Origin of the sequence: Bacillus sp. AFS017336, assembly GCF_002555445.1 — a bacterium.
Classification (GTDB): domain Bacteria; phylum Bacillota; class Bacilli; order Bacillales; family Bacillaceae_G; genus Gottfriedia.
Genome location: NZ_NUCO01000015.1, coordinates 57,672 through 115,342, shown reverse-complemented (window position 1 = coordinate 115,342; position 57,671 = coordinate 57,672). Strand labels below are relative to the sequence as shown.

Annotated in this window: 51 protein-coding genes, 1 riboswitch and 3 other annotated features (2 of these 55 cut by a window edge); of the genes, 16 read left to right on the top strand and 35 right to left on the bottom strand. The window is 32.9% G+C overall.

Annotated features, from left to right (window positions below; all coding sequences use genetic code 11):
* On the bottom strand, positions 1 to 40 hold the start of the coding sequence (locus tag CN601_RS07655; RefSeq protein ID WP_098170689.1) for a dicarboxylate/amino acid:cation symporter. 1,169 nt of this gene lie to the left of the window's left edge; the window shows 40 of its 1,209 coding nt (coding positions 1-40); it begins with the start codon at positions 38 to 40; the stop codon falls past the left edge of the window.
* Between the two features lie 240 nt (positions 41 to 280).
* Positions 281 to 541, bottom strand: a complete 261-nt coding sequence (locus tag CN601_RS07650; protein ID WP_098119462.1) for a DUF1292 domain-containing protein — start codon at positions 539 to 541, stop codon at positions 281 to 283.
* A gap of 315 nt (positions 542 to 856) precedes the next feature.
* Here CN601_RS07650 and CN601_RS07645 point away from each other — a divergent pair, with 315 nt between their 5' ends.
* Positions 857 to 1,150: a hypothetical protein gene (locus tag CN601_RS07645; protein WP_098119463.1), complete on the top strand. Its 294-nt coding sequence runs from the start codon at positions 857 to 859 to the stop codon at positions 1,148 to 1,150.
* A 472-nt stretch (positions 1,151 to 1,622) separates the two neighbouring features.
* On the opposite strand, the gene CN601_RS07635 is transcribed toward CN601_RS07645, so the two are convergent.
* The 4 genes from CN601_RS07635 to CN601_RS07620 all read right to left on the bottom strand — a co-directional run bounded on the left by CN601_RS07635 (position 1,623) and on the right by CN601_RS07620 (position 5,676).
* On the bottom strand, positions 1,623 to 2,948 hold the full coding sequence (locus CN601_RS07635) for a Na+/H+ antiporter NhaC family protein (RefSeq protein ID WP_098170687.1): 1,326 nt from the start codon (positions 2,946 to 2,948) through the stop codon (positions 1,623 to 1,625).
* A gap of 135 nt (positions 2,949 to 3,083) precedes the next feature.
* Positions 3,084 to 3,758, bottom strand: coding sequence for a GNAT family N-acetyltransferase (locus CN601_RS07630; protein ID WP_098170686.1), 675 nt, complete (start codon positions 3,756 to 3,758; stop codon positions 3,084 to 3,086).
* Positions 3,759 to 3,785: 27 nt separating this feature from the next.
* Positions 3,786 to 4,766 carry an HD domain-containing protein gene (locus CN601_RS07625; protein ID WP_098170685.1) on the bottom strand — a complete coding sequence of 327 codons (981 nt, stop codon included), beginning with the start codon at positions 4,764 to 4,766 and terminating at the stop codon, positions 3,786 to 3,788.
* Positions 4,767 to 4,785: 19 nt separating this feature from the next.
* Entirely contained in the window at positions 4,786 to 5,676 is an 891-nt protein-coding gene (locus CN601_RS07620; protein WP_098170684.1) for a PhzF family phenazine biosynthesis protein, read from the bottom strand.
* Positions 5,677 to 5,908: 232 nt separating this feature from the next.
* Between CN601_RS07620 and CN601_RS07615 the strand changes: the two genes are divergently transcribed.
* Entirely contained in the window at positions 5,909 to 6,382 is a 474-nt protein-coding gene (locus CN601_RS07615; RefSeq protein ID WP_098119469.1) for a hypothetical protein, read from the top strand.
* 51 nt (positions 6,383 to 6,433) lie between these two features.
* Here CN601_RS07615 and metG read toward each other — a convergent pair whose 3' ends face one another.
* A complete protein-coding gene (metG, locus tag CN601_RS07610) occupies positions 6,434 to 8,071 on the bottom strand; it encodes a methionine--tRNA ligase (RefSeq protein WP_098170683.1) in 1,638 nt (545 codons plus the stop codon).
* Between the two features lie 56 nt (positions 8,072 to 8,127).
* Positions 8,128 to 8,394 (bottom strand) — a binding site (T-box leader).
* Positions 8,395 to 8,603: 209 nt separating this feature from the next.
* On the opposite strand from metG, the gene CN601_RS07605 reads away from it, so the two are divergent.
* The gene (locus CN601_RS07605) at positions 8,604 to 9,077 is read left to right on the top strand and encodes a pentapeptide repeat-containing protein (protein WP_098170682.1); all 474 of its coding nucleotides are present in this window, start codon (positions 8,604 to 8,606) and stop codon (positions 9,075 to 9,077) included.
* 70 nt (positions 9,078 to 9,147) lie between these two features.
* Here CN601_RS07605 and CN601_RS07600 read toward each other — a convergent pair whose 3' ends face one another.
* The 6 genes from CN601_RS07600 to CN601_RS07575 all read right to left on the bottom strand — a co-directional run bounded on the left by CN601_RS07600 (position 9,148) and on the right by CN601_RS07575 (position 13,564).
* Positions 9,148 to 9,966, bottom strand: a complete 819-nt coding sequence (locus CN601_RS07600) for a DUF2935 domain-containing protein (protein WP_098119472.1) — start codon at positions 9,964 to 9,966, stop codon at positions 9,148 to 9,150.
* A 172-nt stretch (positions 9,967 to 10,138) separates the two neighbouring features.
* On the bottom strand, positions 10,139 to 10,702 hold the full coding sequence (locus CN601_RS07595; RefSeq protein ID WP_098170681.1) for an FAD-dependent oxidoreductase: 564 nt from the start codon (positions 10,700 to 10,702) through the stop codon (positions 10,139 to 10,141).
* Positions 10,703 to 10,797: 95 nt separating this feature from the next.
* Positions 10,798 to 11,172, bottom strand: a complete 375-nt coding sequence (locus CN601_RS07590; RefSeq protein WP_098119474.1) for a DoxX family protein — start codon at positions 11,170 to 11,172, stop codon at positions 10,798 to 10,800.
* Positions 11,173 to 11,951: 779 nt separating this feature from the next.
* Complete coding sequence (locus CN601_RS07585) at positions 11,952 to 12,728, bottom strand: arylamine N-acetyltransferase family protein (protein WP_098170680.1); 777 nt, start codon at positions 12,726 to 12,728, stop codon at positions 11,952 to 11,954.
* Positions 12,729 to 12,817: 89 nt separating this feature from the next.
* Positions 12,818 to 13,234: a GNAT family N-acetyltransferase gene (locus CN601_RS07580; protein ID WP_098170679.1), complete on the bottom strand. Its 417-nt coding sequence runs from the start codon at positions 13,232 to 13,234 to the stop codon at positions 12,818 to 12,820.
* Between the two features lie 39 nt (positions 13,235 to 13,273).
* Entirely contained in the window at positions 13,274 to 13,564 is a 291-nt protein-coding gene (locus tag CN601_RS07575) for a hypothetical protein (RefSeq protein WP_098170678.1), read from the bottom strand.
* Positions 13,565 to 14,614: 1,050 nt separating this feature from the next.
* Between CN601_RS07575 and CN601_RS07560 the strand changes: the two genes are divergently transcribed.
* From CN601_RS07560 to CN601_RS07545, 4 genes are all read left to right on the top strand, one after another.
* Positions 14,615 to 15,073, top strand: coding sequence for an SRPBCC family protein (locus tag CN601_RS07560; RefSeq protein ID WP_098170675.1), 459 nt, complete (start codon positions 14,615 to 14,617; stop codon positions 15,071 to 15,073).
* Positions 15,074 to 15,105: 32 nt separating this feature from the next.
* Entirely contained in the window at positions 15,106 to 16,197 is a 1,092-nt protein-coding gene (locus tag CN601_RS07555; RefSeq protein ID WP_098170674.1) for a DUF3626 domain-containing protein, read from the top strand.
* Between the two features lie 209 nt (positions 16,198 to 16,406).
* A complete protein-coding gene (locus CN601_RS07550) occupies positions 16,407 to 16,748 on the top strand; it encodes a hypothetical protein (RefSeq protein WP_098170673.1) in 342 nt (113 codons plus the stop codon).
* Positions 16,749 to 16,820: 72 nt separating this feature from the next.
* Positions 16,821 to 17,327, top strand: a complete 507-nt coding sequence (locus tag CN601_RS07545; RefSeq protein ID WP_098170672.1) for a hypothetical protein — start codon at positions 16,821 to 16,823, stop codon at positions 17,325 to 17,327.
* Positions 17,328 to 17,443: 116 nt separating this feature from the next.
* Here CN601_RS07545 and CN601_RS26900 read toward each other — a convergent pair whose 3' ends face one another.
* From CN601_RS26900 to CN601_RS07530, 4 genes are all read right to left on the bottom strand, one after another.
* Positions 17,444 to 17,605, bottom strand: a complete 162-nt coding sequence (locus CN601_RS26900; RefSeq protein ID WP_172447197.1) for a DUF6366 family protein — start codon at positions 17,603 to 17,605, stop codon at positions 17,444 to 17,446.
* A 100-nt stretch (positions 17,606 to 17,705) separates the two neighbouring features.
* A complete protein-coding gene (locus tag CN601_RS07540) occupies positions 17,706 to 18,164 on the bottom strand; it encodes a GNAT family N-acetyltransferase (protein WP_098170671.1) in 459 nt (152 codons plus the stop codon).
* 248 nt (positions 18,165 to 18,412) lie between these two features.
* Positions 18,413 to 19,285, bottom strand: a complete 873-nt coding sequence (locus CN601_RS07535) for an AraC family transcriptional regulator (protein ID WP_098170670.1) — start codon at positions 19,283 to 19,285, stop codon at positions 18,413 to 18,415.
* A 131-nt stretch (positions 19,286 to 19,416) separates the two neighbouring features.
* On the bottom strand, positions 19,417 to 20,628 hold the full coding sequence (locus CN601_RS07530) for a multidrug efflux MFS transporter (RefSeq protein ID WP_098119486.1): 1,212 nt from the start codon (positions 20,626 to 20,628) through the stop codon (positions 19,417 to 19,419).
* 199 nt (positions 20,629 to 20,827) lie between these two features.
* Between CN601_RS07530 and CN601_RS07525 the strand changes: the two genes are divergently transcribed.
* Both CN601_RS07525 and CN601_RS07520 read left to right on the top strand, forming a co-directional pair.
* The gene (locus tag CN601_RS07525; protein ID WP_098170669.1) at positions 20,828 to 21,397 is read left to right on the top strand and encodes a TetR/AcrR family transcriptional regulator; all 570 of its coding nucleotides are present in this window, start codon (positions 20,828 to 20,830) and stop codon (positions 21,395 to 21,397) included.
* Positions 21,398 to 21,529: 132 nt separating this feature from the next.
* On the top strand, positions 21,530 to 22,270 hold the full coding sequence (locus tag CN601_RS07520; protein WP_098170668.1) for an MBL fold metallo-hydrolase: 741 nt from the start codon (positions 21,530 to 21,532) through the stop codon (positions 22,268 to 22,270).
* Positions 22,271 to 22,312: 42 nt separating this feature from the next.
* Here CN601_RS07520 and CN601_RS07515 read toward each other — a convergent pair whose 3' ends face one another.
* Both CN601_RS07515 and CN601_RS07510 read right to left on the bottom strand, forming a co-directional pair.
* A complete protein-coding gene (locus CN601_RS07515; protein WP_098170667.1) occupies positions 22,313 to 23,641 on the bottom strand; it encodes an amino acid permease in 1,329 nt (442 codons plus the stop codon).
* Between the two features lie 59 nt (positions 23,642 to 23,700).
* Positions 23,701 to 23,924 (bottom strand) — a binding site (T-box leader).
* 44 nt (positions 23,925 to 23,968) lie between these two features.
* Positions 23,969 to 24,199: a binding site (T-box leader), on the bottom strand.
* A gap of 165 nt (positions 24,200 to 24,364) precedes the next feature.
* Positions 24,365 to 25,315, bottom strand: a complete 951-nt coding sequence (locus CN601_RS07510; protein WP_098170666.1) for a helix-turn-helix transcriptional regulator — start codon at positions 25,313 to 25,315, stop codon at positions 24,365 to 24,367.
* 90 nt (positions 25,316 to 25,405) lie between these two features.
* On the opposite strand from CN601_RS07510, the gene CN601_RS07505 reads away from it, so the two are divergent.
* Positions 25,406 to 25,807 carry an ester cyclase gene (locus tag CN601_RS07505; protein WP_098170665.1) on the top strand — a complete coding sequence of 134 codons (402 nt, stop codon included), beginning with the start codon at positions 25,406 to 25,408 and terminating at the stop codon, positions 25,805 to 25,807.
* A 71-nt stretch (positions 25,808 to 25,878) separates the two neighbouring features.
* On the opposite strand, the gene CN601_RS07500 is transcribed toward CN601_RS07505, so the two are convergent.
* Complete coding sequence (locus CN601_RS07500; protein ID WP_098170664.1) at positions 25,879 to 26,577, bottom strand: hypothetical protein; 699 nt, start codon at positions 26,575 to 26,577, stop codon at positions 25,879 to 25,881.
* Between the two features lie 642 nt (positions 26,578 to 27,219).
* Positions 27,220 to 28,497, bottom strand: a complete 1,278-nt coding sequence (locus CN601_RS07495; protein WP_098170663.1) for an MDR family MFS transporter — start codon at positions 28,495 to 28,497, stop codon at positions 27,220 to 27,222.
* Positions 28,498 to 28,785: 288 nt separating this feature from the next.
* On the opposite strand from CN601_RS07495, the gene CN601_RS07490 reads away from it, so the two are divergent.
* A complete protein-coding gene (locus CN601_RS07490; protein ID WP_098170662.1) occupies positions 28,786 to 29,364 on the top strand; it encodes a DUF2087 domain-containing protein in 579 nt (192 codons plus the stop codon).
* Between the two features lie 75 nt (positions 29,365 to 29,439).
* On the opposite strand, the gene CN601_RS07485 is transcribed toward CN601_RS07490, so the two are convergent.
* The 3 genes from CN601_RS07485 to CN601_RS07475 all read right to left on the bottom strand — a co-directional run bounded on the left by CN601_RS07485 (position 29,440) and on the right by CN601_RS07475 (position 33,304).
* Entirely contained in the window at positions 29,440 to 30,309 is an 870-nt protein-coding gene (locus CN601_RS07485) for a 5'-methylthioadenosine/S-adenosylhomocysteine nucleosidase (protein WP_098170661.1), read from the bottom strand.
* Between the two features lie 165 nt (positions 30,310 to 30,474).
* A riboswitch (purine riboswitch) is annotated at positions 30,475 to 30,578 on the bottom strand.
* A gap of 174 nt (positions 30,579 to 30,752) precedes the next feature.
* Positions 30,753 to 31,718: an NAD(P)H-dependent glycerol-3-phosphate dehydrogenase gene (locus CN601_RS07480; RefSeq protein ID WP_098170660.1), complete on the bottom strand. Its 966-nt coding sequence runs from the start codon at positions 31,716 to 31,718 to the stop codon at positions 30,753 to 30,755.
* 602 nt (positions 31,719 to 32,320) lie between these two features.
* Positions 32,321 to 33,304: a ketoacyl-ACP synthase III gene (locus CN601_RS07475; RefSeq protein ID WP_098170659.1), complete on the bottom strand. Its 984-nt coding sequence runs from the start codon at positions 33,302 to 33,304 to the stop codon at positions 32,321 to 32,323.
* A gap of 231 nt (positions 33,305 to 33,535) precedes the next feature.
* Between CN601_RS07475 and CN601_RS07470 the strand changes: the two genes are divergently transcribed.
* Positions 33,536 to 34,045, top strand: coding sequence for a hypothetical protein (locus CN601_RS07470; protein WP_098170658.1), 510 nt, complete (start codon positions 33,536 to 33,538; stop codon positions 34,043 to 34,045).
* Between the two features lie 339 nt (positions 34,046 to 34,384).
* On the opposite strand, the gene CN601_RS07465 is transcribed toward CN601_RS07470, so the two are convergent.
* Positions 34,385 to 34,840: a GNAT family N-acetyltransferase gene (locus tag CN601_RS07465; RefSeq protein ID WP_098170657.1), complete on the bottom strand. Its 456-nt coding sequence runs from the start codon at positions 34,838 to 34,840 to the stop codon at positions 34,385 to 34,387.
* A 155-nt stretch (positions 34,841 to 34,995) separates the two neighbouring features.
* Between CN601_RS07465 and CN601_RS07460 the strand changes: the two genes are divergently transcribed.
* Positions 34,996 to 36,102 (top strand): GerAB/ArcD/ProY family transporter, encoded by a 1,107-nt coding sequence (locus CN601_RS07460; RefSeq protein ID WP_098170656.1) that lies wholly within the window; start codon positions 34,996 to 34,998, stop codon positions 36,100 to 36,102.
* Positions 36,103 to 36,224: 122 nt separating this feature from the next.
* On the opposite strand, the gene CN601_RS27870 is transcribed toward CN601_RS07460, so the two are convergent.
* The 6 genes from CN601_RS27870 to CN601_RS07430 all read right to left on the bottom strand — a co-directional run bounded on the left by CN601_RS27870 (position 36,225) and on the right by CN601_RS07430 (position 44,269).
* Positions 36,225 to 39,731, bottom strand: a complete 3,507-nt coding sequence (locus CN601_RS27870) for a S8 family serine peptidase (protein WP_098170655.1) — start codon at positions 39,729 to 39,731, stop codon at positions 36,225 to 36,227.
* A 554-nt stretch (positions 39,732 to 40,285) separates the two neighbouring features.
* Positions 40,286 to 41,005, bottom strand: coding sequence for a nucleotidyltransferase domain-containing protein (locus CN601_RS07450; protein WP_098170654.1), 720 nt, complete (start codon positions 41,003 to 41,005; stop codon positions 40,286 to 40,288).
* 48 nt (positions 41,006 to 41,053) lie between these two features.
* Positions 41,054 to 41,545 carry a quercetin 2,3-dioxygenase gene (locus CN601_RS07445; protein WP_098170653.1) on the bottom strand — a complete coding sequence of 164 codons (492 nt, stop codon included), beginning with the start codon at positions 41,543 to 41,545 and terminating at the stop codon, positions 41,054 to 41,056.
* Positions 41,546 to 42,062: 517 nt separating this feature from the next.
* Positions 42,063 to 42,647, bottom strand: a complete 585-nt coding sequence (gene clpP, locus CN601_RS07440) for an ATP-dependent Clp endopeptidase proteolytic subunit ClpP (RefSeq protein WP_098119505.1) — start codon at positions 42,645 to 42,647, stop codon at positions 42,063 to 42,065.
* A 30-nt stretch (positions 42,648 to 42,677) separates the two neighbouring features.
* Positions 42,678 to 43,397, bottom strand: a complete 720-nt coding sequence (locus CN601_RS07435) for a sigma factor-like helix-turn-helix DNA-binding protein (RefSeq protein WP_098170652.1) — start codon at positions 43,395 to 43,397, stop codon at positions 42,678 to 42,680.
* A 251-nt stretch (positions 43,398 to 43,648) separates the two neighbouring features.
* The gene (locus tag CN601_RS07430; protein ID WP_098170651.1) at positions 43,649 to 44,269 is read right to left on the bottom strand and encodes a DUF6944 family repetitive protein; all 621 of its coding nucleotides are present in this window, start codon (positions 44,267 to 44,269) and stop codon (positions 43,649 to 43,651) included.
* Positions 44,270 to 44,747: 478 nt separating this feature from the next.
* On the opposite strand from CN601_RS07430, the gene CN601_RS27865 reads away from it, so the two are divergent.
* Entirely contained in the window at positions 44,748 to 48,257 is a 3,510-nt protein-coding gene (locus CN601_RS27865; RefSeq protein WP_098170650.1) for a S8 family serine peptidase, read from the top strand.
* A gap of 113 nt (positions 48,258 to 48,370) precedes the next feature.
* Here CN601_RS27865 and CN601_RS07420 read toward each other — a convergent pair whose 3' ends face one another.
* Together CN601_RS07420 and CN601_RS07415 are read right to left on the bottom strand one after the other, a co-directional pair.
* Positions 48,371 to 52,675, bottom strand: coding sequence for a S8 family serine peptidase (locus CN601_RS07420; RefSeq protein ID WP_098170649.1), 4,305 nt, complete (start codon positions 52,673 to 52,675; stop codon positions 48,371 to 48,373).
* A gap of 329 nt (positions 52,676 to 53,004) precedes the next feature.
* Entirely contained in the window at positions 53,005 to 53,634 is a 630-nt protein-coding gene (locus CN601_RS07415) for a HEAT repeat domain-containing protein (protein ID WP_098170648.1), read from the bottom strand.
* 156 nt (positions 53,635 to 53,790) lie between these two features.
* On the opposite strand from CN601_RS07415, the gene CN601_RS07410 reads away from it, so the two are divergent.
* Together CN601_RS07410 and CN601_RS07405 are read left to right on the top strand one after the other, a co-directional pair.
* Positions 53,791 to 53,997 carry a hypothetical protein gene (locus tag CN601_RS07410; RefSeq protein WP_098119511.1) on the top strand — a complete coding sequence of 69 codons (207 nt, stop codon included), beginning with the start codon at positions 53,791 to 53,793 and terminating at the stop codon, positions 53,995 to 53,997.
* 170 nt (positions 53,998 to 54,167) lie between these two features.
* Positions 54,168 to 55,823 (top strand): ribonuclease J, encoded by a 1,656-nt coding sequence (locus CN601_RS07405; protein WP_218923236.1) that lies wholly within the window; start codon positions 54,168 to 54,170, stop codon positions 55,821 to 55,823.
* A 39-nt stretch (positions 55,824 to 55,862) separates the two neighbouring features.
* On the opposite strand, the gene ligD is transcribed toward CN601_RS07405, so the two are convergent.
* Both ligD and CN601_RS07395 read right to left on the bottom strand, forming a co-directional pair.
* Positions 55,863 to 57,107 carry a DNA ligase D gene (gene ligD, locus CN601_RS07400; RefSeq protein WP_098170646.1) on the bottom strand — a complete coding sequence of 415 codons (1,245 nt, stop codon included), beginning with the start codon at positions 57,105 to 57,107 and terminating at the stop codon, positions 55,863 to 55,865.
* Between the two features lie 10 nt (positions 57,108 to 57,117).
* On the bottom strand, positions 57,118 to 57,671 hold the 3' portion of the coding sequence (locus CN601_RS07395; protein ID WP_098170645.1) for an ATP-dependent DNA ligase. Its footprint extends 391 nt past the window's final position; only the last 554 of its 945 coding nucleotides appear in the window; its start codon lies off the right edge, out of view; its stop codon occupies positions 57,118 to 57,120.

The following is a 57,671-nucleotide window of genomic DNA, read 5'->3' as shown; positions in this document are numbered from 1 at the left end:
AAATCAAAGGGAAAGCGTAATTTCTAAATGAAAATCTCATAACTTCCTCCTAAAATAATTGCTATAGCCTAGTATACCGAAAAATTGATAGTTTGTACTCCATAAATTTAATAAATCCTACAAATTACTACATAAACATACAAAAAAGAACACTTAGTATGATTCTACAAGTGTTCTTTTTTATAGGGTTTATGAATTTTAGCGTATTATTCCAAACGAAAAGCAATACAAAATTCACATCCATGTGTAATTAAGTAATTGCCCCCTAATCATGCCCTTATTATCTTAAAACTTCATCAAAAGCAGCAGAAACTTTTTCAAACTCTTCTTCTGTTTCAATGTCATAAAACTCTCCGTCTTCTGCCACTCTTAAAAAGTAAACGTCCATTGCCTCTTCACTTTCTTGTTCAACATCATCTAATAATCCTACAGCTATGTATTCTGATTCTTCAATCGTAATTGAACCTAATACTTCGTAATCTTGCTCGTCTCCTTCTTCATAACTAAGTGTTAGAATTTGACCAACTTCAACTTTTTCCATAATATCTTTACCTCTCTTATTTCAAATTCATTTTACATAAAGTAAATCTTTATGTGTCATAAGTGTATCAGAATGACGCAAAACGTGAAACTTTAAATACACTTAAAGCTTTTCTAAATCCTCACACTTTTAAACCAAGTAATTTTCTTTTACATCATTTCATTGAAAAAAACAAAAAAATTTAAGAATATTTTTACCAAAACAGTAATATGATTTAGAACAAGCTAATGTGATGTTTCTTTAAATTTTATTAAGTTGGACAAGCTCTATGTCTTCAAATAATAGATATTTTCTATATTTAGGGAGGATAACTGAATGTCAAAATTAATAATGATTCAAGAACAAAAAACAACTAAAAAAAATAATGTGAAATTGAAGTCATTCTTTCAACGTTTTACGAAAAAAAAATTAATTGATGAAACACCTTCCCAACTTTTACATAATGAATTACGAAGCTTACAAAGACTATTAGAACTGAAAGAAACCAATTTTATTTATGCCGAAACCGAATACATTGATGTCGCGATTATGGAATTAGAAGCTATTCGTACAAAATATAGCATTACTGTTAGACAATTAAAGGAATTAAATGCGACGAATGTAATATAAAAAAAGGCCGTCCTACTAGTCAGCATAACTGACAAATAGGCGGCTTTTTTCAGATCAAGAAGTGATTTTAGATGTATGGATAAGTGTCATCAATTTAAATTAGGGGTATATTTCAATTCATGTTGAGTTTACGATCACCATTTATAGAGATTTAGTAGTTAGCTTCACTTTTTTAGTCGGTATAGAAAGAAATAGAGGAAACTTATTAAATTCCCATATTTGTGTAGCTATTTTTGAATAATTATTACGGATAAATCCCCTAACCGGTATAGGGATTATCCCATCTAATTTCGTATTCTAGGTAATTTAATTGCAGTTTTACTAATTTTATTTGCAGTTCGGCCATTATTTGCAGTTGCTGACTGCTTAATTGCACTCCAACATTTTTATAAACGTTTCTTCTTTCAATTACACCTATAAATATAAAAATGAGGATGCCCAAAATTGGGACATCCTCATTTTTAACCTTTTATCAAGAACTAGCCTCATACTTAGTTTCATATGTCTTAACTTTTTTAAATAAATTGGTGAAGATCGTTAGACATGGTAATAGCCATAAAAAGATTGCATATGGTAAATACTGATGTAATTTCATATTAATGACAGTACCGCTCATGATCGCAAGAACATTCCAAGGAATCATCGCTGGAAATAATAGAGTCGTGTCTGCCATTAGCCGTGCCAATTCTTCTTTATTATATTTATTTGACCAGTGGCCTAAAAAAGATCGACCCGTTAAAATAATTGGCATCGTTTGGTTTCCTGCAATGACACATATGACGGCTGTTGCGCCAATCGTTTTCAGTGAATCAGATATCATTGAAGTTGAGGTTTGAAGCCATTTATCTAGCATCGGCTGAATAATATTGAGTTCCTCCAATAAAGCATTATAAACTCCTGCTATAGCAATAAATAGTAATAAACTATACATATGACTTAGTCCTCCACCAAGCCCTTCGATCCCTTGCCAAAAAGAATTTACAATTTTACTAAACGAAATTCCATTAAATAATGCTATTAAACTACCTGATAAAATACTAATCACGTAAGAATAAATAATATTAATTCTAAATAAAACGAGTACAACTAATAATATTGGTGGTATAAATTGTATGAACGATACATTCTTATTGCTCACGATTGCATGGTGCGCTTCTGTAATGCCTTTAGCAAATTGTAAATCCATTATGCTAAAAAATAAGATTGTGACAATCACGGCAGTAATTGATGTAAAGAGCATAGCTTTACCTTGTTTTTTTACAGTCGTTTCAAGAATATTTGCTAAAAGTTGATGTGCACTTGAAAATGGTGAAGTTCGATCACCTACAAATGCCCCTGAAATAACCGCCCCTGCTGAAATCTCAACTGGTATATGTAGTAATACCGCACTACTAATAAGTGGCACCCCTAAAGCACTTAATGTTCCAATCGATGATCCTAAAATCATTGAAAAAATCATCGTCGTTAGAAAACAAAACACAAAAAAATGATGTGGATTAATTGCTTGCAATGTAATAGAAACCATTGAAGTAATCGTACCTGATAAATACCAAGAAGGAAGCAAAAAACTAATTAAGAATAAAATAATAAGTACTATTTTAACTTTACCGACTCCTTGATAGCTTAACCTCATTATACGTCTAACTTTATATCCCCTTTTTAAACTTAAAACGAGTAAATAAATTAGCCCAGGTAATATTCCAAATACTAGGGAAATATGTAATACAACGGAACTAATAATTCCAGCTAAAGTTACTAATATTAAAAAACTTGCCTGTTTAACCGAATATTGATCCATTCTTATCCTTCTTTCAAATAAATTTAATACGTATTGTTTACATGTGATTTATTAATTATATAAGCATTCGAATAATAATACACCAAAAAGCACTACTTCATTTTTAAAAGTAATGCTTCAAAACTTATAAACTATTTAACTAAAATGAATATCCGTTCCATAGTGCACTAATTTTAATTTTCTTGCGACTGCTTGTGATGCGTAATTATCCCACGATGTACTATATAATGCTATTCGTCCCTGACTTTGTATGTCCGCAGCCCATGCTTTTGAAACGATTACCCCATATTCTTTTCCACGAAAGTCTTCAAGTGTATATACACTTGCCTCGGAAGCTTCGTCAGTTTGCCTTGCACTGCAGCAAATTGAAACGGCAATATTATTCTCAATAATGGCGTAACAAGGTTCCTTTAATTCTAACTCATCATATGTATAAGGAAAGTTTGGAAGTAAACATTGTTTATTTGAATTGTTAATCTTTACTGTCCTTGGTGATACTTCACTAACTTGTTCAAATACATATGCAGGCCCAATCCATAGATCGTCTATCTGATTGTTTTTACTTAAAATTTGTAGGATATTTACGAAAGGTACACTTGAATTTTCATTTAAGACATTCTCCAATATACTTAGGTCCTCTTCGTTTAGACAATCTAAATACTTGATCACATTCCCTTCCCTTGTACTTCCTATATAAAATCTTGGCGCTATGTCATATGGTGCTTCATTAATATGTGTTATTTTACCTTTTTCATTGTGTTTAAATAATACTTTACTATGCATTTCCATAAGATGTAGCTCAGATTTCAATAGAATTCCCCCTAATTTATCAATTAGTTACTTTATCGGTTTAACTTTTACGAAAGTACCCTTTGCCGATTTTTCAATCGCTTTTGTATTCATTTTTGCAATTTTAGTAGATAAAAGAGAGGATTGTTGGACAGTTTTCCCGTCTAGCGAAACAGTAAGATCAATTATCCTTTTTTTCCCTTTTCTATGTACGTCATAATCTTGTTCATTCTCTTCAAGCTCAACTTTTGCATTTAAACGATCGATTAACGCTAAAATTTCACGATCATTGCTTTCTTGAATTAACTTTATAAACTGCATATCGTCTAATAATAAGTCATCCAAACTAATAATCGCTTTATTTAAAGCAAGCTTTATAATCTTTGCAAGTGAATCGTAAGAATAGATACTGATTGGACCTAAAAAATAATCGATAGCGAGCTTATAGTAAATTTCTGTAAACCACTCTGCCATTTCAATCGAGTTTACACAGATTTCTCCATTTACAATAATTAAAGAATTTAAAAATGCTTCTATTTCATTTTTAGGTGTTCCGAAATAATGATACATATCTCTTAGTGTGTAATCTATTCGATCTGCACATAGCTTTGGTAGCTCTTTTTCAAGTAATTCCCATCTGTCTATGTCAAAAATCACTTGAATATCAATAGCATGCTTTTGGAGTATTGCAGGGATCTCAGAGTTTAAAATGACTTTTTCAAAAATTGTTTCATGATAATTTTCTTCATTTATATCGAAAACAAAATCAATAACATGAGAAAATGCCGTATGGGATACGTCATGTAATAAACCAGCTATTTGTTCCTCTACAGAACCTCCTAGCCTTTTTATTAGTAGCATCACCCCGATTGAATGATCGTACCTAGTACCATTAAAGCGATTATCCAATAAATAAGTAGCGCCAGCTTGATGTATATTCTTTAATCGTTGAATAGGCTTAGTATTTATTAATTCCACAAGTACTTGATCTATTTTGAATTGCCCATAAAGTTCATCATTTAATAACATTCTATTCTCCTTTTCTAGGTTATATTTGAAATTGCATCTCTTTCACGTAAACAGCATCTCCAGTAATTTCTACTTCATAATTCGAATTAACTTTTTTAACTTTTACTTTTATACGTCCGTCTTTCTCGATTTCTGTACCTTGTTCAACGACTAATTCAATTTCATCATTTACACCTTTATTAATATACTTAGCATAATACGCTCCCATAATGCCAGAGGCAGTTCCTGTAACTGGATCTTCCATTGTTCCTGAAAATCCCGAAGAAAAATGACGAGCATGGAAATCTGCATTTGAATCATATGTTTCTAAACAAAAAGGATGTACAGACGCTTTCGGAATTTCACTTAATATACTAGGAAATAATCGATTATTAGGCTTCATTTTATCAAACGAAGACAATTTTTTAATTGGTAAAAGTAGGTTCCAAGCACCCGTGCTTCCATATAAAACTGGTAAACTTAAATCAATTTCCTCTACACTAATACCGATTGAAGATGCTAACTCATCTAAAGATCCATTAAATTCTTCAAACTCTGGAGCTTTTTGTTGCATCGTAATAGAAAATTCACTATTAGACTGACAAATCGTAATTGGTAAAATTCCAGCTCTTGTTTCAATTGTTAATGCATTTTTAAATTCAATTATTCCTTTTGTAACTAGGGCATATATTACAGCCATTGTTCCGTGCCCACATAAATCCATTTCATGGCCCGGCGTAAAATAACGAATTTTAAAATCAGCAACATTCGATTTTAAGAGAAAAGAAGTTTCATTAAACCCTACTTGTTTTGCAATATCTTGCATTTCGCTCTCCGCCAAAAAATCTCCATCTAAAACAACCCCAGCTGGATTTCCTTTATTAGGTATTTTACTAAAGGCATCATAGTGATATACAGTAATGTTTTTCATTTTTCCACCTCAATTAGTTACTATTATTCATTAATTATATATTTTCTGACATCAATCGAAAAATAGAAAGTCCTTTTAAAGAAATATTAGTTGCATGTATGACCTTCGTTTAGTTCAACTGCAAATAAAATAAATTAAAAAGTTGTAAATCTATGATTATAAATTTTCCCAATATTTTTAATGTTAATATTTTGATAAAATGTAATTAGACTTACAACTATTGGAGGAATATATGTCATTATTCATTACAGCTTTCGGTATAAAGTTTCTAGCATGTATTTTGTTTACGCTAATCTGCTTCTTAATTGCATGGCCTGTAGGATTGTATTTTAAATACAAAGATGCTCAAAAAATGAAAGAAGTATTACGCGATCAGCCACTTAATAGACGAAAATACTGGTTAAAGCAATTTTTAAAGTTAAGTTTATCGATTTTGGTTTTTTATGTTGTCTCTTTTATCATTGCACTTTATTTTGAGATGTCTTTCTCATCAACAGCACCATTTGTTGGACTTTTCTCTCTATTAATCATGCTTTATATTAAATTCGCCCCACGCACAACTGGTGAAGTAACACCTGATGTTGATGGTTGGTATAAAACATCTATTATCGTCGACCCTGATGAATATTTTACGTCAACTGGTGCAACAATTATTTTTGGATCATTTATTTTTACTGCTTTTGAATTTATAAGTGTTCTTTATTAAAAACTTTAAATGATTAATCTGGAAGAAGAGCATTACTGCTCTTCTTTTCCTTCATATAGTAGATTCATTTATAAGTCTCTCTAGTTCCTCATCTATTCTGCTAATATCAATTCTTTCAAAAAGAGGTTTCACATCGTTAAGTTTTATTAAATTAGAAGATATTTCATTCCATTCAAAGCTTGGTATATTTAGCATATCTTTTATTTCATTACTAGAAAACGGTAGGAATGGATGCAAAATTTGCGCTAAATTGGTAATTGTATATATACAACTCGCCATTGTATTATGACACTCTACAGGACTCTCTTTGACTTGCTTCCAAGGCTGAGTTTCATCAAAGTATTTGTTTGCAGATCGGATAAACTCAAAAATTTCTTCTAGTGCTTTTTTGAAATTAGTCGCTTCAATATGTGAGCCTACAATCTTGTATAGTCTTGTAATCCCTAAACGAATTGTTTTGTCTATTTCTCCCTCTGGGACTTCTCCATTATAGTATTTTTCAATAAACTTTAATGTGCGGTTTATAAAATTACCATATGCTCCAAGCAATTCACTATTATGACTGTATATGAATTCCCTCCAAGAAAAATCAGTGTCACGATTTTCCGGTGCTTTCATTGTTAAAAAATACCGGATTGAATCTGGGTGATATTTTTGGATTATATCTGGGACCCACACTGCCCAGTTTTTACTAGTAGATAATTTTTTCTTCTCAAGTGTTAGATATTCATTAGAAACGATATGGGTTGGAAGCGCCTCTTTCTTAAGACCAATTAAAATTGATGGCCAAATGATTGTATGGAATGGAATATTGTCTTTTCCGTGAATATAATAAGATCTTGTTTCTTTATTCCAAAAGTTTGCATCAACTTTATTGGTTATACTTGCCCATTGTTTACTTGCTGAATAATATCCAGACACTGCTTCGATCCACACATAAATTTTCTTCTGTTCATATCCTTTAACTGGTACGCTTACCCCGTTTGGTAAATCTCTCGAAACGGCTCGGTCATGGAGTCCTTCGTTTAAATATCGCTCAGTTAATTGGATCGCATTTGAACGCCAGTTTCCGTTTTCTTTAGAAAAATTATAATATTCCTTTAGTTCATTTTGTAATTTGCTTAATGAAAAATAAAAATGCTCAGTCGTTTTAACAGATGGAGGATTGCCACATAATTTGCATGTTTTATTTAATAAATCTAAAGGATCTAAAATCGCAGAGCAAAAATCACACTGATCTCCACGAGCATGCTGACCACAATTTGGACAAGTTCCTTCTACATATCGGTCTGGGAGAAACTGTTGATATTCTTCACAATAGCATTGTTCAATCTCCTTTTTATAAATTAATCCACTTTGCAATAAATTTAGAAAAATGTCTTGAACGGTTGTATGATGATGTTCTGCGTCCGTTCTTGTATAACAATCATAGGTAAATCCCAATGTTCTAAAATTATTTTCGAATTCATTATGGTAACGATCTGCAATTTCTTTATAAGTCACATTTTCTTGTTTTGCTTTAATTGCAATTGGTGTTCCATTACAGTCACTTCCTGAAACATACAACACATTCGCCTTTTTTAATCGATAATATCGAGCTAAAATATCACCTGGTAATAAAGCAGCGATATGACCTAAATGCAAGGAACCATTTGCATAAGGCCAAGCTCCACCAATAAAAATATCCATATATAATTCCTCCTAATGTTTATAAAATACAAAAAACCTCGCCCCTATCTTTAACAGATAAGGACGAGGTTTAAAATCCACGTGGTACCACCTTAGTTCACAACGTATTTGCATACGATTGTCTTTACAAGTACGAGCATAGTTGCTGATACTGTGACTTTGATAACAAGTGCCAACTCTTGTCGTAGCCTACTAGTAATTAGTTTACGTTCAGTACGAAGCTCCGAGGCCATTTTTCAAATGAGTATTCATGCTTCTTTTCAGCTACCAAAGCTCTCTGTAAAAAATAACTTCATTTTATTTTTCCTCTTCATTGCCTATATTTAGATTTTAAAAAGATTTTATATAAAATATATTGAAAAGTCAAACTATTTATAAGGAATGATCAGTTTCTATCTATATCATATTTGATGCAGATTAAAAGTTGATTCATTTACTAAGTTTTTTGTCGAAACAATCATTATTATGTGTGAAGGGATTTTAAAATGAAAGTTAAATATATTCAATAATCAATGTTTTAGGAGGAGAAATCATGTCTAACTGGAAGACTGCATTATTTGAATTACAAAAAACAGATATGTCATTTTCGACGTTTAAAGAGGTAAAAGCTGAGCACTTAGATTTCAATAATGTAAGCTTGGCTAATTCAAAATTTACAAATGCCAATATGAGAAATTTAGAATTGAATGATGTGAATTTATTTGGTACCCAAATATCAGATGTCAATTTATCTAATTCGAAAATACAAAATGGTAATTTAAGAGATTTAGTCATTGATCATGTTCATTTAGCTGGCACAAGCTTTCGTAATATTGTTGTTCCTGAAGATCTTAATCATGATAATCAATCAAATTCTATTAAATTTGAAAAATGCAATCTAACAAATACCCAGTTTACTGACTGTGATTTGAGTAATATCGAAATTAGTAATTGTAAACTGACTGGGATGAAAATAAATGGAATCTTAATTGAAGATTTACTAAATAGTTTTAGCGAAAGAAAATAATTTTTTCTATATTAAAAGAGGCTATCTCAAAAGTTCATCAACTTTAGAGATAGCCCTTTTTTTTCTTTATTTAATGGTCGTCCAGAACGACATTTCTGTTGGTATTTCCTGTTAGCTGCGCCTCGAACATATCAATTATATGCATAAACCGATCCGCTTCTCTAAATACATGATCTGCAAGTAGTGGATGAATAATACTCTTAATTCGGCAAGCTTCAATTAAATCGCGAGCAGTTTTCTTAAACTCTCTAAGCGATTTAACTGAAACACGGTTTTCATTAAGGAATTGGTCAAGTATCGGAACGGTTTCCGATTGCGGTCTCATTGATTCTAAGTCCACAGCCTGGTATAAAAGTTGGTCAAAATCATGGCTAAATTCTCTAGCTTGATCAACTAATTTTCTTTCTGACGGATCTAAAAGATGTCCGATAAATTTTGCATGGTCTGCCATAATTCTTAAAAAGAAAACATTCTCTTGTATAATTGCAGCTGGTAGCGGCTGAAGTTGACCATTATTCAATTCGGTTAAGCGATTTGCAAAATATGCTGCTTCTCTACTAGTATGATCAACTAATAAAGGAAAGTTATTACCAGTTATTTTACAAGTAAGAAGTAAATTAAGAATTTTTCTCTTATATGCCCAAATCATTGAAGCTGACTGATGCACCTCATTATTAAACTGTTTAATTTGCTGAGGATCCGTTTGCACTGAAAATGATTGTGCTTTATTTCCAATCGTATCGAACACATTATAAAAATGGTCTGCCTCTTGGATTAACTCTGTATCATCACAATTGAACCCTAGTTTAAGAAAAAGGGAATGCTCTTTCATGATCCTCGACCAAAACAGTATCTCATCCAAGGACCTCGCTACAAACGCATCTGACATCAGGACCCCTCCTAACTCTATTTCACTTCCCTTTCTAATATATTGATATTTAAATGAAATATTACATATACACCTTATTAAAGTGGAATTGTCTACTAGATTCCTAATAACCATAAAATCCAATAAAAAAAGCATTACTTCAAATCGAAGCAATGCAATATATTTCCATTCATTATGATTTCAAAATATCATGGTCAACGTAACGATTACCATTTAACTGGCTAATGACATTAATCGCAACTTTTGCTCCGTCACCTGCTGTAATAATTGTGTGCACGCTCGAGCCAGCAACAGTACCCGCTGCCCATACTCCCTCAATATTTGTTTTACCTGTTGAATCAACATCAAGTATAGTCTTAATGCGCGGTTCTGTACCAGTCTTTGTATTTAGGCCAATTTTTTCAGCTAATTCAACACTTAAACCTGTAGCTAAAATAACTTGATTCGCTTCATAAGTAGCCGTTTCAGTTTCAATAGTGAATGAATTTTCTGCCAGAACTATGTTTTGCACAGTTCCTTGAATAATTTCAGCACCAAATTTTCTAACTTGGTTTTTTCCTGTTTCGACTAAATCTGGGCCAGTAATTTCTGATACCCCATAATGATTTTCAATCCATGCTTTTTTCGTGATACTTTTGTCATTATCTAGGACTAAAGTTTTTTTACCAGCTTTTGCTGCAAATAAAGCAGCACTTGCTCCTGCAGGTCCGGCGCCAATAACTACGATCTCATACATTTTCAAATCGCTCCCTTTTACAGATAAGATTGATTTAGTACAGTAATACTAATTCTGCCGGCGCCTTATTTATCCCTGCAAGAATGAATAACAAATTATTTAAATCCTGGGAAATTAGAGAGATCCGAATAGTTAATCCATAATAGTACAAATCCAATAATGCCTAATAATAATATTGTAAAAGTTTGTTTAAACGAATCTTTCACTCGAATATGTGCAATTATTCCACCGATTGCTACAACTCCTAATAATAATCCACCAGCTGGGACCCAACTTGCTTCCCAAAATCCAATGATTAATGAAGCTACACCAATCAATTCCACTAATCCAGTAATGACTCTAAACCACTGTGGTAATTTCAAATGATTAAAGCTTTCAACACTAGAACTAGAACCAAAAACTTTCCCAAACCCAGCAATCAAAAACATAAGAGCTAATAAAATTTGTAATATAGTTGATAAAATATCCACTTTTTATCACCCCTTTGCTTAATATATATGCAATTTTAAAAAGAACATATTACTTTAAAATACTTATTTCACTTAAAATTTTAATTAGAACGTTTATTAAAATTGTAAAATATTGTTAAAACCCTCGATTTAACTTGCTTTCATTTTGATAATTAAAAATTGAAAAAGGTCATTTTAAGCAAAATAAAAAAGCAGTTTTACTTGCTTTCACGCTGTTGCGAAAAGAATTTGTCAATTAATCAACAATATTTTCAATGTAAAGGAAGCTGTTTGATATTGATTTCCACTACAGGATTCTCGCTTTCCATGGGGCGAGACCTGAGCCTCCTCGGCAAGCCTGCGGGGTCTCAGCCTTCCCGCTTTTCCCATAGGAGTCGAGAATCCTTCCGTTCCAATCAACTTCTTCTACAAAAAAGCTTACATCAAAGAACGTATTTATGATTCTTAATTTAGAAATAGAAATTAATTACTCAATATCTTTGACAATCTCGATAGATCCTCTATATTTAATCTAATCATTTGATTTTTTTCTTCAAAAGTTTAAAAACTAAATATTCATAGATTCTGAAAAGGATAAACCATAAATTTTGTTGTTATTCTATAAATAAACGATTAGTTAAAAACACCAATACAACATCATCAAAAGATTACTACTTAATCATCACATATTTCACTTATTGTACTTTTTAAATATTGACTTTCAACACTTTAAAATAAAAAAGCAGTTTACCTGCTTTCAAGTGTCTCGATAAAGTTCCCAAATATTTATCTACTATAATTTAAAGCCCAAAATGCTGTTTCGCTAATTCCTTATATCTTATTTCGTCAATATCCTCTTTTGTTACTACGCCGTTAACCCATTGAGTAAATGAGCTATTTGTTAATGTTTTATTCCCTTCAGCTGTAAGTTGAGTAATTAAAGGATTTTTATTGAATGGAGATTCCTCATGCTCAGCAATGATTGTTTGGATTTCATTAAATTCAGATACATCCGAAATTATGTCATTTGAATCAAAGGCGTAACCAATTCTCCAATTAGTATCTTTATGCTTTAGCTTTATTAACAATACATAATCCCCATATTCAGTGTCCTTTTTCTCAATTCGGAATTCACCATTACTTGAACTGATCAGCTCTCCAGTTAAGGGTACTGCTCTTAAAGGGAGATTTGCACCAAATCCTGTATCGACTAAATACGTTTCTTCATTATGTGTCAAAAGGATTGTGACATGTGTTCTTCCAAATGTAGGGTATTTTTGAGTTACGTTGTCATACACAACACCTCTTGATAACCTAAGGTTAAAACCATTTTCTAGTAAAAATAAATACAATAAAGAATTCAATTCATAGCAAAGTCCGCCCTCATTTTTTACTAATAATTTGCTTATTAAATTCTCTCGTGTAATTCCTTGAGTTTTATTTTTCATAATACATAGATTTTCAAAAGGAATATTTTTTGCTGTCTTTTCGAGAATTAAATCTAACTGACTAAAATTAAGTTCTTCTTGAATTTGTAATCCAATTCTTTTTCGAAACAATAAGTTAAACTCACTCATTAATTGTCCCTCCATCTCATAAATCTCTTTCATTAATATTATCATTTAAGCTAACAAAAAAATAATAAGCCACTTATGCGGCTTATTATTTATAGTCTCTTTTCAAAATAATATTGATTACATCCCTTTGGATGATCTTCAATCACTCCATAAACTTTAAATCCATGCATCTTATAAAACTCTGGGGCTTGGAAACTAAAAGTATCCACTTTAATAAGGCGGCAATCTTTTTCTATCGCAAATTCTTCCATTTGTTTGATTAACTTGCTACCAAAACCTTCGTGCCTATAATCTTCTGATACCCATAAAAATTCTATCGATAAATGATGCCAGTATATTCTACCGGTAATTCCTCCTACTATATCATCCTGATCATTTCTAATGACAAAGCTTACATTTTCAGACGGCGCATTTTTCTCAACTGGTAGGTTATTAGAATTATATTCAATTACTTTTTTTCTTATAAAATCACTATCTTCTTGCACCCATTGTTTTACTATTTTCATCATTTTTTCTCCTATTATATTTACATACTTTTTGATAAATTACTGACTTAATACTGCATATCCAAGCCATCCAACTAAAAGATAATTTGGTGAAATTAAAAGTAGCAAATACTTTGTTTTATATTTTTTATGCATCTTAAATGCCGCCAATAAATATAGAAGCGGAAATATTAATCCCCAAATAAAAAAAAGCGGTGTTGCTGCTAAATAAAGTGACATTGGTGTGAATAAAATTGTTGTAATAATTAGTAGAGAAGGTTTCTTTACTATTAATGCTACTATCGATAAAAAAATAGAGACAATTGTAAATGGCCAAAATAAGATCAGCATATTTACCTCCTAAAAACTACTTTCTCTAAAGATATCTATATTCCTTTTGAAGTTTAGTCATTCTTAAACAAGAATTAGATATAAAAAAATAAAATTTTCAAAAAATTAGAAGGTTTTAATTTTAAAAACATGGTATAATCTTCCAAAAAGGAGTGAGTTAAATATGCATGGTGACGCATTTTATTCTCTTTTTGCACTCATACCGCTTATTATTTACGTCGCACCAATCGTTTTTATTATTTGGTTTTTATTAAAATTCCTAAAGCTCCAGCAGGAGAAAAATCAAATTCTTAAAAGTATATCCGATAAGCTTGATAACTTTACTAACAATCATTCAGAATCTTAAAGAGCATTTTGCTCTTTTTTTTTTTGCTTTGTAAAAGGAGATTTATAAATTATCAGTATAAAAGACAATTTTCCCCAAAATTACAATTACTCATTCCTTATATATATAATTAATTTAATAATGAAATATTTATAGAGGTGTAAGGAAAATGTTGTTACTAAAAAAATATTTAAAGTGGATTTCTAAAAATAAAGCTAGAAGGTATGACCTTGCTGAACTACTGTCTGGGATAATTTTTGTACCTACGATGTTTATTGGACTTGAGTTGCTGCGTCCCAAGTATTCTGTATGGTTTACGTTATTAATACTGTTTTTGATAATAAATTTGTATATATTATGTGATAATTTATTTTTGGGTATTTTCGGTAAATTTAATGTTAAAATTTCAAAATGGACGATTGTTATTCCGTGGTTTTTGGTGTTCAGTTATTTTGTTTTAAGTGATTTTTAAATAAAAACAATCCTTAAACATTTTTTATCCAATATTTATAAAGGTTGATAAAAAATCGCAATTATTAGCAATGCTCTTATTCAGCTAAATCACGTTTTAGTTCAACATCACAAAGCTGCTTCGGTAGCTTTTTTTATGCAAGTAAATGGCATATTAGTTGATAAAGGAAAAATAGAGGAATATATAAATATTTCAAGTATTTGTATGTGTATGTGGTGTATTTTCACTGAATAATGGTATTGGAGGATTTTATATGAATCATATTACTACGCCTGACCTTTCATCTAGGCCCTTTGGTTTAATCGTTGAAAGATTAATGGAATCATCCCCAAATTTACTTTATGGAGCGTGGACGGATCAGTTTGATCGTTGGTGTGCAACTCCTGGTACAGTGTTAATGACAGATGAAGTCAATACGGTTTTCTTTTTCGAGACTTATTTTGAAGGAAAACGTCATCCACATTACGGAAGATTTCTAAGACTCGTACCTGATCGTCTTGTAGAGTTGACATGGGTTACTGGAGATGGAGGAACAAAAGGTGTTGAAACTGTTGTAACAGTAGAAATTGAGCCTAATGGTAACGGTACTCGATTGCGACTCACACATAAGGGTTTTCCAGATGAGGAAACAAAAAATGGACACGAAAATGCTTGGGGCTTTGCACTTGAGCACTTGGATAAGAAGATGTTGGAAAAATATAATTTAAACTAGTACTCTTATTGAAATGAAAGGAGTTAATAGTCATGGAATTGACTAATGCACAGCTATCGGCAATAGAATACATTACTAATTATTCTAGGAACTTTAAAAGTGATGCTAAAGCAACAATTAAGCACATTCTTCAAATGTCTAATGTCTCAAGTAATTTATATGAAAATGCAGTCGAAAAGCTAAAGGCTCATGCTAAGGTTGCTCTTCATTTTCACCCAGATAGACCAGTTTCCAATATGAAAAATGTTTCTGAAGCGATTCTTCAGCAAGGAGTTTATAAAAGTCAATTTGAAACATTTATATCAAATGGTAGCGTGTCCGCCTATCCTGGGGGTGAACGTGATTTATGGGAGAAAAAGATTTTTGGAGGAGCATATCAACAAAAAGGAGCAACCAATACCCAGCGTCCCAAATATGGGGCATTAAATTTAATGCTACATCCCGATGGTCCTTCACCTCGTTTTGGTTCTTGTTATTTTCTCCTATCATCAGAGGCATCACATCGTTGCACATTTACGTATTTGGATTCACACCAAGATCCAAAGGAAAAAGGCACATATAAAGAGTTTGATCTTATTTTGGCAGCTCTTTTGGAAGAGGTTTACATAAGAGATTTTGGAATCGGTGAAACAAATCTAACCCCTTCAAAATTAATTAATCATTTGCTAGTTAATCTTGAAAAACCGTTCGTGGACCCTAAAAATATGGAAGCAAACCGCAATCTTAATCACTATATTGAAGCTCAAGTTCATGGAGATATTTCGCTTAATGAGGACGTGGAAATGCTTGTAGCAGATCCATCATTCAAGAATACACCTGTAGGTATTTGCTTAGAACAAATATGCTATAAATATTCAATTGAACTTTATTGGCATATGGGGTTTGTACTTACTGTCGACGAGGTTCCCGTTGACTTTAGAGGTCCTTCTATGCCCTCCTTAGCAAAACGTATTGCATGCAATAACATTATCGATGCAAATGTGATTGGTTCTGCGGTAATGAGCTTAGAACGCAATCCTTTATCTTGGAGCGACCTGGGAACATATAAAGAAGTACTTCAAGAGCTAAAACTATTGTGGCATGTTCTAGTAAGATATGGGAAGCCCATTCGAGATTTTTCATAATATTGATTACCTAGAATACTTATTTTTGTGTAACTAACGCATGCGATTCTTCAATAGGAGATCGCTTTTTCTTATTTAACGAATTGGCAGATTAGTTGCATAAGGATTATTTGAAAATCTATGTGAAAATGGCGAAATCCCCCCAAGTTACGAATACCCGTGATGTAGATATAATTTAAGTAAACAGAAAAAAAGAAGGAGGGGTTTCATTGACCCGTAAAACCTGGTTACTTATTTTAATTTGTTGCTGCATTCTATACATTCCGCACGCAACCCCTTCGCTTGCAATTCGAACGAAGCTGATTTTCACTGGTCACCCAGTGTCGGCATTGACTTCGAAGGTTTCGATCCAAGCAAGGGAAAACAAAGGGTATCAACCGTATTTAAAAAATCATCATGCGAAGGCATACCGAATTAGTCACCCACCGTCAACAATGTCAGTCGCTGGAGCAAACATGCTTGTATATGAGGATTTCATAGTCTATAGGAAAGGTCCAATTTTCGTGGCAAAAATCCTTTACGATGAACTTATGAAGATTATGAATGTGTAATGAAAATTAAAAGAGTTATGTAACTAACTCATGCAATGGTCGTATAAGACACAGATAGAAGAAGGTGTTGAAATGAAAGTTTTTGATATTTCAATAAAGGATATTAAAAAGTTTCTAATTGCATTAGGAACTTTAACTCTCCTAGGTGGTCTTTTTTTTATTTATATTAGTAATGAGAAATTGCCCCAGCAGAACAACTTACTGGTAGTGAATGGTGTTTTTGATTGGTACCAAAAAGCCTTAAGTGATAAAGATGTGGATTCAATATATTTAAAAGATGGTTCGAATTATGATGTTCCATATCTAAGTGATAATCAATTACAGAGAAAAACCTTTATTAAAGATGTTAAGTCAGGTCAACATATTACTTTATGGGTATATAAACACACAGGTGAAAATACAGTTTTGGCAATTAAGTCAAACAATACTACTTACTTATCATTTAATGATGCGATTAACGAATTTAAAGCATCTAATAATCAATCAAAATTTCTTGGTTTATTAGCGATTCCGCTTTCTATTATATTTTTTGGTCTAAATTGGTGGATGTGTATAAGATTCAAAAAAGATGAGTATTGATAAAGGTATAATACACACTTTGACCTTTTCAAAATTTGGAATCATTTTAAAGAAAGTTTTGAAGGAATGTTATGTAACTAACTCATGCGTTAGTTGAATAAGGAATAAAATGGCTGTTAATTACCTGTGAATCTTATCAAAAGGTATATAAAGAATATAATAACCACTAATATAATCATAGGAATACAGCCTATTTTTGATATTCCATTTAAGTCACCAGACATTGAATTGTTTACTGCATCATTGAGGTTTTCAACTGGATTCTTTTTAATTTTCATAGCAACCTCCAAAAATCCATCTTGTAAATACTCTAATTACTCTTTATTCTTCTAATTTTGTTTGAGAGCGAACGCAATGCGTTAGTTACATAAGGATTATTTATTTATGGTTAATATCTAAAACTACTGCCATTTCTTTTCCAAATCGATCTCCATGATCAATGAATCCTAAACTTGAATATAAATTATGTGCTCCTAAGTTTTCAGGATGATAGCCTACAACAATTTTTTTTGCATTTGGTAGTTTAGCAATTTCATCGATCATTAACTGAGTTGCCATTTTACCTATGCCTTTTTGTTGAAAGTTCTTATCTACCATTATTCTATATATCCAATAGCCATCAAGTTCTTCCTCAATAGTATTAAACATTAAAAATCCAACTGTATTACCTTCAAATTGAATAGCAAATGGTTTTAGTGAAGATTCAAATTTCGATTGAGCAATCGAGATTGCATTTGGTTCGATGTAACTCTTCTGATCTTCGGATACCTCTAATTGACAGCATTTATACCAGTTTTCTGAATTTAACTCCACTAGTTCTATGTTTTTATCCTGCATATTTTCTCCTTCGTTTCAGTTGTTTGAGAAAGACTTGCTCTAATTATAATTTTAACAAATATTTCCAATATTTAATTGAGACATTTATACTAATTCAACTAATCTGCCATATACTGAAACAAAAATAGAGTCACCGAAGCAACTCGAGTAATTGAACTAACGCAGTCCTTTAGTTAAATAAGAGTTCCAAAGGTTGTCTAATTAGACAACCTTTTTTAGTTCAAAATCAACAATTTAATTTAAAGAGCCTATTTTTTTGAAATTGGAATCCATATCTCACTTTTAAAAGTTGGTGAAGTAATGTCCTTATGCTCATTCCATAAAATTTCGGGGCCTTCTTCTTGTTGGTAATTTGATGAAGGAAACCATTCAGAATAAATTCGTCCCCATACTTCTTGTAATGCTTCTGGGAATTTTCCAACAGCTTCGAATACTGCCCAAGTAGATGCAGTTACCTCAAGTTGTATGAATTCGTCCGGACATTTATTTGTTGTGGCAACACCAATATAATGGTCAAGTTCACCTTTTTCTTCCATCCTACTTTCAGAAAAGTTTGTTGATGCACTTATTATGCCATTCGGGTCAACATTTGAGAGTGCTTTTAATTGAGTGATATTCTCCATGGTTAAACTTTTCCACATCGAAGCAATTTCCGGATTAACCCCATTAAAAATAATCGGAACTCGCTTTTTTATACCAACGATTCGAAACGCTTCTTTTTCTTCAATTCGATAGTTCATTTCATTTCCCCCTTTAATTGATAATTGGAAGGTCATTCGTGGAAATGCTTTAAGTGAATTGCCATTAACTCTCGCTTCTGAAGGAGTTATTCCATGTAGATTTTGAAATGCTCTCGTAAACGAATCCGGAGAATTGTATCCGTATTTTAAAGCAAGATCAATTATTTTTGTGTTATGTTCTTTCAGTTCAAATGCTGCTAGTGTAAGACGGCGACGACGAATATATTCCGACAGTGAAATGCCAGCAAGAAACGAAAACATTCTTTTAAAATGAAACTCGGAACAAAAAGCCCTCCTAGAAATTTCTTTATAATCAATAGTACTTGTAAGATTTTCTTCAATATATACTAGTGCATCATTCATATTCTTAAGCAAATCCATTATATAACCTCCTTATCAATAGAATAACATTAACAAAAATAACATATCCGACATTTCATGCTAAGTTATGTAGGGTCTGAATTTACTAAAAAAGAGAGCTACCTTCCTTAAGTAGCTCCCAAAATAATGTATTACATCGATAACTTATATTCATCGTTAACATTCAACTTTTTATTTACTTTAACGTAAACCAACACTGCATTAAATAATAATAGTGCACTTGTTACAAAGAATACGTATTTTACGCCTAAATATGCTCCAATTTGGCCACCTAAAACCGATCCGACAAATACGCCTAAATAACCAGCTGACATATTTAACCCAAATACTCTACCCGTAATGGCATCTGGTGTGATTCGTTTAACTAATGTATTAACAGAAGGAGTTAATCCTGCCGTTGCTAATCCTAAAATAAATCGTAGCCCCATCAACTGCCAAGCGTTTTTTACAAAAGCTTGCGGAATAACCATCAGACCTGAAACAACCAGTGCAACAAATATAACTTTATGTGGACCAATTCGATCTGAAATCTTCCCTAATCTTGGAGCAGCTATAATACTTGCTAACCCTGATGCTGAGAATGCCATACCTGCTAATAATGCAACATGGGTAGAATGAGCAGACAACTGAGAAATATAGACTGTAATAACTGGCTCGATTGAATAAAGAGCGATTGTTAAAACAAAAAAGGTAATAAACATTGTGATCATTAAGCCTTTATCGGGAATAATATTCCATATTTCCTTCATTTTAAGCACCTTTTTATCTTGGCGAGTAAAGGATTCTTTTACAAATAATGCTGTTGTAATGAATGCAACCATGATAAGTGCACCTGTCACAAAAAATACATTTTGTAAACCTACAGTCTCTCCAATGTATCCACCAATCATAGGTCCAAGTAATGAACCTCCTATACTTGCTGTTGAAAGTGTACCTAAAGCCGATCCAGCATGCTCTTTATCAGTTTGCGTAGCGATTAAAGTAGTACATGCTGTTCCATAACCAGTGATGACACCTTGTAAAAGTCTTAAACCAATTAATATATAGACATTATGTGCAAAACCCATACAAAAAATAATAATCGACATACCAAGGCTTGCTCTTAGTAGCATTGGTTTTCGACCAAATTTATCTGCTGCCAAACCCCAAATTGGAGAAAATATTGCAGATATAATGAAGGTTACTCCAAACGCTATCCCAGAAAATTGACTAATTAGGGCAGAATTATGAACACCTAGTTTATCAATATATAGAGGTAATACTGGACCAAGTTGGCTCATTCCAATACTCGTTACGAACATCCCAAACCAACAGACAATTAGATTTCTTTTCCACAATAACATAATATCCCCCTCTCTTTTTGATAAAAATAAATCAATATAATAAGTCCCGAAAATGAGACTAATAAACAATATCTCATTAGTTTAACGATACATATAAGACTAAACTATATTTTATAGTTTGTAAATTATATAATATAGTTTACTAATTATTAACTAAAGTGTTAAACTATTTTTAGTAAAAATAAGTGGGAGTGAAAAAATGGTTCAAAAAAGAAATTTAACTAAAGAAAAAATTATTGATGTAGCTTTTCAATTGGCTAATGAAATTGGTCTTAATCAAGTTACTTTTCCGAAAATTGCAGAGAAACTAGATATTAAATATCCATCGTTATATAACCATTTCGCTAATATGGATGATTTAAAATTAAAGATGACAAATTCACTTTTAAATAAGTTAAATTCGAATTTAATGCAAAGATTAGTTGGTAAAAGCGGTGAACAAGCAATTCGAGAAATTGCTTATGTATACCGTGATTTTGCATTTGAAAATAGAACTGGTTATGGGCTTTTTATGAATATTCCAAGTACAGAAAATGAAGATGTCAAACAACTCGCTAAAGAAACAACTGGAATTATTCATCAAGTATTAGAATTTTATATTACGGACCGCACCTTACTAATTCATCAAGGTCGAGCTTTAAGAAGCATTTTACACGGATTTGTTTCAATGAACTTCCTTGGATATTTTCAGCATCCGGTAAATGTGGATGATAGCTTTGATGTTATGATTGATGACTTTATTACTTCCGTTTCAAAAATTCAAAAATAGATTCAAGTTTTTAAAGAGATATAAAAAATGTGAACACTAAGCTAAGAACCTTAAGAAATTAAGATACCTAGTTTAGTGCTCACATAAAATCAAAGGGAGGTGCGGTAAGAGCATAGCGCTTTTACCTTACAAATGAAAATAGATAAAGGTATTGAAACAATTGAATTAGTAATGAACTTTATGGGGTCAGAAAGAATTATTCATCCAACATTACTTTCGGATGATCATGAAGTAATCTTAGTAGATACAGGAATGCCAGGACAAACTGGAGAAATTCGTGAAGCGATTGAGAAAGCCGGTTTAGAATTTAACAAACTGTCTAGAATCATTCTTACACATCAAGATATAGATCATATCGGTAGCCTTACTGCAATTTTAAAAACTGCAGATCAAAACATTGAAGTGTTAGCCCATAATGAAGACAAACCTTATATTGAAGGCGACAAAACTTTTATTAAAATGAATCCTGAACGAATCGCAAAAATGATCGAATCACTTCCTGAAGAACAAGCTCAAAAAATAAAAGCGATGTTCGATATACAACTTACTGCAAAGGTTGATACTACAGTAACTGATGAAGAAGTATTACCATACGTTGGAGGAATTACTGTCATCTTTACTCCTGGACATACTCCTGGTCACATTAGTTTATATCATCATCAAAGTAAAACTCTGATTGCAGGAGATGCGCTAACTTCAGAAAATGGTGTAATCATGGGACCAAATCCAAGTAATACACCTGATATGGATACAGCTCTTGAGTCCATTAAGAAATTCACTAAATATGATATCGAAACTGTTATTTGTTACCATGGCGGAGTAGTAAATGAAAATGTAAATGCACAGCTTTTAGCATTAGCTAATTCTAACTAATTTAAAAAATAAAGGGCACCTGTATAGGTGCCCTTTGTCTATTTAATTAAGCTTGTTTTTACCTTTCATAAATGAACATAAAACTAATACGATTAAAATTCCTAAGCATACAAATATACTTAATCTATTGTCTTTACTAAAAGCAAATGCTATACAACTCACACCTAATGCAAGGACTGTGAAAGAAGTTATATATGGAAATCCCCATACTCTAAAGTGTGGCAATTTAGAATACGTTTTGCGAAGCTTTAGTTGTGCTAAACAAATGCTGATCCATACTATTGATACTGTAAACCCAGGAATCGCCATTAAATAACCAAATACGCGATCTGGAGAAAAATAAGCTACGAATGTGCCTCCAATTAAAATAATTGCACTTACAATAACCGCATAAACTGGAACACCATTTTTTGAAATTTTTGCAAAAGCTTTCGGAGCTTCCCCTTCAGTTGCTAATGAATACATCATACGTGTACAGCCATAAATACCAGAATTGGCAGCAGATAATACTGCCGTAATTAAAACAAAGTTCATAATATGAGCTGCACCGTGAAATCCAACTGTCGATAATACTTGAACAAATGGACTTTCTTGATTACCGATTTCATTCCATGGAATTAAACCGCAAATTATCAAAATTGGAAGAGTGTAGAATAAAACAATTCTCCAAATAACTCCTTTAACAACTTTTGGAATTACTTTTTCAGCGTCTTTTGTTTCTGATAAAGTCAATCCAATTAGTTCTGAACCACCATAAGAAAAAATGACTATTAATAAAGCAGAAAATACGCCAGACCAACCATGTGGTAAAAATCCTTTATGTTGAACATAGTTATGAACATAATCACTATTTCCACTTGGAATTACGCCAAATAAAATCCCTGCGCCTAACGCAATAAATAAAACAATCATTGTAACTTTAATTCCAGCAAACCAGAATTCTATTTCGCCATATCGTTTCACATTCATAAAATTAACGATCACAATAAAAATTGCACTAATAAAACTTAAAGACCATAATGACATTGAAGGAAACCAATATTGTAAAAAGCTTCCAGCTGCAATTACTTCAATCACACAAACAACTAACCACATAAAACAGTACAACCAACCGATCACAAAAGATACTCTTGTACCAAACGCTTTATGAATAAATCCTTTCATATTTAGACCAGGAAAAGCAATAGCCATCTCCGCAATCGCACTCATTACAACAAGAAGTAATAATCCAGCAAATATATAAGAAAAAATAACCGCTGGCCCCGCTATCGATACAGTTTCTGATGTTCCTTTAAAAATACCAGTTCCAATTGCTCCGCCGAGTGCCATGAAACGTATATGCCTTGGCAATAAATTTTTTTGTAATTCCATCTCTCTATCTCCTCTTTCTAGCTGTATATTTATAAAAAAACATCGCCCCTGTCACTTATGACAGGGACGATTTACACCGTGGTACCACCCTAATTGCAGATAAATCTGCCTCTTGTTTTAGTTAACGATCAATGACCGTCTTTCTCTAATAAATGTCGACCTTTATTTCGAAAAAGATGCTCCAGGATTGTAATTCATGTTTATTTTTGTACTGATTCGCACCATCCATCAGCTCTCTTAAACAGTGAAACAAACATTACTTTATTCCCTTCATTGCAGTTCATATATTAAATTTTGAATAATAAAAAAGTCCCTACTGATTTACTCAGTAGGGACGAATTGTTCGCGGTACCACCCTAGTTGCAGAATTAATCTGCCTCTTAAAATTTGATAACGATCATAATTGACCGTTTTTCCCTCAGTAAAGATACGACTTTACCTCGAAAAAAATAGCTCCAGGACCGTAATTCATCCTTATCTTTGTACTGATTTCCACCAACCATCAGCTCTCTATTACAGTGAGATAAGCACTACTTCAATACCCTTCATTGCTTAAAACTATATTAATCTACTATTAGTAACTTGGTTCTTTTTTTAATATGTTTTGTATTATAGAGGTTATTTAACAATTCTGTCAACACCTTTTTTTACTAGTTAACTCTACTTCAATTGTAAAACGTTGCTATATATAAATTGTAACCGTTTAACTTTAATTGGATTTAATCAGTCATTTTCATACCATTCCATAACTTCGGAAAGCTTTTCTCTTATACTTTGTAAAAGTTCAATTGGCTCTTTCACTTTAGCTTCTTTTCCAATTGAAATAAATAGTTGAGCGATAAAAGGTATTTCATTTTGACCAATCCAATCTTCAATAAAACCCGTTCCATCTTCTCTTACTTGTACTTTAAACCTTGGATCAATTATTGTTTCACATCTTTGAACTCCGTCCCTACTTAGCTCAACGTAAAACTTAATTAAACTCTCTTCCTTCATACTTGCTAATTTCTTTCCAAGCGATATATGTGGCAAGTTTAACGGTTCATTTTCCACATCATGACAAACAGAAAGAATTTTATCGCATCTAAATAGTCGATAATCATCACTATTAAAACAATATGCTGGACAATACCATAATCCATTGTTCGCATAAATTCCGATTGGCTGAATTTCTCGTTTCGACCTCCCTTTATACGAATCATATTCAATGCTAATCACACTTTGACTAATAGCGGTTTCTAAAAGTATTGAAAGAAATTCGGATTTCGCTTGCTTTGTAGGGATGATAAAGTCAAAACGATTTTTCATTTCATCAATTCGATTTTTCACATCAGATGGTAAATAGGCGTAAAACTTTTTCAACGCTGACTTTGACTCTGCTTCAAAGGGAAGCGTAGAAAAATGCCGCAATGCATGACTAGCAAAAAATAATGAAACTGCTTCTTCTTCAGTAAATGTAATAGGTGGCAGAACTCTTTCGTTCAACACTTGATATCCACCATGAGGACCCACTTCCGAATATAACGGCACCCCTAATTCACTTAACTCTTGCAAATCTCTTAAAATCGTTCTTGGTGACACATTAAATTCATATGCTAATTCCTTAACCGTAAACTTGCGCTTTCGATTGACAAGCATCATTAATTCAATTAATCGTTTTGATTTAGCAGACATATTTTCCCCTTTTTTGATAACTATGACAATTTTTGTCACTATTATAATCTATCATATGTCTTAAGCCAAACAAAAAAGGAGAATTTAGCAATGAAAACAATTGAACAAAATAATAAAGAATTAGTAAAAGAATTTATTGAAGTTTTTTGGAACAAGAATAACCTAGACAGTACAGCCAATTTATTATCACCTGAATACATTGATTACTCTTATGGTTCAACAGAAGGTTTAAAGCAATTCGCTAGTGTAATTTTTACAGGCTTCCCAGATAGCCATTACACGATTGAAGAAATCGTCTCTAATGAAGACACTGTCATTACAAGACTGGAATTTACAGGTACACACTCCGGATTATTTAGAGGAACCTCACCAACTGGAAATTCCGTAAAGGTTACTTTATTTAGAGAATTTAAAATCGAAAATGGGAAAATTTTATCTCACCGAGGATTATTTGATACAGCAACACTAATGAGTCAATTAATGACAAAATAAAAATATAAAGCTACCAATCATATTTAAATGATCGGTAGCTTTTTATAATCTTCTTTAGCACAAAGCTCTCATTACCTCTTCCGATTATACTTCTCAAAAGAAACTGACTGAACTTCGTATTTCTTTCCATTCCAATCATAAATTAACATCAAATTCCCGATTGCTCCTCCGCCATCCGTTGAAATCATGACGACAGCATCGGCAATTAATTTTTTCTTTTCAACAATATAATCAACTGGAACGTGTGTATATACACTATCGTCGGAAGAAGTATCTTTAAATCCTAACGATTTCAAATTAACTTTATATGTTTTTTTCTTAGTTGTAATCGTGACAATATCCCCTTTTTTCTCCATTTCAACGAGTCGCTTAACTGCCTCAGGTACTGATTCTACTGGTACTTCCTTATATTCTTCGTTTTGACCATCACTACTAATTTGCAATAAATGAATAGGATCATTGTAATTATCTAGCGAAATGATAATTTCATCCTGTCTGTCCTTGTTCAAGTCTTCACTAAACATTTTTGTACCGTACTTCCCACTTTTCCATGCTGGAAAATGATATAAAACTCCCTCATTACCAATTTGGACATCAAAATTACGATATTCTTTCCAATCAATTCGATCAGCAATAAGATATATATTTTCCTGCCAAACTTCACTCGGAATACTATTCATAACTACACGCTCAGCTGCTCGTGCACTGACAGCTGAACATGAGAATAATGTAAAAATACTAGTAAGAACTATGGTTAAATGTCTGCTCATCGAAACACCACCCTTTTTAATTAAGATGTCCAGATTAGGTAAATATAACCATTTGTTTAACTTGAACACATTCCTGAAAATTGAAGAGAATACTTTTTCTTTCATCGAGGACTTTGCTTATTTTTTGTCTTAAAGTGGGGGGTATCTATGTAGAATTTTTCATAAATTGTTGAATTTATGAGTCGTAATTTATAGAATACAAGGAAATTTCATCAATTTATGATTCAATTTAGCAAGGATTGGGCAAATTTACTAATTGTCCATTTGAAAGGTCTACTTTGAAGTCAATATTTAGTAATAATACCCTAGCCGGTATAGGTATTTTCTTAACTTAATTGCGATTCTATGGGTTTTAATTGCTGTTTTGCCAATTTTAATTGCACTTTCACTATTTTTATTTGCTGTTTTGCCAATTTTAATTGCACTTTCACTTTTTTATTTGCACTTCACCTTTTATTTGCAGTATCTCACTTCTTATTTGCACACTTCCTATTTTTATTTGCTGTTTCTCACTTCTTATTTGCACACTTTACATTCTTATTTGCACTTCGACTGATCTGCAGTTGAGCATTCACTACGCATTCAAAATTATACAAGAATAATATAAAAAGGGCTCTCAAAATGAGAAACCCTCTTTTCAAATCAAGAATTCACTTCAACTGAATGCCCTTGCTCCTGTAATACTTCTCCTTTAATTCTTCTTTCTAATGCAGGTGTAATTCTTATAAATATAAGAATTCCGATTACACCTAAGCTTGTTAAAAAGATGGTTGTTGAAAGTTTTGATAAATACGCGCTTAGTGAAACAGTCATTGAACATATAAACATCGCTAAATTGAACGATAAACCTGCAACTGCCATATATGAACTTCTTGTTTCGTCAGCTGGTAAATTAGCCATGTAATTTTGTTGTACTGGTACTCTTAAAACTTCGGCAACAGTTGCTACAAACATCACTATAAATAAAAGCAAAATGGAATTACTATATGAAATTACTGCATAACCACTTACAAATGCTATACAGCTCCAGATTAGCGTTTTTTGATCGTCCAATTTGCTTACTATTTTAGACGCAAAAAGTGCCATTACAACTACTAGAATCGTATTTTCTGTGCGAAGGAAACCAGTCATCTCGATTCCACCAAATGTCCAGTCGAATAAATGTTGTGTGTGGAAATCATTCGCTAATCGAATACTAATATAATTTGTTAATTGAAATTCCATCGAGAGTACTAGTAAGCCTGCTAGTACATAAAGGATAAAGAGCCTATCTTGAAAAACGTCTCGATAATTTGAAATCATTTTATGAGCGTGATGACCAATCGTCTTCGTTTCTGTCTTTTCAGTGACCAAACTTTCTTCAACAAAAAAGGTAATTAAAATCCATGTAACTAGCGAGGCAAATGAAAGAGCTAATAATAATTCAAAAAAATACGTTTTAAATAAAAATCCGCCAAGTATTCCACCAATTGCAATTGATAAATTATTCGACCAATACATAATCGAATACATAAGCTTTCGTTCTTCCGGTTTACTTACATCGATTAACATCGCTTGATTCGCAGGACCTGCTAGTCCCCAACAGATACTATTTAAAGTCATCATCAAGAATGTAATATGAGGAGATGTATACCATGGTGAATTACAAAACATCATCGTAATAAACGCTAGTAAACGTAATGTTTCAGCAAACACCATTGTCTTTTTTCGACCAAATTGATCTGAAAAATATCCCCCAAAAAAGTTCATTATAATTCCAATAAATACATTTACAAGTAAAAGCAAACCCGCTTGTTTTACACCAAAATGCTTTGATAAATAAATCGCCATAAATGGGAAGATCATACTTCCGATCGATGAACTTAAAAAAGATTCGAGTAATCGAATTTTTATATTTTTGTGAAACTTAAGTATCCCCATACTTATTCAACCTTTCTTTCCCCAATAAAAGAGCTTTTGTTGTACTGCTTTTAGGTCTATATTCAGGCATAAAAATTATTCGCATGAAAATTCCCTTTTTTTAAACTTTTCACTAAATTAGAATATCAGTAATTTTTGAGTATGCCAATATCAAACAATCAAACTTTTCTCCTATAAAAAAGAGAGTAATCTTCTACACCAGCTATTTATTCAACAATCGATAGTTGAAATAATAAAGTAATTAGATTATTATCTAATTAGATAATAATAAAAGTAGGTGCTTAATAAGTGCAGTTAAATAAAATTGTAGAATTCCACAAAGCTTTAGGTGACCTTACTCGTGTACGCATTATTGCTTTATTACAACAAGGTCAATTAAACGGGCAAGAAATCGCAAGTAAATTAGGTCTTAAACCCCCAACAATAACTCACCATATGACTAAACTTAGAGAAGTTGGGCTCGTTAAAGAAAGACGTGATAAAAATACAATTTATTTCTCTTTAAATACAAAAATTTTAGAAATGAGTGCTAAAGCTATTTTTACTGTAGGAACAGGGGGAGATTCCAATATGGAAATGTCAGTTACTGAAAGTGAACGAGCAAGCATTATTAATAATTTCTTTACGAAAGAAGGAAAACTTAAAGTTTACCCTGCACAACGAAAGAAAAAACTCGTCGTTTTAGAGCATATGATTAAGGGACTAGAATTTGGAAGGGTTTATCTAGAGAAAGAAATAAACGAATATTTAAAGGAATTTCATGAAGATTACGCTACGTTAAGACGAGAGCTTATCATGTGTCAGTTTATGTACCGTGAAAATAATCAATATGAATTAAACCCTGTTGAGTTATGGTGGTTAAAGTAAGGACGGGGAATAGAAATGAAAAAGCACCTTGCTAACATCTTTAATAGATGATAACAAAGGTGCTTTTATTTATTATTACTTATGTGATTGTTTAGAAATATATTGCTGAACTACTTCAACTACATACTCTTGGCATGCTTCAGCAGTCGTTGCATTGTATTGACCACCATTTGTTTTATTGTTTGATAAAACACGAATTCCTAAGAATGGTACATTATAAGCTTGAGCGATTTGAGCTGCAGCAGCACCTTCCATCTCTTCTACTGAAGTACCATAATTAGTATGGAACCATTTAATGCGATCAACTTCATTATTCCATACGTCTGCAGAACCGATAGTACCTTCTACAACTTTACCTTTAGTGTATTTATTTTTTACTGCATTAGCAGCCGCTAATAAATCTTTATTACCATCGTAAAAGCGTGGTTTTTCAGCATTTGGATCTTCACCAGCGCTACCTTCTGAAGCCATTAAGTCCATTGGTTTCCAAAGAGTTGCATCAATTCCTTGGTTTTCGTCTTTCGTTTCAGTTTTTAAAGAACCAATATTAGTTGTTTTTTGACCTAATACAATATCAAAAACGTTTAATTTTGGATCGTGGCCACCAGATGTACCTTGGTTAATAATTGCGATTGGTTTATATTTTTCAATAGCAATTGCAGTAGCAGCTGCTGTATTTTCCATACCTTTACCTGTCTTTGCTACGATAACTGGATATTTATCTAAAGTACCTTTGTAAAACACGAAGCTACCTGATTTTTCTACTTTTACATTTTTTAACTTACTTGCAAATTTTTCAGCCTCTATTGGCATTGGACCTTCAATTATAATTGGTCTTAATTCCTTAGTTTTTGCTTCTGCAATATTTGATTTAAAGTTATTACCTACAGATACAGAGATTAATAACGCACTAGCAATTCCTAATAAACCGTACTTTTTTAACATAATTTTTCCCCCTTGATGTATCACACCCGATGCTTTGGCCCAAAAAAAATGGTCTAGAAAATGCAGAACAATCTCTACCCTCTAGACCTACGTAAGTTAAAGTATAGGTAAGCAATTAATAAAACTTAAATGCTTGACACTAATTATCGGCTACATAAAATGATTACCAATATTACTTTAACTCGTAGTCCAGTTCTTCCATTGGGAACCAGGTAGAGACGCTCAGACCATATTACTGAGCATATACGAGTAATGTTTTATGAATGATTACAATGCTAATATATCAAATCAGAAATATATTTTCAATATAAAATATGAACTTTTAAAACTTTTTTTTATAAATCGTTCGTATTTTAGTGGATACAGAAGGAGAAAACAGAAAAAAAGTTAAATAAATAACGTTTTTAAACAATCTCTTAAAATCTACGAAATAAAGTTTCACTTTATTGGAATTCGAATTTTAATGGTCTTAAAAATAATTCTTCTAAAGTTTCTTTAGCGTTTTTATGTTCAAAAATTATATCAAACAATGCGTTACAGATTGGCAGTTCAACATCATACTGATTAGAAAGCTGCTTTAGTGCCTTAATTGTAGAAACCCCTTCCGCTAATTTATCAAACGGTTTTCCTTCGACAAATGCTTGCCCAAATTTTCTATTATGACTGTGCATTGAAAATAATGTTGCTTCATAATCTCCTAAATGACTTAAGCCGTAAATTGTTAAATCATTTCCTCCCATTGCTCTTATTAAACGTGATATCTCTCTAGTCCCTCTTGCCATCAAAGAACCCTTTAAACTACTATAATTCAATCCATCAAGCATTCCTGCTGCTATTCCCATGGCATTTTTAGTTGCTGCTCCAACTTCATTACCAATTAGATCTTGCCCGTAATAAAATCTTATTAACTCACTGTTAAATGCTTTAGTAATCTGTTTTGTTACTTCTATATTTTCAGAGCCAATAACCATACAATTTGGTATATTCCTTACAAAGTCTTGTACGTGTCCAGGTCCTACCCAAACGGCTACATCACAGCTTTTCCCTACTTCTTCACTAAAGACTTTTGTCAGTCTTTTTCCTGTAGCAGATTCTAAACCCTTCATACAAAGTATAAAAGTTTTTCCTTGTATTCCATTGTTTTGACTTAAACGCTTTGCAAATGTTCTTAGCTCTTGGGCACTAATCGAAATAATAATGATATCTCCAAATGATATTGCATCTTCCAATGAACTCGTTAACTCAATTTCGTCCGGTAAGCTTAAATAATCATTTTTTCTTGTCTGTTTTAAGCCTATATAATTACTAGAGTTTTCTCTTCCCCATATAACAACTTCGTGACCAGTACGATTAGCATACCAAGCTAAAAAACTTCCCCAACGTCCGCAGCCTAAGACAGATACATTCATACATTCTCTTCCTTCCAAAACTTAATAAAGAGTAACAAGATGCTCGAGTTAGATTTTTTCTGTTTTGGTCTTTTTTCTTACTCATGAACCTTCTATGAGTAACACTTTTGCTCTTTTTTGCACTTTTACTTACTCATGAACTCCTAATGAGTAACACTTTTGCTCTTTTTGGCTCTTTTACTTACTCATGAACCCTCTATGAGTAACATTTTTTCTGTTTTTTGCTCTTTTACTTACTCATGAACTCCTCATGAGTAACACTTTTGCTCTTTTTGGCTCTTTTACTTACTCATGAACCCTCTATGAGTAACACTTTTGCTCTTTTTTGCCCTTTTACTTACTCATGAACCCTCTATGAGTAACACTTTTGCTCTTTTTTGCGCTTTTACTTACTCATGAACCCTCTATGAGTAACACTTTTGCTCTATTTGGCCCTTTTGCTTACTCATGAACCCTCTATGAGTAACATATTTTCTCTTTTTGGCTCTTTTTCTTACTCATGAACCCTCTATGAGTAACACTTTTTCTCTATTTGGCCCTTTTGCTTACTCATGAACCCTCTATGAATATGAAATTTTCATCTTATTATTAAAAATCCTATTTTATATAGTCCAATTAATTAACAATCCAGCGTGTGTTAATCCACCACCAAAACCATATAATAAAACCTTATCCCCATTTTTAAGCTTTCCATCATTCACTCCTTTAGTTAAAGATAAAGGAATTGTTGCTGATGATGTATTTCCGCAATCTACTAAACTATGCAATGTTTTTTCAATTGGGAAATCACTTCTTTCGCAGATTGATTCAATCATTCTTAGATTGGCACTATGCGGGACAAACCAATCAACTTCATTTATTAAAGTCGAACCGTTATTAAGTACAGCCTGCATGCCCTTAGGTACAGTTGTAACAGCCCATTTATATACCTCGCGTCCATTTTGAACAATATAATTGTTGTTCATAATATCCTCACCGAACATTTGGTTCGATAAATTTGAGCAATATAAGTGTTTACCTTTTTCACCTTCTGAACCTAAATATGAAGAAATAAAACTAGGTTGCTCTTCATCGTACTCTACTAGGGCTGCACCGGCACCATCTCCAAATAAAATGCAAGTAGTGCGATCTTCGAAATCCGTTATTTTTGATAAAGTCTCTGCACCAACAACTAAGATTTTTTTATTTAATCCAGATGTTATTAATCCATTTGCCATATACAACCCATAAGTAAATCCCGCGCAAGCAGCGTTTAAATCGATTGCCCCAGCATTTTTTATCCCTAGCTTTGCCTGAACGATTGAAGCAACACTTGGCGTTTTAAAATCTGGTGTTAATGTACAAACGATAATCATATCAACATCTTCAACTGACTTATTGTATTTTTCCATTAAGTTTTTTACTGCCATAAAGCTTAAATCACTTGTATGCTCATCTTCTTTTGTCATTCTTCTCTCTTTAATTCCAGTACGTTTTACAATCCACTCATCATTTGTTTCTACTATTTTTTCTAAGTCCTTATTTGTTACTATTTTTTCTGGTACATAAGATCCAATTGCTGTGATACGTGCTTGCGATTTGTGCATTAATGTCACCTCATTCAAATTTATTTATAGCTTACCAAGATTATAACACCAGATATTAATACTAGGTACTAATTTTATTTAAAAATTTTTTATTCTTAAGGCTCTGTTAAATTAGAGTGTTGATTATCTTATGTAACGAATGGTAGGTTAGTCGAATAAGGTTAAATGGTAAAAAAAGGTAATTTTATTTTTTTGTCGAATATGAATGTAAAGTATAGGAGGCTAGATACAATGAAATATATACAAAGAGTTTCTGTAATTATTTTGATTATAATATTATTATGTGGGTGTCAGTCAAAGTCTGGTGATGTTCAAATGAAGACAAAAATTTTAGAAATTCCAAATACAAGTGAATATGTAATCTTAAGGGTTCAAGGTGTTGATAAAGGGGTAGCCTCTGAAGCAACAACAATGACTATAAAGAATAATAAAAAAATTGAAGAGTTTATCGAAAAAGTAAACAAAATGGAAGTGGTTCAACCTTCAAAAGATGAATTAATGGAGAAATCCAAAGAGTTAAATAATAAAGGGTATTACTTCTTTATATTGTCGGATAAGGAATCAATGGACAACAAAGTATATATAATGAATTTTTTTAAAGATGGAAGGATAATTTTTCAGAAGCCTAATGGAAAGAAAGTAAGTTCAAATGGCAAAGGGCAAGATATGATGTATTGGTCAAAAGAAAAACATCCTGAATTACTTACTGAGTTAAAAAATCTATTAAATATAAAGTTTTAAAGCTGTTTGATTACATTCCAAAAAGAGTTGAAAATTTAAGTTTTATGCAACTAACGCTTGCATTATTTACATAAGAACACAAGTCGTAAATGTGGCTTTAAAAGACAAAAATTAAGGATGGACTCCTTAGTTTCAATATCATTAATTTTGTTCAACTAACTAATACTTTAGTTACATAAGAGTTCCTAAGGATGTCTAATTAGACATCCTTTTTTTAGCTCAAAAATCAACGTTTAAATTTAACTGAACCATTTTTAAAAAGACAGCACTAACTAATAGTACTGAGATGATTAATTTAGGCAAAAAAAAATTGCTTTCAACAGCAACTTTTTCAAAAGCTTACAATTCCAATGTCATAAAAACACTATTCGGATCCTCTTTATAATCAGCAAATGGACTACAATATTTAAAACCAGTTAATTCATATAATTTTTTAGCTGGATTAAATGCTTCCATAGAACCTGTTTCCAAACTTAGTCTCTTATACCCTCTATTCTTCGCCTCGGTGATAATATGTTGGAGCATTCTTCTTGCTACACCTTTTCTTAAATGTGCAGAAGATGTTCTCATTGATTTAACTTCTCCATGCAAAGAATCGAGTTCTTTTAATGCACCACAACCAACTAATTTATCTTGATCCCAGACACTCCAAAACGTAATTTCTGGCTTCTTTAATCCTTCAAGGTTTAGTGCATGAATGCTTTCTGCTGGAGAGTGTTGGGTCATCCCTTGAAGATGTTCATTAATTAGTCCAGCAATTTCATGTCCTTTTAAATCATCTACTTTAATTTCCACGTAAATCCCCCCTTGTCATTAATATTATACTAAATTGTCAGTCTACTTCATTTTTTTAATCGATAAAAATGAAGAAGTTGGATTTTCATAAAATAGAATTTTATGGAAAAAATAAAAAAACTACGAATTAATTAAGGGTAAAAGAAGGAATTTAAATGAATCGTAAATTAAGTATAACTGGGTTTCAATTTTTTTGTATGATTTTTATATTTGGAGTAGGTGCTTCACCACCAGTTGAAATATATATGAAGGCTAAGCAGGATGGATGGATTAGTTTATTAATAGGACTTTTTTTAGCTTGTTTACTATTCGCTGTGTATATTAAGTTATACTCTTTATTTCCAGACCTACTATTTACAAAATATATTCAAATTATTTTAGGTAAATATGTTGGAAAAATACTAGCATTAATTTATATATTATATTTTATTTATATTGCTGCACGTGATTTACGCGATTTCGAAGATTTACTTAAAATTACCTTATATAATGCTTCTTCACTACTTTCACTCGGAATAGTTATGATGTTATTAATCATGTATGCAATGTCTAAAGGACTTGAAACATTCGCACGGGCAAATGAATTTATCTTTATAATGATTATGTTTCTTGTTATTATTTTTATTGGCTTTGAAATCATTTCTAAATTAATTAAGCTAGATAATTTAAGACCTGTATTAGAAAATGGATGGAAACCAATTTGGAAATCTGCTTTTCCAATTTCAATGACTATTCCATTTGGAGAAGTACTTACGTTTACGATGATTATGCCGCATTTAAACAAGAAGGATACTGCAATAAAAGTAGGAATCCCAGCATTATTATTTTCAGGTTGCATATTAACTTTATTTGCAGTCTTAAATACTGCAATATTAGGACCAGCAGTTATTGAAAGAACAACCTATCCACTTCTAACAGCTGTTAGTTATATTAATATTGCTGACTTCGTGCAAAGATTAGATACTTTTATCGTTGTCATTGCAGTTTGTAATGCCTTTGTAAAAATTACAATCTATTTTTATTGCGCAGTATCTGGGGCCGCAGATTTATTTAATATAAAGAAAAGTGATCAGCTAGTCTATCCATTTGGAATTATTACTGTCATTTGTTCATTATGGATAGCGACTAGTATTCTTGAACAGCATGATGAGGGAATCCATTTAGTACCATATTTACTTCACATCCCACTTCAAATCGTTATTCCAGTTAGTTTATTATTCATTCTACTATTACAAGGGAAATTAAAAAGTAAAAAGACTTAAATAATAAATAAAATTATTCCACACTATTTTGCACACTATTTTGCACATTATTAGGTAATATAAAAAGGCTCCGGTTTTCACCAGAGCCTTTTTGTTTTATTTTATACTTTGCAAATTTGATATTATTGTGTAACTGTTATAGTTTTAGGTGTTGTTGTAACTTTAAAACCATCTTTCGTAACAACATCTACTGTAACCGTATATGTGCCACTTGGAAGATCTTTTTCTGGTGCCCATTGTGTGCTAAAAGTATGCTCATTTTCGAATGTAGATGAATCTACGAGGTTCCCTTTAGCATCTTTAATATTAATCGTCCAGTCTACTCTGCTATATCCATATAGAGAAATTCTTGCAGGCTTAGATGCACTTACACCAGTAGATGGAGAAATACCCCAAGTTACCATCGCCATACTTTGCTTATTATAACTTTGGTCTCCCCATGTTGTCCAAGCCATGTTTCCTGCATAATCATTATATCTGAATACCATACCTTTTGGTTCTGTATTAACCGTTAGTTTCGTTACGCCAGGTTGTAGCTCATAAAATGTTCCGTTTACATAAATATCAGCAAAGTTAAAGTCAGTTGCATTATCTGTCGCATTAAATGTAATATCATATTTACCGTTGTTTGGTGTTACCTTAATATCGGAAATTTTTGGTGCAACTGAATCCACGATCATTGGCATTTTAACAGTTTGTGGTTTAGCATTTGGATAAGCTAATGTTGTTTTAATTACGTAATAGTAAGTACCGTCTGGAACAATATTCCCTGATGCGTCTTTCATATCCCATTGATATAAATTATATCCATAGTCTTGATTAAACATCATGTTTTTATTAAATCTCCATGGTTGTCCCGTTCCAGTGTATTCACTATAATCACCTAGATATCTAAGTTGTTTTCCTTTTGAATTTTCAATCGATACTTCTGCTTTATCTAAATTACGTAAAACAGCCATTGAACCATAGATTCCTTTATCAATGTAGTTTGGAGAAAAAGCAATATGGTTTAAATCAAAGTTTAAGCCGTTGAATCCTAATGGTGTACTTTCTGAACTATCATTCCAAAGAGCAGTATAACCTGCAAATGCATCTTTATCCCATGCTGGAGCATCGATATTTCTTGGTGCATCCCATTTCCCATTAAAGCCCATATAAGGAATTGATAATGGTACCGCTTTTGTTGGATCCTTTGGAACAAGTCGGACAAAACCTTCAACAAACGCGTTATCTCTTAACGTTCTAGGCAGACGAATTTCTACATTTAAATTCTTCTCTTGTCCTGGTTTAATTTTAAATGAAGTACCATCTGTACTAGATACCTTTTCCCCATTTACATAAACTGAAGCACCTTCAATTTGTTTACTACTTAATGTTAAATAATCTTTTGAATCTAGCGTTCCATCACCATCTAGGTCAAATTTCTTCGTTTGAGTACCATCTGTTAATAAGTCTACATTAACTGTATACTCATATTCTTGTTTTGGATTCTTTGCTTCAAGAGACTGTACGTTTAAGTTAAAGATCGCTCTGTCATTTTTAATTTCTTTTAATGCTACTGCGCCAGCTTGCTCAAGTGGAGTATCTTTTCTTGTTACGATAACTGGCGTATTAATTGCATTTTGAATTTGCATTAAGCCAGATCCTTGAACGCGTGGAGAATAAGGAACTTGACTATTTGTTCTAGGATCCATAATGATTTTAGATGTATTCATTAATGCAACTTTAGCTTTTAAAACAGTATCTTCTGAATGCTGTAATCCTTTTTCATAAAGCGATTGTAATACTAAAGCTGATCCACCTGCAACGTGAGGTGTCGCCATTGATGTACCACTCATCACTTCATAGCTATTTCCTGGTATCGTTGAATAAATATTTCCACCTGGTGCAGAAATTTCAGGTTTGAAGTCTAATGTTGGTGTTGTACCCATTGATGAAAAATAAGACATCGTGCCTTTATCAGGGTTATCTACCCAGTAATCGCCTACATTTTTCATACTTAAATATTGACCAACAGGCATCTTGCTCATTTTATCTAGTAAGGCATCACCAATTGCTTTACTAGTTTCTGCAGTTGGTGTTGCAGTTGGTGTTACTGGCTGTGATGCATAATCTGGCATATTTGCTGGAGGAATCATAATAATAGCCTTTGCTCCTGCTTCCTTAGCAGTAAACTGAATAGATGAAACAGTACTATATGAATTTAAAAGTTTAACAACTGCAATATAGTTCGTTTTACCTTTTGGATAATTAGCAGCTGTTTTCCCTTCACCTACGTTTACTAAATCATAGCTAGTATTTGGTAATAAGTTTTTAGATACTTCAAAATTATATGTTGGCCCATATTGAGAATGATCTTTGAATGGTACTGTTAAACTACCATCAGAAATTGCATTCATATGGATTTTAGTATTTTCATATGACGCAACTGATATAGCGTACGGGCTTACCCCTGGTGAACCAACTGTTCCAATATCTGGATCTTCCGCATACGGCTGTAGTGTTGAAGGAACAAGTAAAGCCCTCGAACTATAAGAAGAATTTCCAGCTGCTACAACTACTAATGTACCCTGTTCAGTTGCCATACGAATTGCCTTTTGAATCGGATCATAATTTTCATCTACATAGCCTGCATCAGAGCCTAAACTCATATTAATAACGTCTGCACCCATAGTAACCGCGTGCTCAATTCCTGCGATAATATCGTCTTCCATAGCCCCGCCGCCATTATCAGAAAATACTTTTTCTGCTAAAAGCTGTACTCCAGGTGCAATACCAGCAACTCCACCATTTGCGTCGTCGCCATTTGCTCCAATTGTTCCTGAAACGTGAGTACCATGTGGACTACCCTTCGCTCCAGGTATAACATCCGTATCATTGTCTGCCCAGTCATATCCAGAAGGTACTTTATCTGAATACCAAGTTTCGTTTACAGAAGTTGTATCAGCAAACTTTTCAAATTTATCTTTTGTCCATTTTTCTTTCGCTTTAGCCTCATCTGGTAGTGTCATGTCTTTATGCTTCCAATCAATACCGGAATCTACAACACCTACTAATAGGCCTTCGCCTTTATAACCATATTGCTCCCAAACCTTTTGAGCCTGTACTAATTCTTTACTTGCTGCCATCGTTTCGTGGAATGTTCTAGCAACCTCTACATGTGTAACACCTGGTAGTGACTCGACATCTTTCAAATTCTTAAATTTTGTCTCAACACTGAATCCGTTAAATCCTTCAAAATAACGGTGTTTAAGCTTAAACGTTTCATTAGATTTAGTCGTTTTTAATTTTGAAATTTTATCGATTACTTTATCTTGTTTTTCTTTAAATAATGTTCTTTTATTTTGTTTTGTTACTTCACTATCACTTGGTTGATCAACTTCTACAATTAAATGAACAAGATCATCTGGTTTATGGTTGCCTAATTGCTCATTCTTTTTAGCAGCATCATAAATCGAATCTTTTTGAGCTGGCTCAGCTCTCTTAACTAACATTGGTTTAACTTGTTCGTCCGATGAAGAAAATGTAATATTGTTTTTTTCAGCAAAAGCTGTAAAAGATGTGAAAAGTAATGATGTTAATGCCGCAGTAGACAAAACTTTAAACGCTTTCAATTTCCCGTTTTTCATTAACAACTCTCCTAAATATAATCTAGTATTTATTTAAATCCACTTTGCTTCCAAAGAGATTAATAGTTAAATATAATGAATTTACTATTCACCTATTTCGTGGCCATTTATAAATACAGTTAAATTTTACATCCCAAATAATTGAACGTATATTGGGGGAATTCCCATCAATTGTTCTACAGCATTTTTCATCAAATAGTACTTAGATTTGTCAAATAAACTTGATAAATATGCTTTTTATTGGAAGATTATTAGTTTTTTTGTCGATTTTTTTATTTTTGATAGAAATAATTAAACTGAAAATTGGGAAAAATTTAACGAAATCACCGATAAATTAATTTAATTTTATCCAAGTTTGACGAAAAAACAGGATAAAACACCCATAAAAAACGACAAATACTATCGAAAAATCTATTCAATTGATCAAATGTATATACGAAAATGGTTCATATTTTTATAAATTTATAAAAGGTTATTTTCAAATAAAAAAGACGTATGCACTGATCTAACTCAGTTCATACGTCTTAATCAAAATTACCTTAAATATATATTTTTTACAATTTACCTAATGAAAAACCTTCAAATAACTGGCCACCAAAAGGACCCAATACGCCATTAACTATATCAATAATACGATTTTTGTTCCCAGTCGTGTAAAATAAATCAAAAGCTTCTATAAACCTACTCGCAAAATCTTCGTCATATTGCTTTAATGCCCGTACAATCCACTTTGAAGATCCAATCCATTTTCGATTTGTTCTTAATACGAATTCACTTACTAATTCAGCTAGTGTATTTGCAATAAATAATTCTTCACCTCTATTAGAAGAACCTATAAAGTCATTTAATGCATCTGTAATAAAATACCGCTTTAGTTTTATCGTTTCTTCTGACCATTTTTCTGGTCCCTTCTTTAAAAGATCATTTGCTTCTTTCTTAATATCTTTCATTATACCTTCGTCTTTTAATACAATTCCCTCTGATACCATTCTTGGCAATGAAGGTCTCGCTCTTTCATAGTCACTTTCAAAATAAGCTTTATAGGACGATAAATTATGAACAAAAACTTCAATATCCCAACCAAATTCAATTAGTGACTCTCTATATGATGACTGTAGATTTTGATCGAAAATAACAATATCAAGATCTGATGTTTCCGTTGCCCCACCTCTAACTACACTCCCAGCTAATAATGCACCTTTACAGTTTGGAAAATGTTTATTAATAAATTGATGTGCTGCTTCAATTGGATTTAGTTTATTTGTAGATTCCATCCTTTGCTCCTCTTCTTTACTTCTTTCCCTACTAATATACGATTCAATTTATAAACCCGGATAAGAAATTTTATACTTTTTTGACACCTCAATCAACTTCTGAATTTTTTCATTTGAAGGTGGACCTTCAGGCTTTATGAATCCTTTTTGAAACGGTACAGATAATTCTTTTACAAATTCATCAAATCCAGATGGATATGCAGTTACAATGAATTTCGTTTCTTCTGAGAGCACCTTAAATGTATGAGGAATCCTTCGCGGGGCAAATACATAGTCTCCAGCTTTTGCAGAAATTTTCTGATCACCTATGAAAAAAGCAATCTCTCCTTCTAATACATAAAACGTTTCATCTTCTAATTCATGAATGTGAAGAGGTGGTCCGCCATCTTTTTTCCCATTACAATGAAGGACGCAAAATGCCCTGTTTGTATCCTCTCCGCTAACTAATATGGAAGTAAAATCATTTAAAAAGAAGTAGGTATTGTCTTCTGTGATTTTACGATGCATGAAACCTGCAATACTTTTTTGTTCAAAAGTCATTTTTTCAATCTCCTTTTGAATAGTTTAAAAGTCTTTAGGTATATCACTGTAAACATATATTCTATAAGTCTCATAATTTATTCGTATTTATTTAAAATGGATCTATGTATTCCATCATGTTAAACTGTTTCGCCACTACATCTCCTATTTGTGCATAAATAGGTGACTTTTGTTCATAAACCAGCGAGTTTTGTGCATAAACTGGTGGATTTCGTTCATAAACCACAGACTTTTGTTCATAAAGGCCTTTCCACGCTGAATTATGATAGCAATTCAATGAAAAACATGGGAATTATGTCAGTCGTTGATTACGGTCTGTTGTATGTTCTAGCCTATTACTGTCTTTTGACATAAAAATTCCTCTACATGCTGCTATTTTGGCTGGCGAACAAAAAATAGTTTAGGAAATTTTTTAATACCACGCTGTAAGCTTTTTGTAACCCTAGACCTAGCCTAGAATTTTCGTTTCCACAATAAAAAAAGGCTAGCACGGCTAACCTTTTCCTTTAGTAAAATTTTAATTTTTAGGGTAGAGAATCTCATCAATGATTCCATATTCTTTCGCTTCTTCTGCACTCATAAAATAGTCTCGATCTGTGTCTTTTGAAACTTTTTCAACAGATTGCCCTGTTCGGTCGGCAATTATTTGATTAATATGTTCGCGTAATTTTAATATTCTGCGAGCAGAGATTTCAATTTCTGTTGCCTGGCCTTTTGCCCCTCCTAATGGCTGGTGGATCATGATTTCGCTATTTGGAAGTGCAGAACGCTTACCCTTTGTTCCAGCTAGTAAAAGCATTGCGCCAAAGGACGCTGCCATTCCTGTACAAATTGTTCTAACATCGGGCTTAATAAATTGCATTGTATCGTATATAGCAAAGCCCGCTGAAGTCGACCCACCAGGGCTATTTATATAAAGTGAAATTTCTTTATCTGGTGCATCTGCTGCCAAAAATAATAATTGTGCAACTACACTGTTTGCAACATGGTCATTGATCTCGTCACCTATAATAATAATTCGATCCTTTAACAAACGGGAATAAATATCGTATGAACGTTCACCACGATTAGATTGTTCAATTACATAAGGAATTGTCGTCATTTAAAAATCCTCCTTAAAAGCGTTAATTGGCTATGCCGCCATGCAGAGAGTGCTTGAAGGAGATTTAGTTTTAGATACGCCGAAATTACAGAATAGCATTTTAGGTCCTTCAGTTATACTATCAATGGAAGGAATAGCTTGAATAAGGTTAGAAGGATCTTGAACTTCTAACGCTATATTAAAAAGGTCCTCAAGCTCTTTTCTTTCTTCTTCATTCCAATATTGTTCAACTGAATAGAATTCTTCTTCGCTATTCGTCTTATCTAGACGCTTTTTTGCTCGATGATGACTAGATTTGATCGCTATTTCTGTTGTGCCAATTATTTCTGCAATTTCTTTGAATTTGTATTGAAAAGCTTCTTTAAGAAAAAAGATAACTGCTTGTTTTGGAGTAAAATACTTTAGTAAGTGCTCCACACAGTTGATTTTATGATCAACTGAATGATGATCTGCAATATGGGAAAGGTCAAAGTCAGGACAAACTGTTTCTTCATTTCTTTTTCGTAAAGTATCAATCCAAAGATTGTAAGCTATTTTATTTAATAAAGCTGAGCTTAATTTTTCAACACTATAGTATTTTACTGCTTTAAAAAAGGCTTCCTGAGCAATATCGTCGCCATCCCATTCATTTTGAGATAAAAAATGACAATAGCGTTGCAGCTTCGGATAATACTCCTTCCAATAAAATTCATCTGACCTCTGTTCCTGATTTCCCTGTTCAATACTATGCAGTCTAAGCTTACTAGTCATATGTGTTCACTCCTTTATTAACACTCTCTACCTTATAAACGTAAAAGAAGTTTAAAAAGTTACGGGGTCAAAAAGTTTTTTTATTTAATTTATGTAATAGTAATCAAAACTCTTCTATATTTATCTTTATTTTTTACTTTAAAGCATTTTAACATAATTAAGGTCATTTTTAATAATGTAAAAAAGCGTGAGACTATTATCTCCGCTTTTGGCAATTTTTTCACGCAGGACTTAGTTGCTTACTTATTAGTTTAATTAGCTTCTGTTCCTTCTTTTATTGCTCCAATCACTGAAATAACAGAACCAATCGCTTGGATCCAGCTACCTGTTGCAACCAATAATTCGGAATCAGATTGGTCATCACTACTCTCAAGATGATCATCATAAAAATAACCAAATTTTTTTTGTTTATTTTCATTCTCTCTTATACTTCCTAATGCCTCTGACCACCCTATTGCCTGCATTGTATTGCCTACAATTTGTGTTATGCCTCCTACAATGTTTTCTGACTGACCAGGAAATGGTGTGAGTTCAACCGCTTCTCCAACATTAACTCCTAACCCTAAAGCCTGTAACAAATTACCTACAACGAATAATTTATAAGAAGATTCTTTTCGAAGGTCCAAAATAAGTCCTGAAAAAACAACAACATTTCCACTTGCTGTAATTTCTTTTCCAACTGCTCTAAGTATGGTGCCATCTGCATCTGCATCGATTCCATTTCCAGTAGCCTGTAATACATTTCCAATTAGAGTTAAGTCATCACGCACACTAGTATTTAAATAATTGGTAGGCGTAGAACCAATTGCAGCTGTTATTGTTCCAATGGATACTATCACAGATCCAACTATTGCTTTTGATTCGCCTCCCATTTTAACCACCAATCTGCTATAAGAAGCCTTTATAGTAGTTGTATGAATGATAGCCTAATAATGTGCCTAAAGTTCTTTTAAATAAACCTATATTATTCGTTAATGCTTTTTCTTAAAAAACTCTAAAATTTCCTTTTAATTCCTTTAAAAATAATTAGTTTTATCTAAATTTCCCCAAACTATGAACCTATAAAATAATCATTATTCATCAATATCTAACAAAATTCATTAAAAAGTTCACTTAAATTGACATATTGAAATAGAACATTGTCTTATTTTGTCTATTAATTTCAAGTTAAAATAGTTAAAATATTCCTAATTTCCCCAATTTACTAAAAAATATACGGGTTATATAGTAAATATTGTAATGATTTAGTTACTTTAATAAGAGTTAGTTTTTCGTAACTAGCAATCTCTTATTAAGGCGTTAAAGAATCATAGTTCTTACATAATTTTAATAATGAATAGGAGAGTTTTAATGAAAATCAGTAAAATGAGTGCGTTTAAAGTAATGACTACGGCTGCTATATCTTCATTAATTTTTTCATCTTATACTTCTCTCGCTTACGGCAAAGAATCGACACCCCTATCTAAACATCTAGCCGTTCAAAAGCCACAATTACTTACTACGGCCCAAAAAGGGAAAGAAAATCTATATAATAATGCTAAAAATGCAGCAAAGGATTACAAGCCAACTGACAAAGTACGTTTTATCGTAGAAGTTGCAGAGCCATCTTCTTCTACTGTTTCTCAAACTCAAAAGAGAGCATTATTTAAAGAAAAGCAAGACAAAGTATTGGATGTAATCCAAAAGAATAATAAAGCTAAATCAATTTCTCCAAAGTTAAAACAGCGCTTTTATGAAGGATTCAACGGATTCAGCGTTGAGACAGAGTATCAAAACTTGAATGAGATTAAGAAAGCTCCAGGTGTAATTGGCGTACATATTGCAAGAACATACCACGAAACGATGGCAGCTAGTAAAGAATTAGTACAAGCTCAAAAAGTGTGGAATCAAAACGGTTATCAAGGTGAAGGATTACTTGTGGCGGTAGTTGATTCTGGTATCGACTACACACATAAAGACATGACAATTACAGAAAAAGGTAAACAAAAAGAAAAATTAACGAAAAGTGGCATTCAAAGTAAATTAGATGCTACAGCTGTAGGTGATGTTTGGTATACGGATAAAGTTCCTACTGGATATGACTGGGCTGACCATGATACTGATGTTATTCCTAGAGGTGATGGTAGTCCGCACGGTACACATGTTTCAGGTATCATTGGTGCAAATGGTGACGAATCAAAAGATGGAGTTCAAGGTATAGCTCCTGGTACACAGTTATTAGCTGAAAAGGTATTCTCGGATAATGATACAGGTGCCTATGAGGACGATATTATCGCTGGTATTGAACATGCTGTTACGATGGGTGCAGATGTAATCAATATGAGTTTAGGTGTAGACGCAGGAACAGTAAGTGAAGATGATGATCCTATTCAAAAAGCAATTCGTGTTGCAACAGAACAAGGTACACTAGTTGTCGTGGCAGCAGGTAATTCGGCATATAGTTCTGAGTTTCCATTACCGTACCCTTCTGCACAACAACCATATGCAGAAGATCCTGATATTGGGACAGTAGGTGCACCAGGTGTTAGTCCTTTTGCTTTATCGGTCGCATCCTATGAAAATACGCAAATGCATTTAAATACACTGGCAGATGCAAACGGTTTTAAACTACCTTTCCAAGACCAAACAATGTTTGCTCCAAGTGTGAATTTTAAGCTTTCTAAAAACTTAACATTAGATCAAGAGTATGAAATGGTATATGCAGGTGAAGGTTCAAAACCAACTGATTTTACTAATAAGAACGTAGAAGGAAAAATCGTTGTTGTAAAAATGAATAATCAATATACTTCTTATTCTTTTGCTCAGTTTAATGCGGCAAAATATAAAGCAAAAGCAGTTATCGTAGTTCCACCTGATGTATTAAATGACTATCCATACTTAGGCTTTAGTCAATATTCAATACCAGCCGCAACAACAGGTAAAGCTGTCGGACAGGAGCTAATTAACAAACTAACAAGTGGACAAATCGTAAAAATGAAATTAGCTGGCGGCACGTGGATTGATAATGTTAATAAAAACAAAATGTCTAGTTTTTCATCATATGGCACGCCATCGACATTAGATTTTAAACCTGAAATTTCTGCTCCTGGTGGAAATATTTATTCGACAGTACCTGGAAATGATTATGAAGTAATGAGCGGTACATCGATGGCAACTCCTCATGTTGTAGGTGGTTCAGCATTGGTGTTACAGTCTCTTTATGAAAAAGGACTACAACATTCAGAAGATACAGCATTAAAAGCTAAAATTGCGTTAATGAATACATCTAAAGTCGTTATGGATCCAAGAACAAATAGTGAAGTTCCTTATTCACCTCGTGTTCAAGGTTCTGGATTAATGCAAATTCAAAATGCGATTAATACGCCTGTTATTGTAACAAGAAAAGATACTCCACTTGAGCAAGCTAGCGCAGTAGCATTAAAAGAAATTAAAAATGATCGTGCGACTTTTAAATTAAACGTACAATCACTTGAAGCAAAGAATCCAAAACAAGAATATGAGTATACAGTTAATGTAGACTTATTAACAGATGCAACTGAAACGAAGCAATTTGACTTAGATGGTGATGGCACATTAGATTCAAAAGATTATTTAACTTTAAGTAGCAAACAAATTGAAGGTGCTTCAATCTATGTAAATGATGAAAAGATATCTAGCACAGATGGTACTACATTTAAAATTAAACCGGGACAAGAGAAGAACTTAAATGTAGAAATTCGTTTGCCAAGAACATTAAGAAAAAATGCATTTGTTGAAGGATTTGTACGTCTTGTACCAAAGGACTCAATGAAAGCTGTACCATTATCAATTCCATACATGGGCTTCAATGGAAGCTGGGATGAACCAAGAAACATTGATGCTCCAGCTTGGGATAAAGATGCATTTTTAGGCTATACGGCACTTTGGGATGAATATTCTGGCAGTGCACCAAAAGGTTTTGATGCAAAGACTGGAACATTTAATTTAAACAAAATTGCAATTTCACCGAACTACTATTTACATGGTATATATGCAGGATTCACAGCATTACGTAATTTACAGAAAACTGAGATGTTTATTGAAAACTCAAAAGGCAAAATGGTGAATTACTTAGGAGACTTTAGTGAGTATACAGGAACACCATGGAAATTTAGAAAAAATATTATGTCTTACGGAGATTATGGCTACTCAGATAGCTATTATTGGAATATGACAGATCAATCTGGAAATCTTGTACCTGATGGAACTTACCAATATGTCATCAGAACAACTCTAGATTATCCAGGTGCAAAGCCACAGGAAGTAAAAATGCCAGTAAAAGTAGATTCTGTTTTACCTAGTGTTACAGATATTAAAGTAACGCCAACGAATGGGAAATACGAGATTTCTTGGAAGGGCACTGATAATGTAAATGGAAGTGGCTATGTTGCTTCATCTGTCTGGGTTAACGGTACTAACTATACACCGGGCTCAGCACAAACATTATTAGTAAACTCAGAACCGAAAAGTATTGTTGTAGTTGGTGCTGACAATGCATTTAATCATTCATACACAGTATGGGGAGATCCAAGTCCAAAATATATGAGCGAATGGATGGTTCTTTCAAACGGTAGTGTTTATCCTTCTACTAATATAAATAAAGATAGACTTGCAGGAATTAATTACTTTGCTCAAAACAGAAGCGACTGGACATTCAATGTAAAAGATGCAACTGGTAATATTGTTGATACTATTTCATTTAAAAACGAAAAAGAGATTCATACAAAATGGGTACCGAAATCTGATCTTCCAAATGGCACGTACTACATCTCAGCTGATGTTGTTTCGAAGGACGGATTTAAAGTTTCATCTACACCTATAAAAGTTACTGTACTTCAATAAAATCTAAAAAAGCTATCATTCCTATTTAATAGAATGATAGCTTTTTTGACTATTAAAAAAAATCGGTAACGACATATTGCCGTCACCGATTTTAATATAAATCTATTATCCAATTACTCTAATCCAAGATCCGTTAAAACATCATCTAAAGTTTTACCTTTATATTTCTTAGCTGCCTTAGGTGAATTGTCATTCCATGGATTTTGCATTTGGTAGTTATAAATTACATATTGCATATCTTTCTCATCAACTACACCATCATAGTTAATATCTGCATCACGTTTATTTGTGCCCCAATATGTCTGGATGTATAGAGCATCTTTCACGTCGATTACATTATCTTTATTCACATCGCCACCAGGGATATAGCTATAATCAACTGGTTTAGATCCTGCAGTAACTTTACCGTCTTCTTTTAAACCAACTGTAAAGTCTTTCGTGAATGTGAAATGTCCTGGTACGTCAATTGATAATGTGAATGGTTTATCTGTAATAGGTAATCTAGATGTGAAACCTTGTGGAGCAGATACACTATAACCTAAAGGATCTGCTACTCCGTATTCTTTTCCATTTGAATCTTTTACACTAATTTTTGAACCAGCTTTATTATAGTCAATCTTAGTATTCATTACTGGATTCCCTAAATTATCAAACCCTGAAGCTAATCCTTCTGCTTGAACCGCACCTCTCATTAGAGAATAAGTCGGAGTGATATAGAAATAAGGTTGAACGCCTTGTGTTGTTACACTAGTATTATCCACATTCGTATAAACAGCTTTAAAGAATCTAGATGTACCAGTTGGATCTTCGAACTGCATTCCACCTTTGTAGAATTGGTCTTTTGCTTTGAAAGTTAAGTCTACTAAAGAAGTATCTCCAGTAATACCTGTCGTCGCAAGGTCTCCAAGAGCTGTTGCCGTGATCGTCATAACATTGTACGTACGGTTAAAAGGTGTAGTTGTGTATTTAACATCTAATTTTCCATCATACGATCCATGTGGCTTTACATTCATAACGTCTAGGTACGTATTTGGATATAAGAATGAGTATTCAGCTTTTTTTACTGGTGTTGCGATATTTTTCGTTGAGAACGTTACTGTTGTAGATTCTCCCATGTTGATTCTTTGTTTTTCAGAAATTGCCGTTGTATAAGACGTTCCTTTTTTAATAAAGTATACGTCTCTAAAGCTTCCATAGTTTTCTACAGTTGATTTATCTCTGTCATAGAAATCATACTCTGTAATTGGTAATGTGTTTGGACCAGCTGTAGCTAATGGAATTGTCGAATTGAAATTTCCATTTTGATCTACTGGAATATTAATTTCAGCAGAATTATTTGGATTATAATAATACATGTGATTGTCGCCTTGTGAAGCAGTAATACCAGCTGCTTGCATTTCAGCTATGTTTTTATCAAATGCATTTCCTGTTACAGTAACAGTTTTATCTGTTGCATTAGCAGTTTCAACGATTTGACCTGCATTGTAGTTCATCGTAACTTTTGGTTCTTTCTCTCCGTAAAAAATTGGAGCATCACTAGTGAAGGTTGCACCTTTATCATTTGTACCAACCATTCTAATTTTCCATAATCCTGGGTCAATTTCCTTATAATCAAACGTAATTGGGCTATCAGGATTTCCTGTTAATGGATAATATTGTCCATTGTTCAATACGCCACGGAAATAATATTGAATCCCTTCTTCTGCACCCATTCCATCTGCTGTACCAAGATAACCGATTTCTTCGTTTGTTTTCGGATCTACAAGGAAGAAGTCAAACGTACGCATATGAGATTTCACTTTAAAGTCCACACCAACTGACCACTTTGTTGCATTGCTACCTGCTTCATACGGTAGGGTGAAAGCTGCTGGGTCTCCTTGTACATAATCAATTCCTTCATCAACTGTATGAATTGCAAACGGAATTTTATACGTTTCGTCAGGGTTCTTTTGATTTGTATAGATAACATACCCTTCATACGTTCCAAGTTTTGCAGTTTTAGGAACATTGATCGTAGCATCCATATTCGCACTGCTATATCGTTTCACTTTTATAGATGATTTCACATCTAATGTAACGCCATTAGCTGCAGCATCTTGGTCTGCTCTAGAGTCATTTGTGAAGCGTGCGTCTAATGTTTGGAATTGAACTTTTACATCGTATGTTTTATCTTCAGAGCTTTTATTAAATAAAGTCATCGAGCGTTGATCTGTAATAGCTTTACCATTAGCAGCCTGTTCGCCAAAGCTTAATGCTCCAGTAATATTCTTAATTGTTTTGATTCCCTTGCTTGCAAGAGTAATCGTACTATCTGAATTATTAGCATCGCTACTTAATGTCTTAGTTTTGTCTTTGACTTGAATTTCTGTTTGTGAATGAACAGCTTTGTATGGATTAACAAGACCTGCTCCAACTTCATAAACACTATATTTATCGTTCAATGGATCAGCTGTATTCATAAGTGTTGCTTTAATGTCAGCTGGTGTCATGTCTGGGTGAGCTTGCTTCAATAATGCTGCAACCCCTGAAACATTTGGTGTAGCCATCGATGTACCAGATAAGCGTTCATATGCATATTTATAATCAGTTAATGGATTTCCATTATCGTCTTTATGCATAAAGGATGGTACAGTTGAGTATACAGATACACCTGGTGCAGTGACCTCTGGTTTAATATCATATAATACACGTGATGGACCTCTTGAGCTAAAATCTGCTAATTTATTACCAGTCGTTAAAGTTTGGCTCATATTTCCGAATGTAAAATCGACGGTATTTCCTTTCATTGCTTCACTTGATGGGATTTTAATTTGAATATTAAAACCTTGCGCACTATTTAATAAAAATGTTGGAATATATCCATAAACATTCCCTAAATAAACATCTGGTAATGTATCTCCTGATGTATTCATTAAAACAACAGCTTTTGCTCCATGTGATTTAGCTCTTTTAACAATTTCTTCTATACCTAAGCTACCACGTTGTGCAAGGACAATTTTTCCTGTTACATCGATTGGAATTGTATAGTTACCGTTTGCATCTCTTTTATAGTAAGCATTTTCCGTTCCTTGAGCCACATTAATCATTTTGTACGTTTTCCCTTGAAAATCCGCTACATTATCAGAAAGCCCTTGAGCAGCTAGTTTTAAATCAGCTGGTAGTACATCACCAGTTGATGGTTTTGCAGTTGCTGAATAATTTGGAATTGTATTAGCTGTATCACTCGCTCCAACTGTGATTGCTAATGGTGAATTCCCTGGAGTTCCTAATGTATACATCTTATTTCCAGAGTTTCCTGCCGCAACAACTGCTGTAACCCCTGTTAATACAGCATTATTTACTGCAATTGCAGTAGGGTATAATGGATCGTTATAGTTCGCTCCTAGTGACATACTAATGATGTCCATTCCATCTGAAACTGCTTTGTCAATACCTGCTAATATTGCTGAAGTTGCACCAGACCCATATGGGCCAAGAACTCGATAAGCATAAATATCAGCATCTGGTGCAACCCCTGTTACCGAATTATCTGCATCAGTGTTTTTACCTTGCCCAGCAATAATTCCAGCTACATGCGTTCCATGTTCAGTATAATAAGCCTCACCATTTGATTCAGCTTGTCCAGACTTCTGCCAATCCGCATATGTTGTCTCCATCGGATCATTGTCATTATCAACGAAATCATACCCACCCTTGTAAGCACCTTTTAAATCTGGATGATTATAGTCGATACCTGTATCAATAATACCAACTTTAACGCCTTTACCTGTATAACCTTCTTCATGAAGTTTTTCAACTCCAGGGAATGTTACCATCGTATGTGTAGAAGCTTGTTGTTCAGATGTCCCAAGTTCTTTTGTTGTTGGGTCATCAAGCTGAACTTGTAAATCACTCCATACTGTTTGAACTGCACTAGATTTAAGCAATGCTTTTACTTTGTTAGCAGGAAGTGTCATTGCAACACCATTAAATGCTTTTTTATAAGAGCGCTTAATTTTATAAGGATTTTTCTTCTCTTTTAACTCTTTACTAAACATCGTTTTTAAATCTTGATCAAACGATTCATGTGAAACGTCTACTTTTTCTTGTGCGTCTGCTTTAGAAAGAGTAGTTCCATCTGATTCTGCTACCATAACTGCTGTATTAGCTGGCTTGTCTTTAAATTCTACGATAACAGAAGTTGTAGCATCGCTTGTTAAATCTACTTCAGGAGAAACTTGAAGTCCTGTTTTGTCACTAACTTTTAATTGTTTAATAGCCTCACGTTGTGCAGGTGTAAGTGCTGATAAAACTTGTTCTACTTTTGAAACTGATTGTGCATGAACATTTTGTGTAATATGCATTGGAGTAAATACGCTAGCTACAAGACCTGTTGTGATTGCAAGCGTTGTAACATTTTTTTTCATTTTCTTTTTCATCTTTTTCTTTCCCCCCTCTATTTATAGCTTTATTATAATGAGATTTGACAGAATTTTATTTTTAATAAATTACATCAAATTCAAATTTTTTTATAATTCGAACATTTTCAACAAAAAAGAACAGGAAAACCTATAAATACTGCAGGGTTGATAGAATAGGAAAATTTTATAAGTCTTCAATTCTTCAAAAAAGAACAAAAAAACAAACGGATCGCACTACATTAATCCGTTTGTTTTTTCTATAAATCAAATATTAAAGTTAGTTTTAGAGTTTACTTCTTACATACGCCCTACAACTTTTTAAGTCTTTCGCCGATGCTCAGATCACACTATTTTTTAAGCAGTTTTTTAATAACCTTTTCAACTCGTTTTCGTTTCGTCTCTTTTTCAATATCGTCCAACCTAGAATTAAGGGCCTCAATAAATAAATGTTTATTTTCTTCATTAATAATGTCCATTGATCTCTCTGCATACATCGGAAGCTGGTTTGTTGGACTTTTAACTAATTGATCAATTAATAGCTTAAATGTCACTTCTTCATACGTCTTAATTGAACATAGTTTAATAAGAATATTTACAACTTGATCTTTCGTAATGACTGACCCGTTGTCACCCGCTTGAATGATTTGTTCTATATTAGAAAATATTATTTCAGGGACATCATTTGTCATACTATTTATCGCGGTCATTGCTCCCCATTGAAGTCTATTGTTTTTACTATTTAATAGTGAAAAAAATTCATTTGTATAATCACTTAATAAAGAAGGTTGACGATCACCGATTTCATATAAAACTTTTATACAATCATTTTGGATGTTTTTATTTTTGTTTGAAAGGTTTTCAATTAACTCTTTTACAGCATCTTCATCGTTATGATCCGCAACTTGAATCGCTAATTCTATGTTTGGTTCTTCATCTCTTCGGTCTAAAGAACTTGCTAATTTCTCTATAACTGTCATATATCTTCCACCTTTCAAGTTAAACTATTTCTATAATTAGTATTTATCATTATGTACATTGGCTCAAGTCAGTACACGATATAAGTTTATTGACTAAAATACTAAATACATAATTTCTAATGAAGAAACCATCCTATTGTCAGGAGGTGTTTAAAAATGTCCGAACCAATACAACCAGGGAATAAAAAACTTCCCGATTTCAACGAATTAAATGATCGAATTATTGCTGAGCATGGTACAACTGGACCGACATTAGTCATAAAAACGAATTTAGATCCAAAAGATTCTACTGAAGATAATCCTTATTATCGAAACGAAACGCATACACCTAAAAAACCATTTAAAAATTATTTTGAAGAGTAATACGAAAAGTGAGTCGGTTTGCAACGACTCATTTTTTTGTGCACATACCATCACTTGAATGATTTTAATTCTTCCGTACATACTAAGAAAAATATGGCAATTTCTAGAGGGAAAATGTTACTACTTCTCAAAGTACTAGGAGGAATAAGATTTTGAGTCCAACAAAAAGTATGCTATCAGTCTTTGCCCTGGGCGGTATCAATGAAATTGGAAAGAATATGTATGCCATTCAATATTTAAAAGAAATCATTCTAATAGACTGTGGTTCGAAATTTCCGGACGAGAGTTTATTGGGTGTTGACTTGATCATTCCAGATATAACTTACCTAAAAGAAAACCAAGAGAAAATTAAAGGCTTATTTGTTACGCATGGTCACGAGGATCATATCGGCGGAATCCCATACCTTTTAAAGCAACTAAATATTCCAGTTTATGCTTCTAGATTAACACTAGGATTAATTGAACTAAAATTGAAGGAACATGGACTACTTGCTGAAACAGAACTAATTTTAATAGACTCCGATTCAATTATTAAATTTGAACACTTTTCAACTTCATTTTTTAAAACGAATCATAGTATACCCGATTGCTTAGGGATTGCATTTGAAACGCCTGAAGGTACAGTTGTACACACCGGGGATTTTAAGTTTGATTTAACTCCTGTAAATAATCAATATCCAGATATTCATAAAATGGCTGAAATCGGTAGTAAAGGTGTTTTATTACTATTATCAGAGAGTACAAATGCTGAACGGCCAGGCTCCACACCATCTGAACGGATTGTTGGCGAACATATAATTGATGCTTTTATGAAAGCAAAACAGCGAGTTATTATTTCAACTTTCGCCTCGAATGTACATAGAGTTCAACAAATTGTTGATGCATCGATAATCACAAATCGTAAGTTAGCTTTACTTGGAAGAAGTATGGTTAACGTAGTTCAAGTTGCTATGGAGCAAGGCTACTTAACCGTTCCAGAGGGTCTGTTGATTGATACTCATGAAATTAATAATTTTGCACCTGAAGCCATTACAATTTTATGTACAGGTAGCCAAGGAGAGCCTCTTGCCGCTCTTGCTCGATTAGCTAGCTCTAGCTTTAGAGGTGTTGATGTTTATCCTGGTGATACGGTGATATTTGCTGCATCACCAATACCTGGTAATGAACGAAGCGTTTCGCGAATTATCGATAATTTTTACAATCTCGGAGCAAATGTCATATATGGCTCAGGAAGTTCTACAGGAATGCATGTATCCGGACATGCTTATCAAGAAGAGCTTAAACTCATGCTAACATTAATGAAACCAAAATACTTTATTCCAATTCATGGCGAATATAGAATGCTTCATCATCATCGCGCACTTGCCGAATCGGTCGGAGTAGCACGCAAAAATATCTTCATCATTAAAAACGGCGATGTTGTCGATATTTTACAATCAGAGGCAATTCAAAGCCGAAGAATACCAGCAGGAAATATTTACGTAGACGGAATGGGAATTGGTGATGTTGGTAACATCGTATTAAGAGATCGAAAACAACTTGCTGAAGATGGCATGCTTGTAATCGTCATTACGATTAATAAGGCTGAACGAAAAATAATCTCTGGCCCTGATACAATTTCAAGAGGATTTGTTTATGCTCGCGATTCTGAAAGCTTACTAAAGGAAGTAAATAAAATCGCCATATCTTCTGTAAAAGAATTACTTGATGAAAACAAACTCCAATGGGGCGTTATGAAGCAAAATATTAAAAAATCCCTTGGGCAATTTTTATTTACTAAAACAAAGAGAAAACCAATGATCTTGCCGATTATAATTGAAATATAAAATCAAAAAAACTCCCTACACATTTTATTTAGGGAGTTTTTACTTTAATTGGCTTTCTTTAATTTTAGAAATTAAATTCACTAAAGAAATATTTTCTTGCTCAAAAAAGTCTTCCATTGGGCAAGGGCTATTTTCTAATCGATTTAAGACAAAAGGAATTGTAAAAGTTTCAATTTTTAATTCATCATTTACCTCATCCCAAAAAAGAGGAGCTGCAACTGTCGGTCTCTCCTTCCCCCTCGTTGAATATGGGCAAATAATTGTTTTTCCTTTTGCATGCTGTACATAATCAATATAAAGACGGTTGTTTCGATTTTTCTTTAACCTTTCTATTGTAAAATCATCTGGAAATTTCTCAATTAAATAATGCGCAATAAAAGATGTAAATACTCTTGTATCATCATAGGTTAGTGAATTTTCTTTAATTGGAATATGAACTTGAATCCCCTTACTTCCGGACACTTTTGGATAGCTTTTAATTTGAAAAGAGTCAAAAATTTTTTTCATTTCCAATGCGGCTTTTATAGCTAATGAAAAAGCATCCGTATTAGGTGGATCCAAATCAAATACGATTTCATTCGGATTCTCCGCATCATATGTTTGAAAAGGGATATGGTACTCAATTGCCAATTGATTGCCTAACCAGAGTAAGGTTGATACATCATTACAAATGATAAAATTGTTTCCTTCTTGTTCTTCAGTTTTAATAAAACTTGGGGCATAATCTGGACAATTTTTTTGAAAAAAAGATTCACCTTCTATTCCATTAGGAAAACGAATCGTTGTTAATAAACGATTTTTCAGAAATGGAAGCATGTAAATAGCTATTTGGGCTAAATAGGATAAAAAACTCTCCTTATTTATATAGGGACTTTTCCAAATTACCTTTTCCGGACTTGTGAGTGTTAGTTCTTGCTCTACAATTAGATTAGTTAACAACAGGCCATCCCAAGTACATTCTTTCCATGCTTGCTGTAACTGGAATGATAAAAATTTTGCATTTTTTAATTTTTCATTTACAATGCTTTGAAACTCCAATTCAATACAAATCCCAGGAACCACCGAAATTAAATTATTATCTGTCCCCTTTTTATTAGCTTCTATAGCTTGAATCAAAATGCTCTTTTCATCCTCACTAATTCCTTTTGAGAAAGAGCCAATTTGGACAATATCATTTCCTTTTATGATTCCAACTAAGAATTTCTCTAGCTTTAAATCAAATCCTAAAATAAAGAAAAGACCTATATAATTTCGATCTCGTTTACTAAATACGGATTTTTTCATTCCTTGCCCTCTAATCTAAAAAAGTACATTCTTTAGGATCTTTATCAACAAACGCTTGAATACTTGGTTGTCTTAATGAATGACCTTCAGTCCATTCAATAAATTGAACTTTAACCGTTAACAATTGCTGGATCCATTGAATTTCTTTTATTCTTTTTGGCTGATTACTAAACGGATTTTTTTCAATTTTGATTGATTCAATTACCGTCGTAAGATCTTTCCAGTCTGAATTCGTTAATTTTCCTGTTCCAACATGTCCAATATAGACGAACTCATTTTTCTCATTATAAAGCCCAACTAAAACTGAGTTAACAACACCTGACCGGTATGTTACCCCGCCAATGACAGCAATAATATCTTTATAATTTTTTACTTTTTGCCAAGCATCGTTCTTGCCGTTAATTAAATACTTGCTCGTGAGTTTTTTACATACAATTCCTTCTAAACCATGTTGTTTCGCAACATCAAATAATGCAACTCCATCTGTATTGCTTGGAACTACTTGTATGTGCTTGTTTGGCTTAATTACATCTGATAATAGCCCTTGTCTTTCTTGTAATGGCA

Coding starts and splice junctions, on each gene's coding strand:
- CN601_RS07650 (WP_098119462.1), bottom strand. CDS start 541: ATGGAAAAAGTTGAAGTTGGTCAAATTCTAACACTTAGTTATGAAGAA.
- CN601_RS07645 (WP_098119463.1), top strand. CDS start 857: ATGTCAAAATTAATAATGATTCAAGAACAAAAAACAACTAAAAAAAAT.
- CN601_RS07635 (WP_098170687.1), bottom strand. CDS start 2,948: ATGGATCAATATTCGGTTAAACAGGCAAGTTTTTTAATATTAGTAACT.
- CN601_RS07625 (WP_098170685.1), bottom strand. CDS start 4,766: ATGTTATTAAATGATGAACTTTATGGGCAATTCAAAATAGATCAAGTA.
- CN601_RS07620 (WP_098170684.1), bottom strand. CDS start 5,676: ATGAAAAACATTACTGTATATCACTATGATGCCTTTAGTAAAATACCT.
- CN601_RS07615 (WP_098119469.1), top strand. CDS start 5,909: ATGTCATTATTCATTACAGCTTTCGGTATAAAGTTTCTAGCATGTATT.
- metG (WP_098170683.1), bottom strand. CDS start 8,071: ATGGATATTTTTATTGGTGGAGCTTGGCCTTATGCAAATGGTTCCTTG.
- CN601_RS07605 (WP_098170682.1), top strand. CDS start 8,604: ATGTCTAACTGGAAGACTGCATTATTTGAATTACAAAAAACAGATATG.
- CN601_RS07600 (WP_098119472.1), bottom strand. CDS start 9,966: ATGTCAGATGCGTTTGTAGCGAGGTCCTTGGATGAGATACTGTTTTGG.
- CN601_RS07595 (WP_098170681.1), bottom strand. CDS start 10,702: ATGTATGAGATCGTAGTTATTGGCGCCGGACCTGCAGGAGCAAGTGCT.
- CN601_RS07585 (WP_098170680.1), bottom strand. CDS start 12,728: ATGAGTGAGTTTAACTTATTGTTTCGAAAAAGAATTGGATTACAAATT.
- CN601_RS07580 (WP_098170679.1), bottom strand. CDS start 13,234: ATGAAAATAGTAAAACAATGGGTGCAAGAAGATAGTGATTTTATAAGA.
- CN601_RS07575 (WP_098170678.1), bottom strand. CDS start 13,564: ATGCTGATCTTATTTTGGCCATTTACAATTGTCTCTATTTTTTTATCG.
- CN601_RS07560 (WP_098170675.1), top strand. CDS start 14,615: ATGAATCATATTACTACGCCTGACCTTTCATCTAGGCCCTTTGGTTTA.
- CN601_RS07555 (WP_098170674.1), top strand. CDS start 15,106: ATGGAATTGACTAATGCACAGCTATCGGCAATAGAATACATTACTAAT.
- CN601_RS07545 (WP_098170672.1), top strand. CDS start 16,821: ATGAAAGTTTTTGATATTTCAATAAAGGATATTAAAAAGTTTCTAATT.
- CN601_RS26900 (WP_172447197.1), bottom strand. CDS start 17,605: ATGAAAATTAAAAAGAATCCAGTTGAAAACCTCAATGATGCAGTAAAC.
- CN601_RS07540 (WP_098170671.1), bottom strand. CDS start 18,164: ATGCAGGATAAAAACATAGAACTAGTGGAGTTAAATTCAGAAAACTGG.
- CN601_RS07535 (WP_098170670.1), bottom strand. CDS start 19,285: ATGGATTTGCTTAAGAATATGAATGATGCACTAGTATATATTGAAGAA.
- CN601_RS07530 (WP_098119486.1), bottom strand. CDS start 20,628: ATGTTATTGTGGAAAAGAAATCTAATTGTCTGTTGGTTTGGGATGTTC.
- CN601_RS07525 (WP_098170669.1), top strand. CDS start 20,828: ATGGTTCAAAAAAGAAATTTAACTAAAGAAAAAATTATTGATGTAGCT.
- CN601_RS07520 (WP_098170668.1), top strand. CDS start 21,530: ATGAAAATAGATAAAGGTATTGAAACAATTGAATTAGTAATGAACTTT.
- CN601_RS07515 (WP_098170667.1), bottom strand. CDS start 23,641: ATGGAATTACAAAAAAATTTATTGCCAAGGCATATACGTTTCATGGCA.
- CN601_RS07510 (WP_098170666.1), bottom strand. CDS start 25,315: ATGTCTGCTAAATCAAAACGATTAATTGAATTAATGATGCTTGTCAAT.
- CN601_RS07505 (WP_098170665.1), top strand. CDS start 25,406: ATGAAAACAATTGAACAAAATAATAAAGAATTAGTAAAAGAATTTATT.
- CN601_RS07500 (WP_098170664.1), bottom strand. CDS start 26,577: ATGAGCAGACATTTAACCATAGTTCTTACTAGTATTTTTACATTATTC.
- CN601_RS07495 (WP_098170663.1), bottom strand. CDS start 28,497: ATGGGGATACTTAAGTTTCACAAAAATATAAAAATTCGATTACTCGAA.
- CN601_RS07485 (WP_098170661.1), bottom strand. CDS start 30,309: ATGTTAAAAAAGTACGGTTTATTAGGAATTGCTAGTGCGTTATTAATC.
- CN601_RS07480 (WP_098170660.1), bottom strand. CDS start 31,718: ATGAATGTATCTGTCTTAGGCTGCGGACGTTGGGGAAGTTTTTTAGCT.
- CN601_RS07475 (WP_098170659.1), bottom strand. CDS start 33,304: ATGCACAAATCGCAAGCACGTATCACAGCAATTGGATCTTATGTACCA.
- CN601_RS07470 (WP_098170658.1), top strand. CDS start 33,536: ATGAAATATATACAAAGAGTTTCTGTAATTATTTTGATTATAATATTA.
- CN601_RS07460 (WP_098170656.1), top strand. CDS start 34,996: ATGAATCGTAAATTAAGTATAACTGGGTTTCAATTTTTTTGTATGATT.
- CN601_RS27870 (WP_098170655.1), bottom strand. CDS start 39,731: ATGAAAAACGGGAAATTGAAAGCGTTTAAAGTTTTGTCTACTGCGGCA.
- CN601_RS07450 (WP_098170654.1), bottom strand. CDS start 41,005: ATGGAATCTACAAATAAACTAAATCCAATTGAAGCAGCACATCAATTT.
- CN601_RS07445 (WP_098170653.1), bottom strand. CDS start 41,545: ATGACTTTTGAACAAAAAAGTATTGCAGGTTTCATGCATCGTAAAATC.
- clpP (WP_098119505.1), bottom strand. CDS start 42,647: ATGACGACAATTCCTTATGTAATTGAACAATCTAATCGTGGTGAACGT.
- CN601_RS07435 (WP_098170652.1), bottom strand. CDS start 43,397: ATGACTAGTAAGCTTAGACTGCATAGTATTGAACAGGGAAATCAGGAA.
- CN601_RS07430 (WP_098170651.1), bottom strand. CDS start 44,269: ATGGGAGGCGAATCAAAAGCAATAGTTGGATCTGTGATAGTATCCATT.
- CN601_RS27865 (WP_098170650.1), top strand. CDS start 44,748: ATGAAAATCAGTAAAATGAGTGCGTTTAAAGTAATGACTACGGCTGCT.
- CN601_RS07420 (WP_098170649.1), bottom strand. CDS start 52,675: ATGAAAAAGAAAATGAAAAAAAATGTTACAACGCTTGCAATCACAACA.
- CN601_RS07415 (WP_098170648.1), bottom strand. CDS start 53,634: ATGACAGTTATAGAGAAATTAGCAAGTTCTTTAGACCGAAGAGATGAA.
- CN601_RS07410 (WP_098119511.1), top strand. CDS start 53,791: ATGTCCGAACCAATACAACCAGGGAATAAAAAACTTCCCGATTTCAAC.
- CN601_RS07405 (WP_218923236.1), top strand. CDS start 54,168: ATGCTATCAGTCTTTGCCCTGGGCGGTATCAATGAAATTGGAAAGAAT.
- ligD (WP_098170646.1), bottom strand. CDS start 57,107: ATGAAAAAATCCGTATTTAGTAAACGAGATCGAAATTATATAGGTCTT.